At 74.8% G+C, this 56,062-nt stretch carries 54 protein-coding genes and 2 pseudogenes (2 of these 56 running past the window's edge); 34 read left to right on the plus strand and 22 right to left on the minus strand.

What is annotated here, in order from left to right; all coding sequences use genetic code 11:
- Together WCD58_RS04415 and WCD58_RS04420 are read left to right on the plus strand one after the other, a co-directional pair.
- Positions 1-2,850, plus strand: partial view of an ATP-dependent helicase gene (locus tag WCD58_RS04415; protein WP_337699873.1) — the 3' portion only. 1,926 nt of this gene lie to the left of the window's left edge; 2,850 of the gene's 4,776 nt are visible here — the last part of the coding sequence; the start codon falls outside the window, past its left edge; the stop codon is at positions 2,848-2,850.
- A 97-nt stretch (positions 2,851-2,947) separates the two neighbouring features.
- On the plus strand, positions 2,948-3,931 hold the full coding sequence (locus WCD58_RS04420) for a hypothetical protein (protein WP_337699875.1): 984 nt from the start codon (positions 2,948-2,950) through the stop codon (positions 3,929-3,931).
- Between the two features lie 129 nt (positions 3,932-4,060).
- On the opposite strand, the gene WCD58_RS04425 is transcribed toward WCD58_RS04420, so the two are convergent.
- From WCD58_RS04425 to WCD58_RS04440, 4 genes are all read right to left on the minus strand, one after another.
- A complete protein-coding gene (locus WCD58_RS04425; RefSeq protein ID WP_337699878.1) occupies positions 4,061-4,303 on the minus strand; it encodes a hypothetical protein in 243 nt (80 codons plus the stop codon).
- An 11-nt stretch (positions 4,304-4,314) separates the two neighbouring features.
- Entirely contained in the window at positions 4,315-5,454 is a 1,140-nt protein-coding gene (locus WCD58_RS04430) for an inorganic phosphate transporter (RefSeq protein WP_337699880.1), read from the minus strand.
- Between the two features lie 107 nt (positions 5,455-5,561).
- A complete protein-coding gene (locus WCD58_RS04435) occupies positions 5,562-6,371 on the minus strand; it encodes an IclR family transcriptional regulator (protein ID WP_337699882.1) in 810 nt (269 codons plus the stop codon).
- Between the two features lie 93 nt (positions 6,372-6,464).
- Positions 6,465-7,964 (minus strand): M28 family metallopeptidase, encoded by a 1,500-nt coding sequence (locus tag WCD58_RS04440; RefSeq protein ID WP_337699884.1) that lies wholly within the window; start codon positions 7,962-7,964, stop codon positions 6,465-6,467.
- A gap of 228 nt (positions 7,965-8,192) precedes the next feature.
- On the opposite strand from WCD58_RS04440, the gene WCD58_RS04445 reads away from it, so the two are divergent.
- The 5 genes from WCD58_RS04445 to WCD58_RS04465 all read left to right on the plus strand — a co-directional run bounded on the left by WCD58_RS04445 (position 8,193) and on the right by WCD58_RS04465 (position 14,814).
- Positions 8,193-9,998, plus strand: coding sequence for an MFS transporter (locus tag WCD58_RS04445; protein WP_337699886.1), 1,806 nt, complete (start codon positions 8,193-8,195; stop codon positions 9,996-9,998).
- 60 nt (positions 9,999-10,058) lie between these two features.
- The gene (locus tag WCD58_RS04450) at positions 10,059-10,382 is read left to right on the plus strand and encodes a hypothetical protein (protein ID WP_337699888.1); all 324 of its coding nucleotides are present in this window, start codon (positions 10,059-10,061) and stop codon (positions 10,380-10,382) included.
- 24 nt (positions 10,383-10,406) lie between these two features.
- On the plus strand, positions 10,407-11,306 hold the full coding sequence (locus tag WCD58_RS04455; RefSeq protein ID WP_337699892.1) for a DNA-formamidopyrimidine glycosylase family protein: 900 nt from the start codon (positions 10,407-10,409) through the stop codon (positions 11,304-11,306).
- A gap of 25 nt (positions 11,307-11,331) precedes the next feature.
- Positions 11,332-14,061, plus strand: coding sequence for an ATP-binding protein (locus WCD58_RS04460; protein WP_337699895.1), 2,730 nt, complete (start codon positions 11,332-11,334; stop codon positions 14,059-14,061).
- 117 nt (positions 14,062-14,178) lie between these two features.
- Positions 14,179-14,814, plus strand: a complete 636-nt coding sequence (locus WCD58_RS04465) for a hypothetical protein (protein ID WP_337699896.1) — start codon at positions 14,179-14,181, stop codon at positions 14,812-14,814.
- Here WCD58_RS04465 and WCD58_RS04470 read toward each other — a convergent pair.
- A complete protein-coding gene (locus WCD58_RS04470; RefSeq protein WP_337699899.1) occupies positions 14,789-15,205 on the minus strand; it encodes a DUF2000 family protein in 417 nt (138 codons plus the stop codon). The genes WCD58_RS04465 and WCD58_RS04470 overlap by 26 nt on opposite strands.
- Before the next feature lie 86 nt (positions 15,206-15,291).
- Between WCD58_RS04470 and WCD58_RS04475 the strand changes: the two genes are divergently transcribed.
- The gene (locus WCD58_RS04475; protein WP_337699901.1) at positions 15,292-16,080 is read left to right on the plus strand and encodes an AraC family transcriptional regulator; all 789 of its coding nucleotides are present in this window, start codon (positions 15,292-15,294) and stop codon (positions 16,078-16,080) included.
- Between the two features lie 4 nt (positions 16,081-16,084).
- Here WCD58_RS04475 and WCD58_RS04480 read toward each other — a convergent pair whose 3' ends face one another.
- The 4 genes and pseudogenes from WCD58_RS04480 to rimO all read right to left on the minus strand — a co-directional run bounded on the left by WCD58_RS04480 (position 16,085) and on the right by rimO (position 19,951).
- Positions 16,085-16,915, minus strand: coding sequence for a PspA/IM30 family protein (locus tag WCD58_RS04480; protein ID WP_337699903.1), 831 nt, complete (start codon positions 16,913-16,915; stop codon positions 16,085-16,087).
- A 517-nt stretch (positions 16,916-17,432) separates the two neighbouring features.
- Positions 17,433-17,648: pseudogene (locus WCD58_RS04485) on the minus strand (helix-turn-helix domain-containing protein); the annotation flags it as partial.
- A gap of 165 nt (positions 17,649-17,813) precedes the next feature.
- A complete protein-coding gene (gene pgsA, locus WCD58_RS04490) occupies positions 17,814-18,440 on the minus strand; it encodes a CDP-diacylglycerol--glycerol-3-phosphate 3-phosphatidyltransferase (protein WP_373696179.1) in 627 nt (208 codons plus the stop codon).
- Positions 18,437-19,951, minus strand: a complete 1,515-nt coding sequence (rimO, locus tag WCD58_RS04495; RefSeq protein WP_337699905.1) for a 30S ribosomal protein S12 methylthiotransferase RimO — start codon at positions 19,949-19,951, stop codon at positions 18,437-18,439. The genes pgsA and rimO overlap by 4 nt, the downstream gene beginning before the upstream one ends.
- 68 nt (positions 19,952-20,019) lie before the next feature.
- Here rimO and WCD58_RS04500 point away from each other — a divergent pair, with 68 nt between their 5' ends.
- A complete protein-coding gene (locus WCD58_RS04500) occupies positions 20,020-20,529 on the plus strand; it encodes an amino-acid N-acetyltransferase (RefSeq protein ID WP_337700804.1) in 510 nt (169 codons plus the stop codon).
- On the opposite strand, the gene WCD58_RS04505 is transcribed toward WCD58_RS04500, so the two are convergent.
- On the minus strand, positions 20,526-22,508 hold the full coding sequence (locus tag WCD58_RS04505; protein ID WP_337699907.1) for a sensor histidine kinase: 1,983 nt from the start codon (positions 22,506-22,508) through the stop codon (positions 20,526-20,528). The two genes, WCD58_RS04500 and WCD58_RS04505, sit on opposite strands and share 4 nt — an antisense overlap.
- On the minus strand, positions 22,505-23,161 hold the full coding sequence (locus WCD58_RS04510; protein WP_337699909.1) for a response regulator: 657 nt from the start codon (positions 23,159-23,161) through the stop codon (positions 22,505-22,507). Before WCD58_RS04510 ends, WCD58_RS04505 begins: the two co-directional genes overlap by 4 nt.
- 68 nt (positions 23,162-23,229) lie before the next feature.
- On the opposite strand from WCD58_RS04510, the pseudogene WCD58_RS04515 reads away from it, so the two are divergent.
- Positions 23,230-23,340: pseudogene (locus tag WCD58_RS04515) on the plus strand (DNA-binding response regulator); the annotation flags it as partial.
- Here WCD58_RS04515 and WCD58_RS04520 read toward each other — a convergent pair.
- Together WCD58_RS04520 and WCD58_RS04525 are read right to left on the minus strand one after the other, a co-directional pair.
- On the minus strand, positions 23,322-24,533 hold the full coding sequence (locus WCD58_RS04520) for an MFS transporter (RefSeq protein ID WP_337699912.1): 1,212 nt from the start codon (positions 24,531-24,533) through the stop codon (positions 23,322-23,324). The pseudogene WCD58_RS04515 and the gene WCD58_RS04520 overlap by 19 nt on opposite strands.
- Before the next feature lie 89 nt (positions 24,534-24,622).
- Positions 24,623-25,585, minus strand: a complete 963-nt coding sequence (locus WCD58_RS04525; protein ID WP_337699913.1) for a LysR family transcriptional regulator — start codon at positions 25,583-25,585, stop codon at positions 24,623-24,625.
- 235 nt (positions 25,586-25,820) lie between these two features.
- On the opposite strand from WCD58_RS04525, the gene WCD58_RS04530 reads away from it, so the two are divergent.
- The 9 genes from WCD58_RS04530 (at position 25,821) to WCD58_RS04570 (ending at position 35,061) form a co-directional block, all read left to right on the plus strand.
- Positions 25,821-26,756 (plus strand): fumarylacetoacetate hydrolase family protein, encoded by a 936-nt coding sequence (locus WCD58_RS04530; RefSeq protein WP_337699915.1) that lies wholly within the window; start codon positions 25,821-25,823, stop codon positions 26,754-26,756.
- Entirely contained in the window at positions 26,753-27,751 is a 999-nt protein-coding gene (locus WCD58_RS04535) for a cyclase family protein (RefSeq protein WP_337699918.1), read from the plus strand. The genes WCD58_RS04530 and WCD58_RS04535 overlap by 4 nt, the downstream gene beginning before the upstream one ends.
- Positions 27,751-28,881, plus strand: coding sequence for an FAD-dependent monooxygenase (locus WCD58_RS04540; protein ID WP_337699920.1), 1,131 nt, complete (start codon positions 27,751-27,753; stop codon positions 28,879-28,881). Before WCD58_RS04535 ends, WCD58_RS04540 begins: the two co-directional genes overlap by 1 nt.
- An 11-nt stretch (positions 28,882-28,892) precedes the next feature.
- Complete coding sequence (locus WCD58_RS04545; protein WP_337699921.1) at positions 28,893-29,828, plus strand: VOC family protein; 936 nt, start codon at positions 28,893-28,895, stop codon at positions 29,826-29,828.
- On the plus strand, positions 29,828-30,838 hold the full coding sequence (locus WCD58_RS04550) for a fumarylacetoacetate hydrolase family protein (protein ID WP_337699923.1): 1,011 nt from the start codon (positions 29,828-29,830) through the stop codon (positions 30,836-30,838). The genes WCD58_RS04545 and WCD58_RS04550 overlap by 1 nt, the downstream gene beginning before the upstream one ends.
- Positions 30,835-31,848 (plus strand): amidohydrolase family protein, encoded by a 1,014-nt coding sequence (locus WCD58_RS04555; RefSeq protein WP_337699925.1) that lies wholly within the window; start codon positions 30,835-30,837, stop codon positions 31,846-31,848. Before WCD58_RS04550 ends, WCD58_RS04555 begins: the two co-directional genes overlap by 4 nt.
- Positions 31,849-31,881: 33 nt before the next feature.
- Positions 31,882-32,532 (plus strand): alpha-ketoglutarate-dependent dioxygenase AlkB family protein, encoded by a 651-nt coding sequence (locus tag WCD58_RS04560; protein ID WP_337699927.1) that lies wholly within the window; start codon positions 31,882-31,884, stop codon positions 32,530-32,532.
- On the plus strand, positions 32,532-32,801 hold the full coding sequence (locus tag WCD58_RS04565; protein ID WP_337699929.1) for an Ada metal-binding domain-containing protein: 270 nt from the start codon (positions 32,532-32,534) through the stop codon (positions 32,799-32,801). The genes WCD58_RS04560 and WCD58_RS04565 overlap by 1 nt, the downstream gene beginning before the upstream one ends.
- A gap of 67 nt (positions 32,802-32,868) precedes the next feature.
- The gene (locus tag WCD58_RS04570; RefSeq protein WP_337699933.1) at positions 32,869-35,061 is read left to right on the plus strand and encodes an HNH endonuclease signature motif containing protein; all 2,193 of its coding nucleotides are present in this window, start codon (positions 32,869-32,871) and stop codon (positions 35,059-35,061) included.
- 111 nt (positions 35,062-35,172) lie between these two features.
- On the opposite strand, the gene WCD58_RS04575 is transcribed toward WCD58_RS04570, so the two are convergent.
- A complete protein-coding gene (locus WCD58_RS04575) occupies positions 35,173-37,908 on the minus strand; it encodes a DNA translocase FtsK (protein ID WP_337699935.1) in 2,736 nt (911 codons plus the stop codon).
- Positions 37,909-37,986: 78 nt separating this feature from the next.
- Positions 37,987-38,667: a hypothetical protein gene (locus tag WCD58_RS04580; protein WP_337699937.1), complete on the minus strand. Its 681-nt coding sequence runs from the start codon at positions 38,665-38,667 to the stop codon at positions 37,987-37,989.
- 604 nt (positions 38,668-39,271) lie between these two features.
- Between WCD58_RS04580 and WCD58_RS04585 the strand changes: the two genes are divergently transcribed.
- From WCD58_RS04585 to WCD58_RS04640, 12 genes are all read left to right on the plus strand, one after another.
- Positions 39,272-39,730, plus strand: coding sequence for an MSMEG_3727 family PQQ-associated protein (locus tag WCD58_RS04585; RefSeq protein WP_337699939.1), 459 nt, complete (start codon positions 39,272-39,274; stop codon positions 39,728-39,730).
- Positions 39,731-39,760: 30 nt separating this feature from the next.
- Entirely contained in the window at positions 39,761-41,449 is a 1,689-nt protein-coding gene (locus tag WCD58_RS04590) for a PQQ-dependent dehydrogenase, methanol/ethanol family (RefSeq protein WP_337699941.1), read from the plus strand.
- A gap of 59 nt (positions 41,450-41,508) precedes the next feature.
- Entirely contained in the window at positions 41,509-41,598 is a 90-nt protein-coding gene (gene pqqA, locus WCD58_RS04595; protein WP_133825024.1) for a pyrroloquinoline quinone precursor peptide PqqA, read from the plus strand.
- 94 nt (positions 41,599-41,692) lie between these two features.
- Positions 41,693-41,908 carry a rubredoxin gene (rd, locus tag WCD58_RS04600; protein ID WP_274281002.1) on the plus strand — a complete coding sequence of 72 codons (216 nt, stop codon included), beginning with the start codon at positions 41,693-41,695 and terminating at the stop codon, positions 41,906-41,908.
- Between the two features lie 13 nt (positions 41,909-41,921).
- The gene (locus WCD58_RS04605; protein ID WP_337699948.1) at positions 41,922-42,686 is read left to right on the plus strand and encodes a ribonucleotide-diphosphate reductase subunit beta; all 765 of its coding nucleotides are present in this window, start codon (positions 41,922-41,924) and stop codon (positions 42,684-42,686) included.
- Positions 42,687-42,760: 74 nt separating this feature from the next.
- Positions 42,761-42,853, plus strand: a complete 93-nt coding sequence (pqqA, locus tag WCD58_RS04610) for a pyrroloquinoline quinone precursor peptide PqqA (RefSeq protein ID WP_337699951.1) — start codon at positions 42,761-42,763, stop codon at positions 42,851-42,853.
- Positions 42,854-42,960: 107 nt separating this feature from the next.
- Entirely contained in the window at positions 42,961-43,854 is an 894-nt protein-coding gene (gene pqqB, locus WCD58_RS04615) for a pyrroloquinoline quinone biosynthesis protein PqqB (protein ID WP_337699953.1), read from the plus strand.
- Positions 43,855-43,862: 8 nt separating this feature from the next.
- Positions 43,863-44,597, plus strand: a complete 735-nt coding sequence (gene pqqC / locus WCD58_RS04620; RefSeq protein ID WP_337699956.1) for a pyrroloquinoline-quinone synthase PqqC — start codon at positions 43,863-43,865, stop codon at positions 44,595-44,597.
- Positions 44,594-44,875 (plus strand): pyrroloquinoline quinone biosynthesis peptide chaperone PqqD, encoded by a 282-nt coding sequence (pqqD, locus tag WCD58_RS04625; protein ID WP_337699958.1) that lies wholly within the window; start codon positions 44,594-44,596, stop codon positions 44,873-44,875. The genes pqqC and pqqD overlap by 4 nt, the downstream gene beginning before the upstream one ends.
- The gene (gene pqqE, locus WCD58_RS04630) at positions 44,868-45,986 is read left to right on the plus strand and encodes a pyrroloquinoline quinone biosynthesis protein PqqE (protein WP_337699960.1); all 1,119 of its coding nucleotides are present in this window, start codon (positions 44,868-44,870) and stop codon (positions 45,984-45,986) included. Before pqqD ends, pqqE begins: the two co-directional genes overlap by 8 nt.
- 66 nt (positions 45,987-46,052) lie before the next feature.
- Entirely contained in the window at positions 46,053-46,640 is a 588-nt protein-coding gene (locus WCD58_RS04635) for a TMEM165/GDT1 family protein (RefSeq protein WP_337699961.1), read from the plus strand.
- Between the two features lie 7 nt (positions 46,641-46,647).
- Positions 46,648-47,718: a sodium:calcium antiporter gene (locus tag WCD58_RS04640; protein WP_337699963.1), complete on the plus strand. Its 1,071-nt coding sequence runs from the start codon at positions 46,648-46,650 to the stop codon at positions 47,716-47,718.
- Between the two features lie 30 nt (positions 47,719-47,748).
- Here WCD58_RS04640 and fdhA read toward each other — a convergent pair whose 3' ends face one another.
- From fdhA to WCD58_RS04655, 3 genes are all read right to left on the minus strand, one after another.
- The gene (gene fdhA / locus WCD58_RS04645; RefSeq protein ID WP_337699965.1) at positions 47,749-48,963 is read right to left on the minus strand and encodes a formaldehyde dehydrogenase, glutathione-independent; all 1,215 of its coding nucleotides are present in this window, start codon (positions 48,961-48,963) and stop codon (positions 47,749-47,751) included.
- 109 nt (positions 48,964-49,072) lie between these two features.
- On the minus strand, positions 49,073-49,567 hold the full coding sequence (locus WCD58_RS04650; RefSeq protein WP_337699967.1) for a hypothetical protein: 495 nt from the start codon (positions 49,565-49,567) through the stop codon (positions 49,073-49,075).
- 5 nt (positions 49,568-49,572) lie between these two features.
- Entirely contained in the window at positions 49,573-50,175 is a 603-nt protein-coding gene (locus WCD58_RS04655; protein WP_337699969.1) for a phosphatase PAP2 family protein, read from the minus strand.
- Positions 50,176-50,213: 38 nt separating this feature from the next.
- On the opposite strand from WCD58_RS04655, the gene WCD58_RS04660 reads away from it, so the two are divergent.
- Positions 50,214-50,600, plus strand: coding sequence for an NUDIX hydrolase (locus WCD58_RS04660; protein ID WP_337699972.1), 387 nt, complete (start codon positions 50,214-50,216; stop codon positions 50,598-50,600).
- Position 50,601: 1 nt separating this feature from the next.
- Here WCD58_RS04660 and WCD58_RS04665 read toward each other — a convergent pair whose 3' ends face one another.
- The 4 genes from WCD58_RS04665 to thyX all read right to left on the minus strand — a co-directional run bounded on the left by WCD58_RS04665 (position 50,602) and on the right by thyX (position 54,386).
- Positions 50,602-52,383, minus strand: coding sequence for a ribonuclease J (locus tag WCD58_RS04665; protein WP_337699974.1), 1,782 nt, complete (start codon positions 52,381-52,383; stop codon positions 50,602-50,604).
- 166 nt (positions 52,384-52,549) lie between these two features.
- Positions 52,550-52,966 (minus strand): SMI1/KNR4 family protein, encoded by a 417-nt coding sequence (locus WCD58_RS04670; RefSeq protein ID WP_337699975.1) that lies wholly within the window; start codon positions 52,964-52,966, stop codon positions 52,550-52,552.
- Complete coding sequence (locus WCD58_RS04675; RefSeq protein ID WP_337699977.1) at positions 52,967-53,599, minus strand: TIGR03085 family metal-binding protein; 633 nt, start codon at positions 53,597-53,599, stop codon at positions 52,967-52,969.
- Positions 53,600-53,630: 31 nt separating this feature from the next.
- Entirely contained in the window at positions 53,631-54,386 is a 756-nt protein-coding gene (thyX, locus tag WCD58_RS04680; RefSeq protein ID WP_337699979.1) for an FAD-dependent thymidylate synthase, read from the minus strand.
- A 96-nt stretch (positions 54,387-54,482) separates the two neighbouring features.
- Here thyX and WCD58_RS04685 point away from each other — a divergent pair, with 96 nt between their 5' ends.
- Positions 54,483-55,256 carry a toxin-antitoxin system HicB family antitoxin gene (locus WCD58_RS04685; RefSeq protein ID WP_373696180.1) on the plus strand — a complete coding sequence of 258 codons (774 nt, stop codon included), beginning with the start codon at positions 54,483-54,485 and terminating at the stop codon, positions 55,254-55,256.
- Positions 55,253-56,062 carry the 5' portion of a DUF4097 family beta strand repeat-containing protein gene (locus tag WCD58_RS04690; RefSeq protein ID WP_337699980.1) on the plus strand. Its footprint extends 129 nt past the window's final position, so only the first 810 of its 939 coding nucleotides appear in the window; its start codon is at positions 55,253-55,255; its stop codon lies off the right edge, out of view. The genes WCD58_RS04685 and WCD58_RS04690 overlap by 4 nt, the downstream gene beginning before the upstream one ends.

The raw sequence follows: 56,062 nt of genomic DNA on the forward strand, positions 1-56,062 counted from the left end.
CCGCTCGAGCTGGGCCGCGCGCTGGGTGCGTTCGTGCGCGAGCTGTCGGCCGCCGACGACGCGGCGGCGACCGAGCGGGCGCAGGCCGCCGGCCTCGACGCGTGGGCCACCTCGAACCTGCTCGCCTACCTGCGCGAGCAGAAGGAGTCGACGCGCCACGTCCCGAGCGACCGGACGATCGTCGTGGAGCGCTTCCGCGACGAGCTGGGCGACTGGCGCCTCGTCGTCCACTCCCCCTTCGGCGCCCAGGTCAACGGCCCGTGGGCGCTGGCGATCGCCGCGCGGTTCCGCGAGACACGCGGGCTGGAGGTGTCGGCCGCGAGCGCCGACGACGGCATCGTGCTGCGGCTGCCCGACGCCCTCGACGACGCCGGCGAGGAGATCCTCCCGACCGCCGAGGACGTGCTGCTCGACCCGGACGAGGTCGAGCAGGTGGTCACCGCCGAGGTCAGCAACTCGGCGCTGTTCGCCTCGCGGTTCCGCGAGTGCGCGGCCCGCTCCCTGCTCCTGCCGCGCCGTGACCCGACACGGCGCACCCCGCTGTGGCAGCAGCGCCAGCGGGCCGCGCAGCTGCTCTCGGTCGCCAGCCGCTTCGAGCAGTTCCCGGTGGTCCTCGAGACGATGCGCGAGTGCCTGCAGGACGTCTACGACGTCCCGGGACTCGTCGAGCTGATGCGCGACGTGCGCTCGCGCGGGGTGCAGGTCGTCGACGTCGCGACCACCAGCGCGTCGCCGTTCGCCCGCACGCTGATGTTCGGCTACGTCGGGATGTTCCTCTACGAGCTCGACGCGCCGCTGGCCGAGCGGCGGGCCGCGGCGCTCTCGCTCGACTCGGCGCTGCTCGCCGAGCTGCTGGGCTCGGAGGCCATCCGCGAGCTGCTCGACGGCGACGTCCTCGCCGAGATCGAGGGCCAGCTGCAGCGCACCGACCCGGAGCGCCACGTCCGCGACGTCGAGGGCACCGCCGACCTGCTGCGCTTCGTCGGCGACCTCACCACCGCCGAGGCCGCGGCCCGCGGGGTGCAGGAGTCGTGGCTCACCGAGCTGGAGTCCGCGCGCCGGGCCATCCGCGTCCGGGTGGCCGGCGAGGAGCGCTGGATCGCGATCGAGGACGCCGGGCGCTTCCGCGACGCGCTGGGCGCGGGCCTGCCCGTCGGGGTGCCCGAGGCGTTCACCGAGCCGGTCGCCGACCCCCTCGGCGACCTGCTCGCCCGCTTCGCCCGCACCCGCGGCCCGTTCCCGGTGAACGCCCCGGCACACCGCTTCGGGCTCGGCGTCGCCGTGGTCGGCGGCGTGGTCGACCGGCTGGTCTCCTCCGGGCGGCTGGTGCGCGGCGAGCTGCGCCCCGACGGTGCGCCGCCGCTGCCCGGGGTGCCCGCCGACCTCACCGGCACCGGCCCGGACGTCTGCGACGCCGAGGTGCTCCGCCGGCTGCGCCGGGGCTCGCTGGCCCGGCTGCGCGCCGAGGTCGAGCCCGTCGAGCCGGCCGCGCTCGGGCGCTTCCTGCCGGCGTGGCAGGGGGTGGGGGGCGGCACGCAGCGCAGCGGAGCTGCCGCGCGGAACGCGGTTCACGGCCGGATCCGCCGCGCGCCGGGCCCCGACGACGTGCTGGGCGTGGTCGAGCAGCTCGCGGGTGCGCCGATCCCCGCCAGCGCACTGGAGAGCCTCGTGCTCCCTGCCCGCCTGCCCGGCTACTCCCCCGCCCTGCTCGACGAGCTGACCAGCGCCGGCGAGGTCACCTGGACCGGCTGCGGCACGCTCGCCGGCGGCGACGGCTGGCTCGCGGTCGCCCCCACCGACCTCGCCGACCTCCTGCTGCCCGACGCCGAGCCCGACCTGGCCGACACCCCGCTGCACCGGGCGCTGACCGAGACGCTCGACGCCGGCGGCGCGCTGTTCTTCCGCCAGGTCACCGAGCGCGCCCAGGCGGTGCTCCGCGAGGCGGGCGAGTCGGAGACCTCGATGCCCGACGACGCCACCATGGTCGCCGCGCTCTGGGACCTCGTGTGGGCGGGGCTGGCCACCAACGACACGCTGGCCCCGGTCCGCGCGCTCGTGTCCGGCGGCGGGTCGCGCGGCTCGGGGGGTTCGCGCGGTGGCGCCCATCGCCAGCGGCGGACGCCCTCGCGGGGCCGCTACGCCCGGCTCGGGCGCGCGCCCATGCCGTCGCGCACGGGCCCGCCGACCGCGGCCGGGCGCTGGTCGGGGGTGCCGGCGCGCGAGGAGGAGCCGACCCGCCGGGCGCAGGCGCGCACCGAGGCGTTCCTCGAGCGCCACGGCGTGCTCACCCGCGGGGCGCTCGACACCGAGCGCGCGACCGGCGGCTTCGCCGGCATCTACCCGGTGCTGCGAGCGATGGAGGAGTCGGGGCGGGCCCGGCGCGGCTACGTCATCGAGGGCCTCGGCGCCGCGCAGTTCGCGGTGCCCGGCGCGATCGACCGGCTGCGGGCGGAGTCGCGCGACGAGGACGGCAGCGGCGAGGTGCGGGCGCTGGTCCTCGCGGCCACCGACCCCGCGCAGCCCTGGGGCGCGGCGCTGGAGTGGCCGGCCACCGTGGGGGACGGCTCGCACCGCCCCGGCCGCAAGGCGGGCGCGCTGGTCGTGCTCGTCGACGGTGAGCCGGCGATCTACGTGGAGCGGGGCGGCAAGTCGCTGCTGAGCTTCACCACGTCCCGCGAGGCGCTCGCCGCCGCGGCGTCGGCGCTGGCCACCGCCGTCCGCGAGGGCTGGCTGGGCAGCATCGCGGTGGAGAAGGCCGACGGGTCCGGCGCGCTCGACGGCGTCCTCGCCGAGGTCCTCACCGAGGCCGGGTTCCGCCACAGTCCGAAGGGCCTGCGCCTGCGGGCCTGACGGGCACGCTCACCCACCCTCCCCGCGCGCGCCAGGGCCGCCCACGGCAGGCTGGGCGGCGCACACCGTCCCGGCCCGGGCGACACGAGGGAGAGCAATGGCGCTGGCGTGCCCGACGTGTGAGGAGTCCGCCGCCGAGTACCTCGGCATGGCCGACGACGGCCGCAACATGATGCGCTGCACGGCCTGCGGGCACGAGTGGGTCCTCGGGGCCAAGCCGGTGTCACCGCGGGCGGTCAGCCAGACCACGCGCTCGCGCAGCACCACGGGCTCCACGAGCAAGAAGAAGGCCGCCCCGGCGCGGCCACCGACGCGCTCCTCGGACTCCGTGACCCGCTCGGCGGGCCGGACCTCCGGCACCCGCGGCCCCGTGGCGCAGCGCGAGCGGCGTCCCCTGGAGGACGTGGAGACCGCGCGTGCGCGGTTCACGGCGACGGCCGACCTGGTGTCGCCCGAGCGCTGGCGGGTCATCGAGGGGCTGCGCCGGGAGTTCCTCGCCGACTTCCCGCACCCCGACGAGGAGGCCGGGCGCTACCGCGACGTCTACCGCCAGGCGTTCGAGCCCGACGCGCTGCCCTGGACCACGCCGGTGGCGCTCAAGGACTTCGCGAACAGCAAGGTCGTCGCCCGGCCCGGCAACATGAGCCGGTTCAACGACGAGTGGCGGGCGCTCGGCAACCAGCGCGCGGCCGAGGCGTTCCGCGGCGTCATCGAGCACCTCCTGCGCGGCGAGGACCCGCCGGCGCCCGAGGACCGGCTCACCGAGCTCATCACCTCCGACGACGCCCCGGCGATGCCCGGGTTCCGCGAGGCGATGCTGACCCGCGTGCTGTGCATCGTCGAGCCGGAGCGGTTCCTGCCGCTGCTGGTCTACACCAGCCCCGCGGGCGGCAAGCGCGAGATCGCCCGCCAGGTGTTCGGCATCGAGCTGCCGCCCCCGGAGACGACCTCGCAGACGATCGGGCGGCTCGCCTACTGGAGCAACGACCTGCTGGTCGAGCTGATCGGCAACCGGTTCGTCGACCTCGACCACGCCCGCCAGTTCCTGTGGTGGGTCAAGGACCACCCTGATCTGACGTAACTCGCGCGAGCTCAGAGCGCCGCGTGGACGTCGTGCCGTCGCCCACGCCGGATGATCAACGGGGAGTTCGGGCGCCGAGAAGCAGCGAACGCCACGTTCGCTGCTTCCCGGCGACCGTCGCTGCGCCGCTCAGGCCGCGATGATGTACAGCCCGTAGCCGACGATCGCCACGACCGCCGCGAGGCAGACGACCGCGATCGCCGTGCCCGCTCCCGCGCCGAGGGTCGGGGCGCCGTCCTCCGGGCCGCCGACGCCCGGGCGCACGCGGGCGGAGAGCCCGACGATGGCCAGCGACACGAGGAAGACCACCACGACGCCCGCGGCGAACGACACCAGGGCGACCTCGCCCAGCGAGGCCCAGTCGATGTTCATGCTTTCTCCTCTCAGGCCGGGACGGCGGGCTCGTGGCGGACGGCGGCGTCGTCGCCGACGTCGTTGACGTTGTCGGCGGTGACCGGGCGGCGCCGCGAGGCGGCGTAGATGCCGGCGGCGACCGCGATCGCCACGAGGGCGACGATCACCGTGCCGACGACGCCGGTCGAGGCGGCCCACGCGGCGACGGCCCCGACGACCGCGGCGGCGGGCAGCGTGAGGATCCAGGCGATCGCCATCTGGCCGGCGACGCTCCAGCGCACCGCGGCGAGGCGGCGGCCCGCGCCGGCACCGAAGATCGAGCCCGTGGCCACCTGGGTGGTCGAGAGCGCAAAGCCCAGGTGCGACGAGGTCAGGATGACCGCCGTGGTGCTGGCCTCGGCGGCGAAGCCCTGCGGCGTCTCGATCTCGCTGACGCGCTTGCCGAGCGTGCGGATGATCCGCCAGCCGCCGAGGTAGGTCCCGAGGCCGATCGCCAGGCCGGACGCCAGGATCACCCAGAACGGCGGCCCGGAGTTCGGCGCGAGCACGCCGGCGGTGATGAGCGTGAGGGTGATGATGCCCATCGTCTTCTGGGCGTCGCTGGTGCCGTGGGCGAGCGCGACCATCGACGCCGACCCGATCTGCCCGGCCTTGAAGCCCTTCTTGACCGTGCCGTCGTCGGCCCGCGCGGTCGTGCGGTACGCGAGATAGGTCGCGACCAGGGCGATGATCCCGGCGAGCACCGGCGAGATCACCGCCGGCAGGATGACCTTGGACAGCACGGCGCCGAAGTTCACCGCGCCCGCTCCGGCAGCGACGAGCGTCGCCCCGATGAGGCCGCCGAACAGGGCGTGCGAGGAGCTCGACGGCAGGCCGAGCAGCCAGGTCAGCAGGTTCCAGAGGATCGCGCCGATGAGGCCGGCGAAGATCACGACGGGCGAGATCTGGGCCTCGTCGACCAGACCACTCGAGATCGTCTTCGCGACCTCGACGGACAGGAACGCGCCGACGACGTTGAGGACGCCGGCGATGAGGACGGCCACCTTGGGTTTCAGTGCCCCGGTGGCGATCGAGGTGGCCATGGCGTTGGCCGTGTCGTGGAAGCCGTTCGTGAAGTCGAAGGCCAGCGCCGTGACGACCACGACGATGACGATCAGTGAGAGGTCCACCGCACCATTCCCCTTCCGAGGGTGGGACGGCGGTGACCGTAAGCGTTCGTCACGAACGCCGGAGGAACACGCGGTCAAAGATGTTTTACCTGCTCAGAGGCCGTCCTTTAGGACGAGCCGACCCATCCCAGACGGGTCGAGAGGTCCTCCGCGGCCGCGCGCAGGTCGGGCACGATGGCCCGCGCCCGGCGTCGCGGGAGCCGGTACGACGGGCCGGCGGCGCTGAGCGCGGCGACGACGTCGCCCGCCGCGCCCCACACCGGAACCGCGACCGCGTGCAGGCCGACCTCGAGCTCCTCGAACGAGCGCGCGTGGCCCTCGTCGACGACGCGGGCGAGCTCGGTGCGCAGCGCGGCCGGCTCGGTGATCGTCGACTCGGTGTAGCGGGGCAGGCGCCGGCGCAGGAAGGCGCGCCGCTCCGGGTCGCTCATGTACGCGAGCAGCACCTTGCCCGCCGAGGTCGCGTGCAGCGGGGTCCGCCGGCCCACCCAGTTCTGCGTGGTCACCGAGGCGGTGCCGAACTCCTGGGTGACGTTGATGGCGGCCTCGCCGTCGTGGATGGCGAGGTTGACGGTCTCCCCCACCTGCTCCGCGAGCTGCTGGCACGTCGGCTGGCCGAGGCGGGCGATGTCCATCCGCCCGGTGGCGGACGCGGCGAGGCGGACGACCCCGAAGCCGAGCGCGACCCGCCCGCGGTCGCCGAGCTGCTCGAGCATGCCGCGGCGGGCGAGCGCCGCGACGAGGCGCGAGGCGGTGGACTTGTGCACGCCGAGCTCCTCGGCGAGCTCGGTGATGCCGACCTCGCCGCGTTCGGCGACCACCTCGAGCGCCGTCACCGCCCGGTCGACCGAGCGGACGAGCGAGGGCTCGCTCCGCCCACGTCCGGTCTCCTCGGGGTCGCCGTCGGTGGCCGTCATCGTTCCCCATCCTCCCCGATCGGACGCGCCCGACGAGGAAGCGGGGTCATGCCGGCGCCGCGGGGGTTGCGAACCGCGCAACCCTACCCGTTCTCAGCGCGTCTGGCGCTGATCCCGCGTGGGAACGCCGTTGGGACCACCGAGATCGACCGCGTAGGTGCCGACGCCGACGGCCAGGGCATCGAGCATGCGGTCGAGCGCCACGCGGTCGATGTTCGCGAGGGTGTCGCAGGCCTGGTGGTAGCAGCGGTCGTACGGGACGCCCGCCTGCCCGCCCCAGAGCGCGGCCTGCTCCGGGGTCTTGATCTCCTCGGCGCCGCTGAACAGCCCGCCGGACGGGATGCCGGCCTCCACGAAGGGCCCGTAGTCCGACCGGCCGTCGAAGTCGGTGCCCTGCGGCTGCGCCCCGGCCGCGGTGAGCGCGGCGTTCAACGTGCGCTCGATGCCGTCGGAGCCGCGCGGCCCGGGCGGCGCGCCCTGCCGGTCGGAGTCGTCGCCGTCGTAGACGAAGTAGGCCGGGTTCGGCGAGCCGAGCATGTCGGCGTTGAACAGCACCGCGATGTCGCGGCGCGCCTCGGGCGTCAGGACCCGGACGTAGGCGGTCGACCCGAGCAGGCCGACCTCCTCGGCACCCCACCACGCGAACCGCACGGCGTTGGTCACCGGCGGGGCGCCGCCGAGACGCACGGCGAGCTCGAGCTGCGCGGCCGACCCGGAGCCGTTGTCGTTGATCCCCGGCCCCTCGGGCACGGAGTCGAGGTGCGCGCCGGCCATGACGACCTCGTCGGTGCGCCCGGTGGTGGTCTGGGCGATGACGTTGCGCGTCGTGATCGTCCGCGACTGCGTCACCAGCGTGACCGTGGCGGGCTGGCCGGCACGGGCGAGCAGCGCGTCGAAGTCCGGCTGGAGGAGCCCGCCGGTGGGCAGGCGGCCGTCCGCCACCGAGCCGAGGGTGCCGCCGAGCGGGCCGGGGGCGTTGTTGCCGACGAGCACGGCCGCGGCGCCGACCTCGGAGGCGATCTGCTGCTTCTGCGTGAACGTGCACGCGCCCCGGCGCACCAGCAGCACCGCGCCGCGGGCGGGCAGGTTCGCGTAGTCGGTGGCCTCGCAGCCCGGCGTGGGGTCGCCCGGCGCGTCCGGCGCCACCACCAGCGGGCCGGTGACGCCCTCGGGCGGGGTCGTCGGCGAGTAGGTCAGCGCGGTGACCGCCGGCCCGGGCGCGCCGCCGACCGCGAGCGTCTGGGCCTGCGCGGAGAAGGTGTCGAACGGGAAGCTCGGCGTCTCCACCTGGTAGCCCGCCGCGCGCAGCTGGCCGGCGACGTACTCGACGCTCGCGTCGTAGCCCGGCTGCCCGGAGGCGCGGTTGCCGCCGTTCGCGTCGGCGATCCGCTGGAGCTCCTCGAGCCGCGTGAATGCCCCGTCGCCGGTGACCTGCTCGGCGAGGCGCCGCGACAGGCCGGGGTCACCGGTCGGCGCGGACGCCGCCGAGGGGGACGGCGCGGGTGTCGCTGGGTCACCGCTGCCGGAGCCGCAGGCGGTGAGCGCGAGCAGGCCGCTGAGGGCGAGGGCCGTCATCACTCGCGTCCCGATCATGCTCACGGACCGTAGCGGACGGCGCCGGACGGTGTGGCAGGAACCACCCCGAACCGGTCGAGCCCGTCTCGTCGGCCCGGAGTGTCCAGGCGTGAACTCCCGGTGAGCACGGGCGGATCGAGCGCCCCGGAGCGACCGGATTCACGCCCGCCGACCGCTTCCGCGGGAAGAGACGCGGGCTACTGTTGGTTGGCACAGCCAACGATCCCGTTCCCCGAGGAGGGTTGCGTGCCGCACGCCGAGGCGCCGGACGCCCAGCAGGCCGCATCCCCACGGGCCGGGCAGGGACCGAGCCCCGCCCTCGTGGTCACCGTCCTGTCCTCGGTGGGCCTGGTCGCGTCGCTGTGCATGACGCTGGTCGTGCCGCTGGTCCCCCAGCTGCCCCAGCTGCTGTCCACGTCGACGGCGACCGCCTCCTGGGTGATCACCGCGACGCTGCTCGCCGGCGCGGTCGCGACGCCGATCGCCGGGCGCCTCGGCGACATGATCGGCAAGCGCCGGGTCCTCGTCGCGACGCTCGGCCTGCTCGTCGCCGGGTCCGTGATCTGCGCGATGACGAACGACCTCGTGCCGGTGCTCGTCGGGCGCTCGCTGCAGGGCGTCGCGGTCAGCGCGGTGCCGCTGGGCATCAGCCTCATGCGCGACACGCTCCCGCCGGCGCGCCTGGGCTCCGGCATCGCGCTGATGAGCGCGACGCTGGGCATCGGCGGCGGGCTCGGCCTGCCGCTGGCCGCCGTGATCGTCGAGATCGCCGACTGGCACGCGCTGTTCTGGGTCGCGGGCGGCCTCGGGCTCGCGGGGCTCCTGCTGGTCGCCCTGGTGATCCCGGAGTCGTCGACCCGCTCGGGCGGGCGCTTCGACACCGGCGGCGCGGTCGGGCTCTCGATCGGGCTGATCGGGCTGCTGCTCGCCGTGTCCAAGGGCGGCGAGTGGGGCTGGACCAGCGCGGCGACGCTGGCCTCGGCAAGCGTGGCGGTGGTCGCGCTGCTCGCGTGGGGCCTCTACGAGCTGCGGGTGCGCGACCCGCTGGTCGACCTGCGCCTCAACGCGCAGCGGGCGGTGCTGCTGCCCAACCTGATCTCGATCCCCGTGGGCGTCGCGATGTTCACGGGCATGGTCGTCTTCCCGCAGCTGCTCTCGGCGCCGCTCGCGTCGGGCCACGGGCTGGGCCTCAGCCTGCTCGTCGCGGGCCTGACGCTGGCGCCGAACGGCATCGTCATGATGCTGATGTCGCCGGTGACCGCCCGCATCTCCGCGCGGTGGGGTCCGCGGGCGTCGCTGCGCCTCGGGCTCGTGATCATCGGCGTCGCCTACGCCGCGGGCACGATGCTGCTCTCGGCGGCGTGGCAGATCTCGCTGGTCATCGCGGTGATCGGCGCCGGGGTCGCCCTGGCCTACGGCTCGCTGCCCGCCCTGATCATGCGCGCCGTGCCGACGACGCGCACCGCCGCCGCCAACGGCCTCAACACCCTCATGCGCTCGATCGGCACGTCGACCGCGTCGGCCGTCGCCGCCGTCGTGCTCGGGGCGTCCACGGTGCGGATCGAGGGCTCGCTCGTGCCGTCGCTGGGCGCGATCCAGACGACGCTGCTCATCGCCGCCGGGTGCGCGCTGCTGGCGCTGGTGGTCAGCCTGGCGGTGCCGAACCTCCCGGAGCCGGCCGAGACCACCGAGCGGATCGAGCACGTGGAGCGGATCGGGCCGGACGGGACGGCGGACGCCCCCGAGGACGCCCCCGTCCTGCGCGGGCGGGTCCTGCACGAACACGGCGGCCCCGCCGAGGGTGCGCTGGTGACGCTGGTCGGCAACGACGGCCGGCAGCTGGCCGTGGCGCCCGTCGACCCCGACGGCGCCTTCGCCGCCGACCCCGGCCCGGAGCGCCCGGTGCTGCTCATCGCCGGGCTGGCCGGGGCGCGGCCGACGGCCGTGCACGTCGCGCCGGGCCAGGTCACCCTCGACCGGCCCCTCGTGCTGAGCCGCACGGCCGAGCCGCTCGCGGAGATCCCCGCGCGCTGCCCCGCCGGGGGTTTGTGACCCGCCCGACACGTGGCACTCCGCTGTCGACCCTCTCCGCCGACGATGCCGGAGGAGCACATGTCCAGCGACGACACCCCGGTGGTGGCCGTCCGTCAGGCCACCTCGGCCCTGCGCGCGGGCACGGTGACGCGCGACCTCGACGGCCAGGACCTCGCCCTGCTCGGGATCGAGGCGCGGGCCCTGGTCGAGCAGCTCGTGGACGTCCTGCAGAGCGTCGACCGCACGACGACCGACCCGCGCGACCCGCACACCCGCGACCTCGGCGCGCTGCGCGCCCGCCTCGCGTCGGCGCTTGCCCCGGTCGACGTGGCCGCCGGCGACCCGCGGGACGGCGTGGCGGAGGAACCGGTGCCGGCGTATCCCGGCCGTCCGGACGACTGACGCACACGGTGGGACCATGGCCTCGTGCCCGAGGGTGACACCGTCTTCCTCGCCGGCCGGCGGATGCACGACGCGCTGGCCGGCGCGACGCTGACGCGCGGGGAGCTGCGGCACCCGCGGCTGGTCGAGCACGACCTCGCCGGGCGCACGGTCCTCGAGGTCGTCAGCGTCGGCAAGCACCTGTTCACCCGCTTCGACGACGCCACCAGCCTGCACAGCCACTTCCGCATGGACGGGACGTGGCACCTCTACCGGCCCGGGCGCCCGTGGCGCGGCGGTCCCGAGCACTCGATCCGCGCGATCCTCGAGGTGCCCGACCGGGTCGCCGTCGGCTACCGCCTGCACGACCTCGAGCTGCTGCCCACCGACCGCGAGGGCGACCTCGTCGGGCACCTCGGCCCCGACCTGCTCGGCGACGACTGGGGCCCGGAGGCGGAGGCCGAGGTGGAGCGCCGCCTGCGCGCCGACCCCGCTCGCGAGCTCGGCGCCGCCCTGCTCGACCAGCGCGTCGCGTGCGGGGTGGGCAACCTCTACAAGGCCGAGGTCTGCTTCCTCGTCGGCGTCTCCCCGTGGACCCGCGTCGGCGACCTGTCCGACCGGCAGGTGCACGACGCCGTCGCCTGGTCCCGCAAGCTGCTCCTGCGCAACGCCTGGCGCCCCGAGCAGTCGACCACCGGCGACCTCGGGGGCAACGCCCAGCACTGGGTGTTCGAGCGCGGTGGGCGGGGCTGCCGGCGCTGCCGCGACGTGGTGCGCACGGCGGGGCAGGCAGAGACACAGCACGCCGATGGGGGTTCGCCGGACCGCGAGGACCGGATCGCCTACTTCTGCCCCACCTGCCAGCCCGGGCCCCACCCGCCGCTGGAGCGCCGGCGGGGGCGCCGACCCCAGCAGCAGTCCGGGCGGCAAGCGCGCTACGGCTGAAACCGGGCGGGTCCACACTGCCGCGATGGACCCCGCCCCGCCCGGCCGCGAGCACGAGACCGCCGTGCTCGTCTCCGCGCTGGACGACGCGCGCGCGGGCCGGGGCACCGCGGTGCTCGTGGTCGGCGAGGCCGGGATCGGCAAGTCGACGCTGCTGGGGGCGCTGCTCGACGCCGCGGAGCGCCGGGGCGTGCCCGCCCTGCTGGGACGGGCGAGCGCCGACCTCGGCACCCCCGCGTTCTGGCCCTGGCTGCGCCTGCTGGGCGGGTCCGCCGCGCGGGACCGGGGCCTGGACCCGGGCGTCCTGGACCTCGGCGCGCGTCCCGAGTCCGGCGACACCCAGGCCCGCTTCCGCGCCCTCGCCGACACCGCCGACGCGCTCGCGACGGCCGCGGACGGCGGGCTCGTGGTGGCCCTCGAGGACGTGCACGCCGCCGACGACGCCTCGCTCGCCCTCCTGCACCACCTGGCCGGCGAGGTCGTGGCCACGCGCGGGCCCCCGCTGCTGCTGGTGGCGACGACCCGCGAACCGGTCCCCGAGGGGCTCGAGGCCGCGGTCCCGACCGCGCTGCGCCCGGGACGTCTCGGGCGCGACGCCCTCCACGAGCTCCTGCGGCGCCGCGACGGCACCGGGCCCGGCGCCGACGCCGTCGACACCCTGCTGCGGGTCAGCGCGGGGCACCCGCTGCACCTGACCGAGCTCCTGCGGGCCCCCGCGGTGCACGCGGAGGCGGTCGCGCCGCTGGTGCGGCGCCGGGCCGCGGCGCTCTCCCCCGCCGCCCGCGACCTGCTGGCCACCGCGGCCGTCGCCGGCGACGACGTGGAGCTCGCCGTCCTCGACGCGTCCCCGGCGGCCCTCGCCGAGGTGCTCGCCGCGGGCCTGCTCGACGAGGACCCCCGGGACGCGGGGCGGGTGCGGTGGTCGCACGCGCTCGTGCGCGCCGCGTGCCACGACGGGCTCCCCGCCGCCCGGCGCCTGGCCGAGCACCGCCGCCTCGCCGACGCGCTCCCGCCCGACCGCGCCGGGGAGGTGGCGCGCCACCGGATCGCCGCCGCCGACTCGGCCGCCGGCCGGGCCGCGGCGTCGCAGGCCTGCTGCGCGGCGGCCGAGGCCGCGACCGCCCGGCGGGCACCCGACGACGCCGCCGACTGGTACCGGCGCGCCCTCGAGGTGACCGACGACCGGGTCCGCGGCGCGGAGGTGCGCCTCGCGCTGGCGCGGGCGCTGGCCCGCGCGGACCGCACCACCGACGCGCTCGCCGAGGCCGCCGCGGTGCTCGACGTCGCCGAGGAGGAGGGCCGCGCCGACCTCGCGGCCGGCGCGGCCGTCGTCGTGCGCGGCGTCGGACCGGACCTGGTCGCCGGACGCATCGAGGCGCTCCTCGAGCGCGCCGGGGTGCTGCTCGCCGGCGAGGACTCGGCGCGGCGCGCGCGGGTGCTCGCCCAGGAGGCCATGACCGCGGGGGTGCGCGGGCGCGCCGACGAGGCGGCGGAGATCTCGGCCCGGGCGCTCGCGATGGCCGACCGGCACGCCGACGAGCCCGAGGGCGTCGACGCGGTCCTGCACGCCCTGCACGCGCGCTACGAGGTGTGCGGGGCTCCCGGGCTGGTGGAGGACCGGCTCGCCGTCGGCCGCCGCACCATCGCGCTCGGCAGCACCACGCGGCGCCCCGAGGCCCTGGTGTGGGGCCACGTCTGGCGCATCGACGACGCCTTCGAGCTCGGGGCCATCGACGTCGTCGACGCCGGCATCGAAGCCCTCGGCACCGTGGCCGACCGGCTCGGCGGCGGCCTCGCCCGCTGGCACGAACTGCGGGCCCGGGCCGCCCGCGCCCACCTCGTGGGCCGCTACGACGTCGCCTTCGCGCTGGCCCACCGCTTCCGCGAGCTGGGGCGCCGCGGTCAGGACCCGACCGCGCCGTCCCTGTTCGAGGCCTTCGTGAGCCTGCTGCACCGCGACCTCGGCACCCTCGCGACCTGGCGGCCCGACGAGGAGGCCATGGCGCTGATGCGCCACGTCCCGGTCTTCTGGGCCACCGGCGGCATCGCCTTCCTCGACCGCGGCGACCACGACCTGGCCCGCACGCTGTACGACGAGCTGCGCCCGCACCTGTTCGCCGTCCCGCTCACCAACCGGTGGCGCCCGATCATCTGTGCCGGGAGCGAGCTCGCGGTCGCCTACGGCGACACCGAGGTGCTGTGCTCGGTCCACGAGCAGCTGCGACCCCACACCGCCCTGCGCGGCGACAGCAGCACCGGCGCCCCCGGCCCGATCGCCCGCTTCGCCACGCACGTCGCCCGCGGGATCGGCGAGCACGACGACGCCGTCCGGCTCGCCGAGCAGGCCGTGACGTCCGACCGCCGGCTGGGCGCCCTGCCGGGGCTCGCGCAGTCGGGGCTGGCGCTGGGCCGGGCCCTGGCGGCGCGCGGCGACGCCGGGGACCGCGACCGCGCCCGGCGGACCCTCGAGGAGTCCCGCACCCTCGCGCGGCGGCTCGGCCTGCGCCCGACGCTCGAGGGTGCCTCGGCGCTGCTCGCCGAGCTCTCCGGGGTCGGGCCGGGCGCCGGCTCGCTGACCGCCCGCGAGCGCGAGACCGTCGCCCTCGTCGCCACCGGCCTGGCCAACCGGGAGGTCGCCGCGCGGCTCGTGGTCAGCGAGCGGACCGTCGAGAGCCACGTCCGCAACGCGCTCGCCAAGCTCGGGCTGCACAACCGCACCCAGCTCGCGGCGTGGGCCGCCGACGCGCTGCCCTGAGTCCTGCGTACCGCGAACTCCGTACCGGCATCTCCGTACCAGCACGGAGGCCCGCGCCCCGCGCCCGGCGCCACGCTCGACGGCATCCACCCAGCACACCGAGAGGACGTGGACGCCGTGTTCGCCCGACTCCAGACCGTCAGCAGCCTGCCCACCACCGACGACCCCGACGCGCACCGCCGCGCGCTCACCGACATCCTGCGCCGTCACGCCGGCTACAGCGGGGCCTACTTCATGGTCTCCGGGCCCACCGCGATGCGGGCGCTCGTGACCCTGTGGTCCACCGAGGAGGACGCCCGCGCCGCCTCGGAGCGCACCCGCGCCGCCGCCGGGCCCGCGGCACCGCCGGTCACGATCGACGAGGACACCGTCTACGAGGTCGTCGACGACGAGCCCGGCGCCTCGGCGGACGCCGAGCCGGCCGTGGCGGGCCTCGCCGTGTTCGACGGGCCCTTCAGCGACGCCGCGCGCGCCACCATCGACCGCGTCCACCGCCGGGACGTCATCCCCGCGGCGCGGGCCGTGCCCGGCACCGTGCGGCTGATGGTGCTGTGGGACCGCCTGTCCCGCTCGATGCGGGCGCTGCTCCTCGCGACCGGGCCCGCCGTGCTCGACACGGCCCGCACGGCGATCGACGCCACCGACCCCGGCGCCGGCGAGGACCCGGCCCTCGTCTCGCCGCCCGACCGCATGGACCGCTGGGAGGTGGCGGGCGCCGACGTCCCCGTCACGGATGCATCCGCGCGCCCTTGACGATCTTGTCGACGGCGTTGCGCGGACCGTGCACGGCGAGGCCGACCAGGTCGAGGTCGTCGCGGGCGACCTTGGCGACCGCGGCCCGGTTGTCCTCGTCGTTGCCGGTCGCGAACAGGTCCGCGGTGAAGACGGCGGGCCGCAGGCCCCGGCCCAGCGCCCGGCCGTGCGCGGCGCGCAGCACCGCGGCGTCGGCGGCGAACACCATCACCGGCTGCCCCAGCATCGCGAGGTACGGGGTGCCGTCGGCGTCCGCGTAGGGCTCGCCGACCAGTTCCGGGGTCGCCGCCGTGATGCCGCTCGTGAGGAAGGCGGTCACGTTGAGGGACTGCCAGCCGGCGAGGTCGTCGCGCAGCACGACGGCGATCTTGGTGTCGAATCCGCTGCTCATGGCGTCCACGATCACCCGGCGGCGGCTGCGGGGTCTTGTACGTTCCTGGCGTGGGCAGAGTCGATGGTCCAGCTCCGCTCCGCTCCGTGTCCGAGCACGTCCGGGCCTGGCGCCCGGCGGTGCCGGGGATCCGCGAGGTGTTCCACGCGCACTTCGTCGACCACGCCTACCCGGCGCACACCCACGACGCGTGGACGCTGCTGATCGTCGACGACGGCGCCGTGCGCTACGACCTCGACCGCCACGAGCACGGCGCGCTCCCGGCCTCGGTGACCCTGCTCCCGCCGCACGTCGCCCACGACGGGCGCTCCGCGCGGCCCGGCGGGTTCCGCAAGCGGGTCGTGTACCTCGACGACGCCGCGCTGGCGGCCCCGTCGCTCATCGGCCGCGCCGTCGACCGGCCCGCGTTCGACGACCCCGCGCTGCGCCGGCGCGTCGACCGGCTGCACCACGCGCTGGGCCACCCCGGCGAGGAGCTCGCCGCGCAGAGCAGGCTCGCGTTCATCGTCGAGCGGCTGGCCGTGCACCTCGGCGAGCAGTCCGCCGCGCTCCGCCACGACCGCACGCTGGCCCACCGCCTGCGGGATCTGCTCGACGCCCGCGTCACCGAGGGGCTGGGCCTCGACGAGGCCGGGCGGCTGCTGCACGCCCACCCCACGCATCTCGTGCGCGCGTTCGGCACGGAGTTCGGGCTCCCGCCGCACCGCTACCTCACGGGGCGGCGCGTGGACCTCGCCCGGCGGCTGGTGCTGGCGGGCATGCCGCCCGCCGCGGTCGCCACGGCCGCGGGCTTCCACGACCAGGCGCACCTCACCCGGCACTTCCGCCGGGTGGTCGGGACGACGCCGGGGCGGTTCGCGGCCCGCCCCGGCTGACCCGTCAGTTCTGGCCCGGCACCTGCTGCTGCGTGGGCTGCTGCTGCGGCGCCGCGGGCTGGGCCGGCTGCACCTGCGGCTGGGGCTGCTGCCCGGCCGGGATCTGCGAGCCGCCCTGGCCCATCGAGGCGCGGATCTGGTCGAGCCGGTTCTTGCCCGCGTAGTCGCGCGAGGCCGCCTCCACCTCGAGCATGCGGCCCTGCACGCTGTTCTGCGCGAGCTCGGCCTGCCCCAGCGCCGTGGAGTACCGGCGCTCGATCTTGTCGCGCACCTCGTCCAGCGACGGCGTGTTGCCCGGCGCCGCGACCTCGCTCATCGAGCGCAGCGACGCGGAGACCTGCTCCTGCATCTTGGCCTGCTCGAGCTGGCTGAGGAGCTTGGTGCGCTCGGCGATCTTGGTCTGCAGCGTCTGCGCGTTGCGCTCCACGGCCTGCTTGGCCTGCTGCGCGGCGCCGATCGACTGGTCGTGCAGCGTCTTGAGGTCCTCGACGTTCTGCTCGGCCGTGACCAGCTGCGACGCGAACTGCTCGGCGCTCTGCTCGTAGCGGCGCGCGCCCTCCTCGTCGCCCTTGGCGCGGGCGTCGTCGGCCATGACCAGCGCCTGGCGCGCGGAGGCCTGCAGCTTCTCGATGTCAGCCAGCTGGCGGTTCAGCTTCATCTCCAGCTGGCGCTGGTTGCCGATCACCGACGCGGCCTGCTGCGACAGCGCCTGGTGCTGACGCTGCGCGTCCTCGATGGCCTGCTGGATCTGGACCTTCGGGTCCGCGTGCTCATCGATCTTCGAAGAGAACGCGGCCAGGAAGTACCGCCAGGCCTTGACGAAGGGGTTGGCCATCTGCTCCCGCCCAACTCGTGACGTCGATCCGGCTCAGGCGGGCGACATCCGCGCCTGGTCTCCCGACCATCGTCTCACCTCCTGTCGGAGGCTTCCACCGACCCGCCGTTCCCGGCGATCACGCTGCTCACAGCGCTCACACCGATCACACGACCTAGGCCGCGACGCACACCACGGTGGCGGATCGGGGCCCCCCGACACCGCCGACCAGGCCCACCAGACGCACCGTCGTCGCCCCCTCCACGGGCGCCACGACCTCCTCGCCGTCGTCGGTGAGCGGGGCGCCCTCGGGCTCGGGCAGCGCCACCGTGCGCGGCGCCGCCGGCTCCTCGGGCTCGGGCGGGGCGGGGATGCGGGCCGACATGCTCGCGCCCTCCCCCGCACCCGCTGTGTCCGCCTCGAACGCCTCCTCGACCGCGGAGCGCAGCTCGGGGTCGACCGCGGGGTCGTCGAACCCCCCGCGTGCCCCGGCCCCGGCGCCCACCGGCACCCGGCGCGGCGTCGGGCGCAGGGCGTCCGCGACCTCGTCCAGCAGCTCCGGCAGCGGCAGGTCCAGCGCCTCGCAGACGGCCGCGAGCAGCTCGCTCGACGGCTCCTTGCGGCCCCGCTCGATCTCCGAGAGGTAGCCCAGGCTGACCCGCGCCTCCCGCGAGACGTCCCGCAGCGTGCGGCGTCGCTCGGTCCGGGCGCGCCGGATCGTCCCGCCGATGGCCTCGCGCAACAGCAGCGACATGCCACACCTCCCAGCACCGGTCGTGGGTGTCCCCGCAGCAGCGCCCGGAGGAGTTCCGACCGGACGTCGACGACCGTGTCCGTCCACCGTACCGAGATCGACGCGGCCGGGACGGTGACGCGGGCCCGGGGCTGTTCGTCCTGAGCGAACAGGACTCGAACGGCCTCAGGCGGCGCGTGCCTTCGCCCGCAGCCGCAGCGCGCGCACCAGGTAGTCGCCGCCGGTGACGACGGTGACGACCACCGCGGCCACCATGAGCACCGCCACAGCCGGCGCGAACACCGGCGGCAGCGGCATGATCGCGAGCCCCAACGCGACCGTCTGGAGCACCGTCTTGATCTTGCCGCCGCGGCTGGCGGGGATCACGCCGTGGCGCAGCACCCAGAACCGCAGCAGCGTCACCCCCAGCTCGCGGGCCGCGATGGTGATGGTGACCCACCACGCGAGCTCGCCGAGCATCGACAGCCCGACCAGTGCCGCGCCGGTCAGGGCCTTGTCGGCGATGGGGTCGGCGATCTTGCCGAAGTCGGTGACGAGCCCCCAGCGGCGGGCGAGGTCGCCGTCGAAGGTGTCGGTGAGCGAGGCGATCGCGAACACCGCGAACGCCGCCCAGCGCCACGTCGTGCTCTGCCCGTGGTCGACGAACAGCACCACGAGGAAGACCGGCACCAGGACGAGCCGCACGACGGTCAGCGCGTTCGCGATGTTGACCAGCGGGACGGGCGCGACGACCCCGGACGGCGGCGTGGACGCGGTGGACGAGGACGACCCGCCCGACCCGCGGCTGGTCACCGGGCCCCCGCCCCGACCGGCGCGGCGCCGTCGACCGCGCTCTCGCCGGCCGTCTCGCCCGCGACGTCGCGGGCCTCGACGATCAGGTCGATGCCCTCCGCGTCGGTGACCCGGCCGGTGACCACCACGCCGGGCGCGAGGGCGTCCAGCAGGTCCTCGTCGCCCAGGAGCGTGCACTCGCCGTCGACGTCGGGCCCCTGGTGGGCGGCGCGGCCGATCCAGGCGTCCTCCTCGTCGTCCCACCGCTCGACCAGCACCTCGACCGTCGTGCCCACGCGGCGCGCCGCCCGGTCCTCGGCGACGTGCTCGGCGAGGCTGGTGATGCGCTCGACGCGGGCGGCGATCTCCGTCGGGTCGATCTTGTCGGGCAGGCCGAGGGCCTCGGTGCCGTCCTCGTCGGAGTAGCCGAACACCCCGACGGCGTCGAGCTCCGCCTCGGCCAGGAACGCCTCGAGCTCGGCGAGCTCCTCCTCGGTCTCGCCGGGGAAGCCGACGATGACGTTGGAACGGATGCCCGCCTCCGGGTCGAGCGCGCGGATCTCGCGGCAGAGCGCGAGGAACGTCTCGCGCGAGCCGAACCGCCGCATGCGGCGCAGCACGGTGGCGCTGGCGTGCTGGAAGGACAGGTCGTAGTACGACGCGACCCGCGGCGTGCGGGCGATGGCCGCCAGGAGCGGCGGGCGCACCTCGGCGGGCTGGAGGTACGAGACGCGCACCCGGCGCATCCCGGGGACCTCGGCCAGCTCGCCCAGCAGGCGCTCGAGCGCTCCCCCGGCGGCGCCGCGGGCGTCGATGTCCTTGCCGTACGAGGTGGAGTTCTCGCTGACCAGCAGCACCTCGGCCACGCCGTGGTCGGCGAGCCAGGCGGCCTCGGCGACGACGTCGCCCGGGTCGCGCGAGACGAAGGCGCCGCGGAAGGACGGGATCGCGCAGAAGGTGCAGCGACGGTCGCACCCGGAGGCGAGCTTGAGCGGGGCGACGGGGGCGTCGTCGAGGCGCCGGCGCGGCACCGTCGGCACCCACTCGTGCCCGGGGATGCTCGTGTCGCGCACCGCCTCGGGGCGCTTCACCGGGCTGATCGGCAGCAACGTGCGACGGTCGGTCGGCGTGTGCGACGCGAGGGGGCGCCCGGCGAGGACGTCGTCCAGGCGGGCGGGCAGGTCGCCGTAGTGGTCGAAGCCGAGCACGGCGGCGGCCTCGGGCAGCGCCTCGGCGAGCTCGGCGCCGTACCGCTCGGCCATGCACCCGACCGCGACGACCTTCGCGTCACCGCCCCCGGCCGCCAGCACGGCGTCGACCGAGTCCTTCTTGGCCTGCTCGACGAAGGTGCAGGTGTTGACGACGACGACGTCCGCGTCACCGTCCGCGCCGTCGGCGGACCCGGAGACGTCCCAGCCCTCGGCCGCCAGCCGGCCGGCGAGCTCCTCGGAATCGACGTCGTTGCGGGCGCACCCGAGGGTCACCAGCGCCACACGGGGGCGCTCGGGGGATTGGGGGGAGCGCTCGACCACCTCCCCAGCCTATCGGCCCGGGCCCTGGCCTACCCTCCGCTGGTGGTGAGCGCCTGGTGACCGAGACGATGGACAAGGCGGCTCCCGTCCTCCTCCGCCGCGCCCGCACCGCCGACGTCCGCGGCATCAAGACGCTGGTCGACTCGTTCGCCGACGACAACATCCTGCTGCGCAAGCCGCTGGTCACCCTGTACGAGACGGTCCAGGAGTTCCGGGTGGCGATCCGCGGGCGCGAGGTCGTGGGGTGCGGCGCCCTGCACGTGCTGTGGGAGGACCTCGCCGAGATCCGCACCATCGCCGTCGACCCCCGGATGCAGGGCGCGGGCATCGGCCACGGTCTCGTGCACGAGCTGCTGGCCCAGGCGCGGTCCCTGGGCCTGCGCAGCGTGTTCGTGCTCACGTTCGAGGTGGCGTTCTTCGAGCAGCACGGGTTCACCGAGATCGAGGGCTCGCCGGTCAGCCCCGACGTGTACGCCGAGATGATGCAGTCGGCCGACGAGGGCGTCGCCGAGTTCCTCGACCTCGCCTACGTGAAACCGAACACGCTCGGCAACAGCCGGATGCTCCTCGAGCTCTAGCTCGAGGCCTCGACGAGGACGCCCGCCTCCTGCCGGGGCAGGCGCGCGGCCACGCGCCAGCCGCCGCCGCTGGGGCCCGCCTCGACGGTCCCGCCGACGAGGGCGGCGCGCTCGCGCATGCCGACGATCCCCAGGCCCGAGCCCTCCCGGGACACGGCGTGCCCGGCGCGCACACCCTCGTCGACCACCTCGACGGCCACCGCCTCGGGCTCATGGCGCACGGTGACCCGGGTCGGCGCGGGGCCGGCGTGGCGCAGGGTGTTGGTGAGGGCCTCGGTGACGATGCGCGCCGCGATGACGTCGGTCTCGGGGCGGTCGGCGGGGGCGGCGCCGACGACGTCGACGGTGACCGGCAGCCCCGCCTCGCGCACCGGGGCGACGAGCGCCGCGACCGTCGCGGCGTCGAGCTCGAGGTGCTCGGCCTCCTCCCCCGACGGCACGCCGGGCCCGAGGCCGTCGAGCAGGGTGGGCAGCGCGGTCGCGATCCGCTCGCCCGCCTCGGTGATCGTCGCGAGCGTCGCGGGGTCCGGGGCCACGCGGGCGGCGTGCACGGTGACCACCAGCGCGGACAGCTCGTGGGCCAGGACGTCGTGGAGCTCGCGGGCCAGGCCGAGCCGCTGGGCGGTCACGGCGCGCGCCGCGTTCTCGGCCGCCCGCGCGTCGGCGCGCCCGGCGGCGGCCCGGGCGGCGCGGCGCTGGAGCACCCCGAGGCCCCAGATCGCCGGGACGATCACGTACGACAGCGCCACGGACGCCCGGCTCGAGGCGAGCGCGGCGGGCAGCCCCAGCGTCAGCGTCGTCATCGCGACGGCGGCGGTGCACGCCAGCACCGTGAGCCCCGAGGCCACGACGCCGGCGCCGAGCCCCGCCCCGAACACCAGCACGCTCCACGACGCCTCCGTGACCAGGTGCGTCGTGCCCATCGCCGACGCGACGGCCGACGCCGCCGTGGCCACGACCAGGGCCGGCAGCGGCGCCCGGCGCCACCACCCGAGCGTCGCGGCCTGCACCAGCAGCGGCAGCAGGCCGAGCGGGCGGGTCGGGTCGAGGTCGAACAGCGCCACCGTGTCGGCCACCGGGCTGCCCGGGCGCAGGTGGGGCGCCGCGTAGTCGGCGAGCAGCCCGAGCACCCCGGCGAGCCCGGCCACCGCCACGGCGAGGGCGAGACCGCCACGGGACGGCGCCCAGGGCGACGGCGCCTCCCTCGCGGGCGCCGGCACCGGACCCGCCTCGCCGGACGCATCGGACTCGCCGACCGGCCCGCGCAGCACGCTCAGCGCCCGGCGCATCCCGGCGAGGGCGGCGCGGGCCTCGGCGGCGATCGCCGTGAGCACCGGAGCCGGGTCGGGGGCGTCGGCGAGGCTCCGGGTGCGTGTCACGACCCGCTCGACGCGCACGGCGACGAGCTCGCGCAGGTCGCCGGCGAGCCGGTCGCGCTGCGCGCCGAGGGCGTCGGCGAGGCGCTCGTGCTCGGTCTGCCGGCGACGCGCGTCGACCCGGGCGGCGCGGACGCGGGCCACGAGGGCGAGGGCGCCCGCCCCGAGCACGAACGGCACCAGGGTGATCTCGAGCGAGGCCCCGACCCCGAGGGCGGTGAGCGGCTCGCGGGGGTGGACGGCGAGCCCGGCGAGCAGCGGCGCCGCCAGCGTGGTGCCGACCACCGCGACCGCGCCGGGCAGCGGCCGGGCCCGCCGCACGACACCGAAGACGAGGACCGCCCAGGTGTAGGTCGGCACGGCCTCGACCAGCGCCCACCCGACCGGCACGCTCACCGCGAACACCACCAGCGCGCCGACGGGACGCACCCGCCGCCACAGCACCGGCACCGTCTGGACCGCGCCCGCGGCGACGACCGCGACGACCCGCCCGCCGCCCACGCCCGGGTTCCACGCCCCCACGGCGAGGGCGGACAGCGCCACCATGACCAGCAGGACGCCGACCACGAGCGCGTCCACCGGGCGCAGCTCCGGGAACGTCATGCCGGACGCGCGGGCACCAGGCCGCACTCGAAGGCGTGGACGACGAGCTGCACGCGGTCGCGGCGGCCGAGCTTGCGCAGCAGGTGGGCGACGTGGGTTTTCACCGTCGACTCGGCGACCACCATCTCGGCGGCGATCTCGGCGTTCGAGAGCCCGCGGGCGACGAGCACGAGCACGTCGTGCTCGCGGGCGGTGAGGCCCTCGGGCGGCGCGGCGGGCGTCGCCGGCTCCTGCGTGACCCAGTCGCGGACCAGGCGGGTGGTCACCGACGGCGCCAGCAGGGACTCGCCCGCGTGCACCGTCCGGACCGCGCGCACCAGGTCCTCGGGGTCGGAGTCCTTGAGCACGAAGCCGCTGGCGCCCCCGCGCAGGGCGCGGCGCACGTAGTCGTCGACGTCGAAGGTCGTCACGACCAGCACGCGGGTGTCGGGGTACGAGGCGGTGATCTGCTCGGTGGCGGTGAGCCCGTCGCCGCCGGGCATGCGCACGTCCATCAGGACGACCTCCGGGCGGTACGAGCCCACGGCGGCGACCGCGGCCGGGCCGTCGCCCGCCTCGCCGACGACGTCGATCCCGCCCGCGGCGGTGAGCACGGTGCGGAACCCGGTGCGGACGATCGGCTGGTCGTCGACGAGCAGCACCCGGATCCCCACGGCCGGTCATCCTGCCAGCACCTCGTCCCGCGCGAGTTCGCCTCGCGCCCCATGCCCGCCCGCGCCACCTCGTGCGGGCCGAGCAGACGGTGAGGACCCACGTCGGGCGCATCCTCACCGAGCTCGACCTGCGCGACCGCGTCCAGGCCGTCGTGCTCGCCTACGAGACGGGCGTCGTGACGGCCCGGCTCGACCGCTGGGAGCTCCGCACGATCACCGGGGCGAGCACCGCGACCGCGGCGGTGACGACGCCCAGCGCCAGGATCGCCAGGGACAGGCTCCCGAGCGGGCCCGCGACGGCGAGCAGCACGAGCGGGCAGAAGAACTGGCCGATGAACATCGCGGCGGTCCAGAAGCCGGTGCCCCGGCCGCGCTCGGCGAAGCCCAGCCCCGACAGCGCCCAGGTCAGCAGCGTCGGCAGGAGCAGGCCGGTGCCGGCGCTCGCGATCACGGCGCCGACGGCGATCACCGGCACCGACGAGGAGATCCCCACGACCACGAGACCGACCGCGGCGAGCCCGAGGGCGACCGGGAGCAGGACCCGCGTGCCCCGTCGGGCGACCCGGCCGAACGTGTAGCCGCCCGCCGCCGTCGCGAGCGAGGCGACGGCGCTGAGCAGGCCGATCGTGGCCGTCGACGTCACGCCGACCGAGGCCAGCACCAGCGAGAGCTCGGCGATCGGGGTGTAGAAGACGATCCCGCCGAACAGCGTGACCAGGCACGGCACGGCGATGAGCCGCCACGGCACGGGCGGCAGCTCGGCGCCCGGGCTCCGTCCGGTGGAGCGCACGAACACCGCGACGAGCACGGCGACGACGAGGCTGGAGAAGTAGAGGACGAACGGCGCCCGCCAGCTGACCGCGCCGAGCGCGCCGCCGAGCCCGAAGAACACCGTGGCCGCGAGCGTCGTCGCGATCGTCTGCCGGCCGAACCAGCGGTCGCGGGCCGTGCCGTCGAACAGGTCGGCGAGCAGCGTCGTGCAGGCGGTCATGATCGCGGCCTCGCAGATCCCGACCCCGACCCGGCTGGCGACGATCGCGCCGAGCGAGTCCAGGTACAGCGGCGCGGTGCCGAACAGGGCGTAGACCACGAGCGCGACGACGAGCACCCGCTTGCGCCCGGCCGCGTCGACGATGCGCCCGGCGACCGGCGCGAGCAGGCCGATCACGAGCGCGGGCGCGGTGAGCACGATCGGGACCAGCACCTCGACGCCCGCCGTGCTCGCGAAGGCCTCCATCATCCGCGGCAGCACCGGCGCGAGGAGCACCGAGCCCAGGATGGGCAGGCAGCTGCCCGCCAGCAGGATCGCGCCCTGCCCGGTCGCACCCCGGGACCGGGCCGCCCCGCCCTGGTCCGCTTCCTCGCCGGTCACCGTCACGGTCTCCTCCGCACTCTCCTGGGGGCCGTGATCGGCACCACACGTGCGGCGAAGTGTCGGGGCGGGCGACGAGTGATCGGAAATCACTCCTGTTGGGGGTCACCATCCGCGACGCTGATGGCGGGCAGGTCCGCGCCCACCTCGGTGAGCAGCCCCCGCAGCCACCGGTGGGCGGGGTCGGCGTCGTACGTCGGGTGCCACCACATGGCCTCGACCAGGGGCGTCGCGGTGAACGGGCACGGCAGGACCCGCACCCCCTCGTCGGGGCGCAGCCGCGCCGCGAGCCGGCCCTGCAGCAGGGCGACGCGGTCGGTGCCGGCGACGAGGTCGGGGATCGGCAGGAACGACTCCACGACGACCTGCGCGCGCGGCTCGATGCCGTGGGCGCGCAGCTGCTGCGCGGCGGGGGTGAACGCGGTGGGCCGGTGGTAGACGGTCACCCACGGCAGCGCGGCGAGGTCGTCCAGCGTGACCGTCTCCCCCACCCGGTCGTTCGTCGTGGCGACCAGCACCACCCAGTGGTCCTCGTAGAGGTCGAGGTAGGGCAGGTCGTCGACGAACCCGTGCGGCAGGAGCAGCCCGTCCAGCGCCCGCAGCCGCTCCGCCGCCCCCGCGACGTCCTCGGGGCGGTGGGGGCACAGCCGCAGCCGGGCGCCCGGCGCCGCGCGGGCGAAGGCCGCGGCCAGCGGCGGCCCGAACACGCTCGTCGCGTAGTCGGACACGAGCAGGGTGAACTCGCGGCTCGTGGCCGCGGGGTCGAAGTCGGGCGCCGCCGAGAACACCCGCTCGATCCCCGTCACCGCGGCCTCGGTGCGGTCGATGAGGCGCGCGGCGAGCGGGGTGAGCTCGTAGCGGTTGCCCACCCGGGTCAGCAGCTCGTCGCCGAAGTGGCGGCGCAGCCGGGCGAGCGCGGCGCTGACCGCGGGCTGCGAGAGCCCGAGCGCGGCCGCGGCGCGGGTGACGTTCCGCTCGGCGAGCAGCGCGCGCAGGGAGAGCAGCAGGTTCAGGTCGAGGTTGGCGAGCCGGAGCGGCGGTGCCTCGTCCATCACGTAGACATACCACCGCCGCGGCGCAGGGCGGTGTCGAGCGCGCGCGCCCCGGTGATCAGCAGGCCGAAAGGCACCTCGCGAGCCCCTCCCCGCGTGCTTTTCCGCCTGGTGATCACCGGGACGGGCGGGCATCAGCCCGGGCGATGGCCGGCATCAGCGGTTCGCTCTTCCGGCTCCCCCGTGATCGGCCGCACAGTCGGTGGGCACACGCCACCGACGTCGCGGAGGAAGCATGACGAGGCTGGGGACCTTCTCGCGCCCCGGGGAGGACCGACGGTTCGCGGGGCTCGTCACCGACTCCGACACGGTCGTCGACCTGGGCACCACCATGCGGGACCTCCTCGCGGACTGGGACGCCACGCTGGACGGGCTCGACGGCCGCACCGGCGGCGAGCCGCTGACCGGACTGCGGGTGCACGCCCCCGTCGAGCCCGGGCAGATCCTCCAGTCCGGCGCCAACTACCGCACCCACGTCATCGACCTGGCCGCCGCGCACCACGCCGAGCGCGGCAGCCGGCCCGACGCGGAGATCCGGGCCGAGGTCGCGGAGATGATGGACCGGCGCGCCGCCGAGGGCACGCCGTACCTGTTCATCGGCCTCCCGTCGGCGGTCACCGGCCCGACCGACGACGTCGTGATCCCGCCGTGGACGCAGAAGTTCGACTGGGAGCTCGAGCTGGCCGCGGTGATCGGCCGCGAGGCGTTCCGCGTCGACCGCTCGACGGCGCTCGAGCACGTCGCCGCCTACACGATCGCCAACGACCTCACGGCACGCGACCAGGTCTTCCGCCGCGACATGCCCGAGATCGGCACCGACTGGTTCCGCGGGAAGAACGGCCCCGGCTTCACCCCGCTCGGCCCGTGGCTCGTGCCCGCCCGGGACGTCGACCCGACCGACCTGCGCATCCGCCTCGAGCTCGACGGACCCGACGGCGGAGTGATGCAGGACGAGACCACCAAGGACATGCTCTTCGACGTCGCGGCCCTGGTCGCCGCCGCCTCCGAGATCACCCCGCTGCGCGCCGGCGACCTCGTGCTCACCGGCAGCCCCGCGGGCAACGGGATGGCGCTGGGCCGGCTGCTGCGCGCCGGGGACGTCATGACCGGCTCGATCACGGGGCACGGCGTCGACCTCGGCACCCAGCGCACCCGGGTGGTGGCCCCGTGACCGGCGCCGCCGTGACCACCGACCGCGCCGCGGTCCTCGCCGCCGGGTACGACCCGGCGAAGCCCGAGGAGGCCGTCGCCGCCGTCGCCGCCCGGGTCTCGCGGTGGGGCCGCTGGGGTCCCGACGACGTCCTGGGCTCGCTGAACCTGCTCACGCCCGCCAAGCGGGTCGAGGGCGCGGCGTGTGTCCGCACCGGGACCGCGTTCTCCCTGTCCCAGCCCTTCGACGAGACCGGCCCGCAGAACGGCTGGAAGAAGCGCACCAACCCGGTGCACACCATGCTCGGCACCGGTCACGAGGCCCTCGACGGCGAGTTCCCCCACGGCATCGGCGGGGCCGACGACGTCATCGCGATGCCGCTGCAGTGCTCGACGCAGTGGGACGGCCTGGGCCACATCTTCGACCACGGCAAGGCCTGGAACGGCCGCGACGCCGCCGCCGTCGTGCGCGTCGAGGGCGACCGGCTCACCGGCATCGAGACCGCCGCCGCGCACCTCGCCGGCCGCGGGGTCCTGCTCGACGTGGGGCGGGTGATCGGCGGGGGCGAGCTCCCCGACGCCTACCCGATCACCGCCGACGAGCTCGACGAGGTCGCCCGGGTCCAGGGCGTCGAGGTCCGGCCCGGCGACATCGTCTGCGTGCGCACCGGGCAGTACGCCCGCACGCGCCGCGACGGCTGGGGCGGCTACGCCGGCGGCCCGGCGCCCGGCCTGTCGTTCACCACGCTCGACTGGCTGCACGACACCGACATCGCCGCGGTCGCGACCGACACCTGGGGCGTGGAGGTCCGGCCCAACGAGTTCGACGTGGCCTTCCAGCCGCTGCACCAGGTCGCCATCCCGCACCTGGGCCTGTTCCTCGGCGAGATGTGGGACCTCGACGGTCTCGCCGACGCCTGCGCCGCCGACGGCCACCACGACTTCTTCCTCACCGCCGCGCCGCTGCGGATCACCGGCGCCGTCGGCTCCCCCGTCAACCCGATCGCGGTGAAGTGATGATCGAGACCGTTCTCGTCGTCGGCGGTGGCGCCGCGGGCACCGCCACGGCCATCCTGCTGGCCCGCGCCGGGGTGGCCGTCGACCTCGTCGAGGCCACGCCCGCGATCGGCACCTCCGGGTCCGGCATCACGCTGCAGGGCAACGCGCTGCGGGTCTTCCGCGACCTCGGCGTCCTCGACGACGTCCTCGCCGCCGGGTACGCGTTCGACGAGGTCGGGCTGCGCACCCCCGACGGCGGCGTCCTCGCCGTCATCCCCGACGCCCGCACCGGCGGGCCGGACCTGCCCGCGACCGTCGGGATGCCGCGCGGCGAGATGGCCCGGCTGCTGGCGCAGCGGGCCGCCGAGGTCGGGGTGAAGGTCCGCACCGGCGTCCGGCTGGAGGAGCTCAGCGAGGCCGGCGAGGCCGTCTGCGACGACGGCACCCGCGAGACCTACGACCTCGTCGTGGGCGCCGACGGGCTCAACTCCGCGGTCCGCGCGCAGATGGGCGTCGACACCCGCCCGGAGCCGCTCGGGATGGGCATCTGGCGGGTCTTCACGACGCGGCCCGAGAGCGTCACGCGGACCGACCTCACCTACGGCGGCGCCGCCTACATCGCGGGCTACTGCCCCACCGGCGACGACTCGATCTACGCCTACCTCGTCGAGGACGCGGCCGACCGCACCGGCCTGTCCCCCGACGGGCAGCTCGCCACCATGCGCGAGCTGGCCGGCCACTACGGCGGGCCCTGGACCGAGATCCGCGAGCGGATGACCGACCCGTCGCGGGTGAACTACACGTGGTTCACCCACCACCTCGTCGACGGCCCGTGGCACCGGGGGCGCGTCGTGCTCGCCGGGGACGCGGCCCACTCGTGCCCGCCCACCCTCGCGCAGGGCGCGGCGATGGCTCTGGAGGACGCGAGCGTGCTGGTGGAGGAGGTACTGGCCGGTCACGGCGACCTCGACGCCGCCCTGACCGCCTACACGACCCGCCGTCGCGAGAGGGCCGGCGCGGTGGTGGCGGGCTCGGTGCAGCTCGCCCGCTGGCTGCTCGACCACGAACCCCCGCCGCAGGCGGGCGGCAACGCCGACGTGCCCGGCCTCATGGGCCGCACCGCCGCCCTCCTGACCCAGCGCCCCTGAGGGAGACCGCCATGGACCGCCTGATCACCCACCTCCGGCACGTCGACCTCGCCGTGCCCGACTTCGACACCCAGCTGGCCTTCTACCGCGACCTGTGGAAGCTCGCGCCGGAGACCACCGACACCGGCATCGCGTTCCTCGCCGCCGAGGGCTCGCCCGAGCAGTACCAGGTGCGGCTGCGCGCCGATGCCGAGAAGCGCGTCGACCTCATCGCGTTCGGCGCCGAGACGCCCGCCGACGTCGACGCCCTCGCCGAGAAGCTGGGGCGCGACGGCGTGACGCTCGTGAGCTCGCCGGACAAGCTGACGACCCCCGGCGGCGGCTACGGCTTCCGCTTCTTCGACCTCGAGGGCCGCACGATCGAGGTGTCGGCCGACGTCGCGACCCGGGCGCACCGCCGCGTCGAGGAGGGCGAGTCGGTGCCGGTCAAGCTGTCCCACGTCGTCATCAACTCGCCGCAGCCCGAGGCCCTGGTCGCCTGGTACGACCGCCACCTGGACTTCAAGCTCTCCGACACCCTGTTCTCCCCGCACATGGGCGAGATGATGTGGTTCCTGCGCTGCAACCCCCAGCACCACTCGCTCGCGATCGCGCGCTGTCCGCACGTGTCGCTGCACCACGCGTCGTTCGAGCTGCGGGGCATCGACGAGTACCTGCGCGGCACCGGCCGGCTGCTGCGGGCCGGCGTCGAGAAGGTGTGGGGCCCGGGCCGGCACCTGGCCGGGAACAACACGTTCTCCTACTTCCTCGACCCGCAGGGCAACACCGTCGAGTACACGACGGAGCTGGAGTGCCTCGACGAGGACACCTGGCACCCGTCGCTGTACGACTTCACGAACCCCGAGGTCTCCGACCAGTGGGGAACGGCGAACCCGATGAGCGAGTTCGTCGCGAAGAAGTCGTTCAACGACCCCGACCGCGGCGTCTTCGTCGCGCCGCCGGTCTGATGCGGGTCGCGTCGGTCCTGCACGACGGGGCGCACAAGGTGGGCGTGGTGGTCGGCGATCCCGCGGACCGCGTGCACCTGCTCGACACGACGGTCACGATGCTCGACCTGCTGCGCTCGGGCACCCTGCTCGACGCGGGCCGTGACGCCCTCGCGGCGCCGGCCGTGGCGCTGGACGACGTCCGCCTGCTCGCCCCGCTCGAGCCGCCGACGGTGCGCGACTTCGTGGCGTTCGAGGAGCACGTCGAGGGGATGCGCAAGCTCGCCGGCATCCCCGAGGCCTGGTACGACGCGCCGACGTTCTACTTCTCCAACCCCTACGCGACGCTCGGCCCCGCCGACGACGTCCCGGTGCCGCCGGGGTGCGGGGTGCTCGACTTCGAGCTCGAGATCGGCGCGGTCATCGGGCGCACCGGCTGCGACGTCGCTCCCGGCGAGGGGTGGGCGCACGTCGCGGGGCTGACGATCCTCAACGACTGGTCGGCGCGCGACCTGCAGGCCGCCGAGATGCAGGTCGGCCTGGGTCCGGCCAAGGGCAAGGACACGGCGACCACGCTGGGCCCGTGGCTCGTCACCGCCGACGAGTTCGCGCCCGACGGCGAGGGCTTCGTGGACCTGGCGCTGACGGCGGCGGTGAACGGCGAGGTCGTCGGCGAGGACCGGCTCGCGCACATGGGCTGGCCGTTCGGCGACCTCGTCGCCTACGCCTCGCGCGGCACCGAGGTCCGCCCCGGCGACGTCCTCGGGTCCGGGACCTGCGGCCACGGCGGCTGCCTCGGCGAGCTCTGGGGCCGCGGCGTCACCCACGCCGAGCGCCCGCCCCTGGCCCCGGGCGACGTGGTGACGCTGACCGCGGAGGGCATCGGCACCCTGAGCTCCCGCGTCGTCCCCGGCGCCGCCCCGACCCCGATCCCCCGCGCCCGCCCTCGCCCCCGTGTCAGCGGCGTGCCGCCGCAGACGTTGAGTGTCCGTAACGCCACGCCGTCGACGGCACCCCCGGAGAACCGATGAGCCCCACCACCGACGTCCACGCCCACCTCCTCGTCCCCGCCGCCGAGGCCCTCGTCGCCGACGAGCCCGCCCTCGCCGAGGCGCGCGGCGTCGAGGCCCGGGCCGCCGGGCCGGCGTCGGCGCGCGTCAACCGCGAGCAGATCGGCGCCCTCGGCCCGGCGCTGACCGACCGCGCCGTCCGGCTCGCGGCCATGGACGCCGCGGGGATCGAGGTGCAGCTCGTCAGCCCGATGCCGATCCACCACACCTGGGCCGACCGGGACCTCGCCGCCCGCTACGCCGCGGCCGTCAACGACGGCGTGCTCAGCCACTGCGCCGGCGCGCCCGAGCGCCTCCTGGGCCTCGGCACGACACCCCTCCAGCACCCCGACCTCGCCGTCGAGGTCCTGCGCCGGGGCGTCGCGGACGGGCTCCGGGGCGTCGAGATCGGCACCCACGTCACCGGCCCGGACGGAGTCCGCCGGGAGCTCGACGACCCCGCGCTCGCCGGGTTCTGGACCGCCGCCGCCGAGCTCGAGGCCGTCGTCTTCATCCACCCCTGGGGCTGCACGCTCGGCGAGCGCCTCGACGTCGGCTACCTGTCGAACAGCGTCGGCAACCCCGTCGAGACCACCGTCGCGCTCTCCCGCCTCGTCGCGTCGAACGCGCTGCCCGACGGCGTCCGCGTGCTCGCGGCCCACGGCGGCGGCTTCTTCCCGCAGGGCACCGCGCGCCAGGACCACGCCTGGCACGCCCGCCCCGGCGACCGCGTGGCCGACGGCCCGCCGAGCGAGGCCCTGCGCCGGCTGTGGTTCGACGCGCTCGTCTACACCCCGGAGGCCCTGCGCCACCTCGTCGCCGTCGCGGGCGCCGTCCGTGTCGCCCTCGGCACCGACCACCCCTTCGACATGGGCGTCATCGACCCGCTCGACCGCCTCGCCGCGGCCGGCCTCGACCCCGCGGCCGCCGAGCAGGTCCGCGCGGGCAGTGCCGCCGCCCTGCTGGCGCCGCGCCGTGCCACGGTGAGGTGACGTCCGGTGTTCTCCTGACGTGGAGGAGGCACCGTGCTCGAACTGATCCCCCGCGAGCGGCGCACGCTCGCACCCGGCGTCGTCCACGTCCCGGACTGGCTGTCCCTCGCGACGCAGCGGCGGATCGTCACCGCCGCCCGCGAGTGGGCCCGCGAGGGTCCGGGCGCCCGTCACGCGACCCTCCCGAACGGCGCCCGCATGAGCGTCGAGACGGTGTGCCTGGGCTGGCACTGGATCCCCTACCGCTACAGCCGCACCCGCGACGACCAGGACGGATCGCCCGTCCAGCCGTTCCCGGCCTGGCTGGCGACGCTCGGTCGGGCGGCGGTCGCCGACGCCTACGACGACCCCGACGCCGTCTACGCGCCCGACGTGGCGCTCGTGAACTCCTACCGCGGCGACGCCCGCCTCGGGATGCACCAGGACCGCGAGGAGCTCGCGCCCGACCCCGTGGTCTCGCTGAGCCTCGGCGCCGCGTGCGTCTTCCGCATCGGCGGCCCGCACGACCGGCGCGGCCCGTGGCAGGACGTCGAGCTGCACTCCGGCGACCTGATCGTCTTCGGCGGCGAGCACCGGCTCGCCTACCACGGCGTCCCGAAGTTGCTGCCCGACCGCGACGTGCCCCCGGTCGGCACCGCGCCCGGCGAGCGGCTCAACATCACCCTGCGGGTCTCCGGCCTCTGATGTACCGCCTGCTCGGCGCCGACGGCCGCCCGTACGCCTCGACGACGCCCGGCACGCTCGGCGGGCACCGGCGCCTGCGTCTCTACGGGCGGCTCGACTGCCCGAGCGCGCTGCGCTGGCTCGCCCGCGGCCACTACGCACGGCACCGCGTGTTCTTCGCCGACGAGGCCACCGCGCGGGCGGCGGGCTACCGGCCGTGCGCGGTGTGCCTGCCCGAGGCCCATCGGGCCTGGCGAGTCGATGAACGGGGAACCGTTACCTCTTCGTGACCTGCTGGGGCTCTGTCCTGGGGTATCCCGGGCGGGACTGTCGGGGGTCGGTTCTAGCGTTCTTCCCGTGAGCGTGGAGCAGGATCAGCGGCCTGGGCTGGCGGCCCGGCTGTCGGGTCGTGCGCCGGATGCTGGTCTGCACGCGCTGCTCGACACGATCGACCCGGCCGGGTTGGACGGCCCGGAGCTGGCCGCTTATGTGCGGGCGCGGTTCGCGGTGCACAACCGCGCGGAGGCCCAACTGCTGGCGGGGTTGCGGGAGCTGGGGCTGGCGGTGGAGGACGCCGACGGGCGCCCGCGGCGGTTACCGAGCTCGGACGAGTTCTCCGGCGACGAGGTCGCCGGGGTGCTGGGCTGTTCACGCACCATGGCCTCGCGTCGCCTAGCGCTGGCCGACGACCTGTTCTCCCGGCTGCCTGCCCTCGGGGAGGCGTTGTGGTCGGGGCGGCTCGACGAGTCCAAGGTCCGCGCGATCAGCGAGTGTGTCGCCGACCTGTCCGCCGAGCACGCCCGCCTCGCGGTGGCCGAGGTCCTGCCGGAGGCCGGCGAGCTGCCGGTGATGGCGCTACGCGAACGGGTCGGCGAGATCGCGCTGGCGCTCGACCCGGAGTGGGCCGAGCGCCGCCGCCAGCGCGCCGAGGCCCGCGGGCGGTTGGAGCTGCGGGCGAACCCGTCGGGGACGGCGACGTTGTCGCTGCTCGACGCGCCGGCGGCGGACGGCATCGCGTCGATGTCGCGGGTCGAGGCCCTGGCCGCCCAGCTGCGCGCGGCGGGGGTGCTGACCCCGATCAACCGGCTGCGAATGCAGGTCGGAACCCGGCTGCTCGACGGGTCCACCGCCGGCATGACCGACGCCGAACTCATCGCGCTGCTCGCCGCCGAGTACCACGCCGCGAACGGTCCCGACCCCGACGACGGGCCAGACGAGGGGCCAGACGAGGGGCCAGACGAGGGGCCAGACGAGGGGCCGGACGAGGGGCCGGACGACGGTGGCCCGGACAGCGGACCGGGTGGCGGCGCGCCCGGCGACGGCTCGGGCGACGGACCGGACACCGGATCGGGTTCCGGTCCGGCCGCCGGACCAGCTGATCACGGCCCCGGTGACGAGAGCCCGGACGACGGCGACACTGGCGACGGGTTAGACGACCGCGGGCCCAGCCCCGACGAGGGCTCCGGCGAGCGCTCCGGCGAGGGCTCCGGCGAGGACGGGCCGGGCGGCCGCCACGACCTCGACCTCTCGCTGCCCGCGCCGGGCTCACCCGCCGCGCAGGGCGTCCTCGACCTCAACGGACTACCCAACCTGTCGGAGCCGGTGATCGAGCCCGAGCCGATGGAGCCACGGGCCGGGCGGGTGCGCCACGGCACCGTCGAAGTCCGGCTGCGGCTCACGACGGCGCTCGGGCTCGACCAGCACCCCGCCACCGTGCCCGGTTTCGGGGCGGTCACCGCCCCCGTGGCCCGCGACCTCATCGCACAACGGCACCGCGGGGAGTGGCGGGTCGTGCTCGTCGACGACGACGGGCACCTCCAGCACGTCCTGCTCGCCCGCAGCCGACCAACCCGCCCCCGCAACCAGGCACGGGTGCGGGGGCGGGCACCGGGCGCGACCCGGACCGGGGCCATCGTCGAACTCCACGTTCCGACGACACTCCTGGCCGCCCTGGACCCCGACGATCACGGCCCATGGGCTCCGCTGCTGCGCGAACTCCACGCCCGGCTCACCGACCTCCAGCACACCGGGCGGCTCGGGCTACCCCCCGACGCCGACTCCGGGCCCGACCAGTGGCGGCGCCGCCGGCCCGGTGCCGAGGCCGAGCGCTGGACCCGCGCCCGCGACCGGCACTGCATCGTCCCGTGGTGCCGCCGCGCCGCGCACCGCGCCGAGATCGACCACACCCGCGACCACGCCCACAGCGGCCCCACCGTCACCTGGAACCTCGGCGCCTGGTGCAGCCACGACCACCGCGCCAAACACCACGCCGGCTGGCACGTCCGCCAACCCCTACCCGGCTGGTTCATCATCCGCACCCGCGCCGGCATCACCCACACCACCCGGCCACCACGCATCCTGCGACCACTCCCGACACCCAGCCCGGCGCAGCGCCCGCGACCACTCCCCGACGACGGCCGGCTCGACCAGGACACCGACTACCTCGACGACTGGCGCCGACGCTTCGCCGCCAAGTTCGGCAAGGCCAGCACCCCACCAGCCCCTGAACCGCCGGCCCGCCACGACCCCGACGACCCGCCCCCGTTCTGAGCTCGGGGCCGAGCCTCGCGGAGGAACGCGGAACGCCGGTCCGGCGCGATGATCACGTGGAGATCGACTCGGGGGCAGGGTCGCCACGACCCACCGCACCGCGGGACGCGGCTACCCGCGCTCGGCGTCCTCGTCGGGCGACGGTCCGTCCGGCCCGTCATCGGGAGCAGCAGCCGCCGACGGCGCCGGCTCCCCGCGCAGGGAGGCCAGCAGGTCGGGCAGCTCGTCGGGCTTGAACAGCACGTCGCGGGCCTTGGACCCCTCCGACGGCCCGACGACGCCGCGGGTCTCGAGCAGGTCCATGAGCCGCCCGGCCTTCGCGAACCCGACCCGCAGCTTGCGCTGCAGCATCGACGTCGAGCCGAACTGGCTGGTGACGATCAGCTCGGCCGCCGCGACCACCAGCTCGAGGTCGTCGCCGATGTCCGGGTCGATCTCCTTCTTCTCGCCGGCGGCCTCGGTGGTGACGCCCTCGGTGTACTGCGGGTCGGCCTGCTCCTTGCAGTGCTCGACCACCGCGGAGATCTCGTCGTCGGAGATGAACGCGCCCTGCAGGCGGTTGGTCTTGCCCGCGCCCATGGGCAGGAACAGCGCGTCGCCCATGCCGATGAGCTTCTCGGCGCCGGGCTGGTCGAGGATGACCCGCGAGTCCGTCAGCGACGACGTCGCGAACGCCAGCCGGGACGGCACGTTCGTCTTGATCAGGCCGGTGACCACGTCGACCGAGGGCCGCTGCGTCGCGAGCACCAGGTGGATGCCGGCGGCGCGGGCCTTCTGGGTGATGCGGACGATGGCGTCCTCGACGTCGCGGGGCGCGGTCATCATGAGGTCGGCGAGCTCGTCGACGATGCACATGATGTACGGGTAGGGCCGGTAGACCCGCTCGGAGCCGAGCGGCGCCTGGATCGCCCCGCTGCGCACCTTCTCGTTGAACACGTCGATGTGCCGCACGCGGTTGGCCTGCATGTCCGCGTAGCGCTGCTCCATCTCCTCGACCAGCCACTGCAGCGCCGTGGCCGCCTTCTTCGGCGAGGTGATGATCGGCGTGATGAGGTGCGGGATGCCCTCGTAGGGCGTCAGCTCGACCATCTTCGGGTCGATGAGGATCATCCGGACCTCGTCCGGCGTGGACCGCTGCAGCAGCGACACGAGCATCGAGTTGACGAAGCTCGACTTGCCGGAACCGGTCGAACCGGCCACGAGCAGGTGCGGCATCTTCGCGAGGTTGGCCGTGACCATCCGGCCCTCGATGTCCTTGCCCAGGCCGATGACCATCGGGTGCGTCTCGGCGCGCGCCGTCGAGGAGTTGAGGACGTCGCCGAGGCGGACCATCTCGCGGTCGGTGTTGGGCACCTCGATGCCCACCGCCGACTTGCCCGGGATGGGCGCGAGCAGCAGCACCCGGTCGGTGGCCGCGGCGTAGGCGAGGTTGCGGTGCAGGGCGGTGATCTTCTCGACCTTCACCCCGTGCCCGAGCTCGACCTCGTAGCGGGTGACCGTCGGGCCGCGGGTGAACCCGGTGACCTCGGCGTCGACCTTGAACTGCTCGAGCACCCCGGTGATGGCCTCGATCATCGCGTCGTTCGCGGCGCTGCGGGCCTTGGGCGCCTCGCCCGGTGTGAGCAGGTCGGGCGGCGGCAGCCGGTAGTCCGAGTCGGGGTCGTCGCGGTGCGAGCTGAACGACGTCGCGGCCTGGGGATCGGTCTCGGTCTCCTCCGGCGGCGCGGTGACGTCGGGGACGGCCGCGGCCGGCGACGCGGCGGACGGCTTGCGCTTCTTCGCGGGCGGCGCGGGCGGCGCGGACGACGCGGACGGCGCGGACGCCGGCGGCTCGGCGTCGACGGCCGCGGCACCCTCGGGCGGCGTGGTGAGGTCGGGCACCGCACCCGCGGCGCGCTCGCGGTGGCGCGCCGGGTGCCCCGCCGCGTCCCGAGCGGCGTCGGGGTCCTCCTCGGCGTCCTCCCCGCGACGTCGCCGGCGGATCTTCGTGGTGGGCGCCGTGCCGTCGTCGTCGGGGTCCTCGAGACCGTCGACGTCGACGTCGTCGGGCCCGCCCCACTCGTCGTCCGGGTGCTCGCCGGTGACCAGCGCGCGCAGGCGCACCCCGACCTCGCGGACCGGCGTGCCGGTGAGCACGAGCAGCCCGTAGAGCCCGACGAGCACGAGGACCACGCCGGCGATCCACACGGTGACGCCGCGCGCGAGCGGGTCGGCGACGACGGCACCGAGGACCCCGCCGCCCTCGCGGCGTCCGGCGAGGTCGCGCGGCGCGCCGGCGACGAGGTGCCAGACGGCCAGGACGCAGACCCCGAGCAGCAGCGCACCGACCACCGTGCGCGGGCGGGTCTCGGGCGACGGATCGGTGCGCAGCAGCACCACCGCGACGCCGAGCAGCACCACGGGCAGCACGAGCGCCGCGGCACCGATGACCGTGCGCAGCCCGACGTCGAGGCCCGCGCCGACCGGGCCGCCGGCGCCCCACCACACGCCCGCCGCGGTGAGGACCGCGAGCACGACGAGGCCGAGCGCGACCCCGTCGCGCTGGTGCGCGGCGTCGACGTCGCGGGCGCGTCCGAGCGTCCGGACCACGGAACCGAGCCCCCGGGCGGTCAGGACCCAGCCGCCGCGCAACGTGCGCACGATCGGGCCGGGTCCGGTGCGGCGCGCGGGGGCGCGGCCCTTGGTCGTCCGCGCCGCCGGCCGCTTCCGGCCCGGCGCGGGACGGCGCTGCTGGGGCGACCGGGTCGAGGTGTCGGCGCCGCCGCCCTTCGCGCGCGGAGTCCGGCCGCCCGTGATCGGGCGGCTGCGGGACCCGCGCTTGTCAGGTGTCTCGGTCCGCCCGGCCATGGGCCCACGGTATCCCGGGGCCACCACGAGCCCCGGTAGCCACACGCGCCCCGCGGGGGTGGGCCTGCCGGACCGGGACTACCTCCGCCCCACGATCTCGTCGTGCCACACCGAGGTCTTCGTGCAGTACTCCGGCGCGACCATGACGTCCCGCTCCGCGAGCAGCTGCTCGAACCCCGCGGCGGCCTCCGGCACCTCCTGCGGGCAGCAGCGCGTCGAGAGCTCCACCAGCTCGCGCCCGCTCGGGAACCGGAAGTGCTCGAGGTCGACGCGCCGCAGGCCCAGCCCCCCGGCCGAGACCTTGACCCGGCGCACGACCATCGGTCCGTGCACCCGCAGCTCGCTCAGGCGGGCGTCGTCGAGCGTCTCGCTCCCGCCGGTCAGCGCCCACGTGCACTGGGTGGACGACAGCAGCTCCCGCGCCTTGGCCGAGCCGGCGATCACCGACGCGGCGATCGCCGAGTCGATGTCGCGGCGCACCTCGATGTCCTTCCAGACCCCCTCGGGGACGACGTCGTACTCGACGCGCGCGCCCCGGGGCCGGTAGCAGCCGAGCTCCGTGCCGCGGCGGCGCGCGGACACCGCGAGGTCGAACTTCCCGCGCGCCCGACGGCGCAGGCGGACCTCCACCCCGGCCCGGAGGAGGTCCAGGTCAGGGGTGTCGAGGAGGTAGCTCTGGCGCACGCTCCACGTCGGGGCGTGGCGCCCGGTCAGGGCTTCGGCCGCGGCCCCGGCAGGCGGCACCAGCAGGGTCTTCATCTCCACACTGTCGGCGTGCGTCCCGTGCGTGCTCAGCCATCGGAGCGCCTCGGCCGACCCGAACCTGCCCACCCGACAGTCCTCCCGTCCGGCGCCGACCGCCCCCGCCGGCGGCGCCGCCCACGACCGACCATAGACGCAGCGCGGTGATCCAGAACACCTCGCTGCGCAGAACCCGGCCGGTCGGACAGGGTCGACGGTCCCTCCCGCCGACCCGCCGGATGTTCCGGCGAACGGAAACGTTGAAAAAACTACCGACCGTGATCAACCCAGGCCGCAGCGGTGATCGACGCTTCGTGAGCATGATCGAGATCTATTGACCTCGTTGGGCCTCTTGCCGACGTCGGACCGGCTCCCTACTGTCGCCTGTGGCTCAGCACACACCGCTCGGCGCCCAAGACTGACCGGCCGCCGTGGGACGGACGTGTCCTGCCGCCCAGTGGTCGACGTCGTCGGCCGGACGGTCGAGTGACCGAAGGCAGCAGCAGAGCCCTCCCCACCTCGACGTCCCGGCGATGCGCCACGTCCCGCGACACCCCGGCCGCCCCTGCGCCCGGGTCCGTCGGCGGAGAAGAAATCGGGCATCCACGAGGAGGTACGTCGGATGACGTCCACTGATCGATCGGACGAGCTGGCCGCGGCCGGCCTGGACGGGCAGAACAGGACAGCCCTGGGCCGGCTGCTCGGCACGGGCTCCATCGGCCACGCCGAGAAGGGCTCCGACGGGATCATGAGGGCCACGGTCCGGATTCCGGAGGACGAGCTCGTCTGGGAGCCCTCGATCCTCGTCTTCCCGGAGGGCGGCGAGGTCGAGCTCACGCTCATCAACGACGACAAGAACACCCACTGCGCGGTGCTCCCCCACAACGGCGACCCCAAGATCATCTGGCTGGTCAACCACTCCAAGGGCACGGCGCGGCTCTCGCTGTCCGGCCCGGGCACCTACTACTACGGCTCCACGACCGGCAACGACGAGGGCCGCGGCCTGACGGGTGCGCTGGTGTTCGGCGGCGAGGTGCCGGACTCGGCGAAGCAGGACCGTCCCCCGCAGCCGCGCCCGTAGACCCGTAGAGCCCGAGAGAGGAATTCCGTCGTGACCGATTACGTGGACGCCGGCGAGGCCGTCCCGCACAAGACCCTCAGCGCCACCAAGGGCCAGGCCCCGGCGACGAGCAACGTCGACTTCGAGCGCATCAAGAACGCGCGCAGCGAGCCCCAGAACTGGCTCACCTACTACGGCACCTACGACGGTCAGCGGCACAGCGCGCTGAACCAGATCAACAAGGACACCGTCAAGCGCCTCAGCCCCGCGTGGGTCTTCCAGGCCGGCATGAACGGCCTGCACTCCGGCGCGTCGACCTACTCGTTCGAGGCCTCCCCGCTGGTCGTCGAGGGCGTCATGTACGTCTCCGGCCCCGACGGCAAGGTCTGGGCGATCGACGCCGCCACCGGCGAGGAGCTGTGGCGCTACAAGTGGGCGTCGCCGTACGACGTCTCGCTGTGCTGCGGCAACGTGAACCGCGGCGTCGCCGTGGGCCACGGCAAGGTGTACCTCTACACCCTCAACGCCCACCTCATCGCCCTCGACGCGCAGACCGGTGACCTGGTCTGGGACACCGTCAACGGTGACGTGCGCGCCGGCGAGAGCGGCTCGGTCGCCCCGCTGATCGTCAAGGACAAGGTCATCGTCGGCAGCGCGGGCGGCGAGTTCGGCCTCCGGGGTCACATCGACGCCTTCGACGCCCAGACCGGCGAGCGCCAGTGGCGCCGGTACACGATCCCGAAGCCGGGCGAGCCCGGCTCGGAGACCTGGGGCGACGAGAACGCCGAGGCGTGGCAGCGCGGTGGCGCGAACTGCTGGGTCACCCCGACCTACGACCCCGAGCTGGAGCTGCTGTACCACGGCACCGGCAACCCGGCGCCCGACTTCGACGGCGGCGTCCGCCCGGGCGACAACCTCTACACCGACAGCGTCGTGGCCGTGGACGTGAACACCGGTGAGATCCGGTGGCACTACCAGTTCACCCCGCACGACCTGTGGGACTACGACTCGACGATGGAGAACCTGCTCTTCGACGCTCCGGACGGGCGCAAGCTGCTCGCCCACGCGGACAAGAACGGCTACTTCTTCGTCCTCGACCGCACCAACGGCGAGCTGGTGCGCGTCTTCCCCTTCGTCGACCGCATCACCTGGGGCGAGATCACGCCGGACGGCAAGGTCACGCCCAAGGTGTACCCGGACGAGGAGGGCGTCCCCGTGCACTTCTGGCCCGGTCCGGCCGGCGGCAAGGAGTGGACGCACATGTCGTACAACCCCGCCACGGGGTTGATCTACGTGCCCGTCCAGGAGGTCGGGGCGACGGCCACCCGCCGCCGCCGCGAGTTCCGCGAGAGCATCCCCTACTGGGGTGCGGGCGTCGCCGTGGACCTCGACGACTTCTACGGCTACGTCGCGGCCATCGACCCGGTGACGGGCGAGGAGAAGTGGCGCTGGAACAACGAGTACCCGATGTGCGCCTCGACGCTGACCACCGCGGGTGGCCTGGTGTTCCAGGGCACGCCGACCGGTGAGCTCGTCGCGCTCGACGCGGAGACCGGCGAGAAGCTGTGGTCGTTCCAGTGCGGCAGCGGGCACCACTCGAGCCCGTCGACGTACGAGGTCGACGGCCGCCAGTACATCGCGGTGCCGACCGGCTGGGGCGGCTGGGTCGAGGGCTTCCTGCCCGGCCTGCTCGGCGCCGCCGCGGGCGACGCGCTGTTCTGCTTCGCGCTGCCCGAGTAAGTCCACCGGACCAGCAACACCGTTCACGCCGGCACGTGCCGGCAGGAAGGAGACACACCATGGAGCTCCACGTGTGGGAGGCCCCGGAGTTCGAGGAGATCGGGGTCGCTCCCGAGGTGACGATGTACGTCGCCCAGATGGACGACTGATCGACCACTGATCGCGGAGGGGCGCCGGAGCGATCCGGCGCCCCTTCGCGGCGTTTCGGTGCCCCCGCTCCTCGGCTGACCCACAGGAGATCCGATGACCGTCGAGCAGACGGAAGCGCGGCCCGCGGCCAAGCGCTGGCTCTGCGAAATGTGTGGGTTCATCTATGATCCGGAGGAGGGAGACCCCGACAGCGGCATCCCTCCCGGGACGCCCTTCGAGGACATCCCCGACGACTGGATGTGCCCGATCTGCGGCGCCGAGAAGGCGGACTTCCGCGAGGTGGAACCGGGCGAGTTCCCGGAGATGTGAGGATGCTGCATACATGATCACCGGGTACGGCCACTTCGCCCAGCTCGCGGAATCGCTGCAGTGGGACGAGAACGCCATCGACCTCACCGCCGACACCGAGGCCTTCCCGAAGCTCGACCAGGACGAGTACGACCAGGTCCTGGGCCTGCTCGCCGGCTTCTGCATCGGCGAGACCTCCGTGGCCACGCACCTCACGTCCTTCCACGCGGCGGCGAGCAGCGACGACAAGATGGCCGAGGTCTTCCAGGCCCAGGCCCGTGACGAGGCCCGCCACGCCCGCTTCTTCGACCGCGTGGTGCGCGAGGTCTGCGGCGTCCCCGGGGCGAACATGACCGAGCGGGTCGATCACCTGCGCGACCGCGTGAGCCCGGACCTCGTCGAGCTGTTCGAGGAGCGCCTCCCCGCCATCGCGGAGCAGGTCGCCCAGGACCACGAGAACCTCACGGCCGCCGTCGGGCTGTATCACATGATCCTCGAGGGCGTGGTGCTCACGGCCGGTCAGCACGCGCTGCTCGAGACGCTCAAGGGCCTGTCGGTGAAGATGCCCGGCGTCGTCAAGGGAATGGAGCTGGTGCTCCGCGACGAGCGCTGGCACATCGGGTTCGGCTCGCGCATCATCCAGAGCGCGGACGTCGTCGACGACGAGATGGAGGAACTGCTCACGCAGGGGACGAAAGCGGCGTCGGCGTGGGGCGACCTCATCGCCCAGGACGACATCGCCCATGTGGAGCATCTCCACCAGCGCCGACTCAAGTCCGTCGGCATCAAATTCTGGTGATCTCGCGCGCTGCTGCGGCCGCGCGCGGCAGGTAACGTCGATCTCGAAGTGATCGAGAGGAGGTGGCAGCAATCATGGAGTCGCTCTCCGTCTGGGAGACCCCCGAGTTCGAGGAGTTCGGTGTCGCCCCCGAGGTGACCATGTACATCGCTCAGCTCAGCGACTGACGACTGACTGACGACAAGTGCGACAGGGGCGTCGGAATGCTTTTCCGGCGCCCCTGTCGCCGTCGTGACGCAATGTGGCGCAATGGTGCGGAGGAGGACGAACGGCCATGTGGCTGCGGGTGCTCGGCGCCGGCGCGGGCGGCGGTTTCCCCCAGTGGAACTGCGGGTGCCCCGGCTGCCGCGCGGTCCGGGCCGGCTCGCGTCCCGCCCACCCGCGGACGCAGTCGTCGATCGCCGTGAGCGCCGACCGCCGCACGTGGTTCCTCGTCAACGCCTCCCCCGACCTGCGCGCGCAGATCGAGGCGTCCCCGGTCCTGCGGCCCCGCAGCAAGCGCGACAGCCCGATCGCCGCCGTCCTCGTCACCGACGCCGAGCTCGACCACACCATGGGCCTGCTGCTGCTGCGCGAGGGCCCGGGCATCGAGCTCCACGCCACCGACGCGTCGTTCGAGACCCTGCGCCACGGCACGGGCTTCCTGACGACGCTGGAGCGCTACACGCAGGTCACGGCGCGGCGCGTCGTCCCGGGCGACACCGTCGCCCTCGGCGAGGGCCTGACGTACACGGCGTTCGACGTGCCGACGGTGAAGAAGGCCCGGTTCGGGGGCACCGAAGACGTCGGTCGCGTGGTGGGCTACCGCTTCACCGACACCGCCACCGGGCGGACCGCGGTGTACCTGCCCGGCGTCCAGGAGGTGACCCCCGCCGTGCGCGAGGAGCTGGCCGCCGCCGACGTCGTGCTGGTCGACGGCACGACCTGGACCGACGACGAGATGATCCGCCTGGGCCTGGCCTCGAAGACCGCCCATGACATGGGCCACATGGCCGTCGACGGGCCGGACGGGAGCCTCGCGGTGCTGGCCGGGCTGCCGGCCGAACGCAAGATCTACGTGCACATCAACAACACGAACCCGATGCTGCTCGAGGACTCCCCCGAGTACGCGACGGTCGCCACCCGCGGGGTGGAGATCGCCGTCGACGGGCTCGAGGTGGAGGTCTGAGGAGCGGCATGACGGTCACCCACGCGCCCAACGGCACCGGCACCGACGCGGGTCCGGCGACCGCGGTCGGCCCCGAGGCCCTGGTGGAGCGGCTGCGCTCCCAGGCCACGCGCTACCACAGCGAGCACGACTTCCACGTGCGCATGAACGCCGGCGAGCTCTCGCCGGAGCAGATCCGGGGCTGGGTGGCCAACCGCTTCTGCTACCAGGAGGCGATCCCGCGCAAGGACGCCGCGATCCTCGGCAACTGCCCCGACCGCGAGATCCGCAAGCGCTGGATCCGGCGGATCACGGACCACGACGGCACCGACACCACGGAGGGCGGCATCGAAGCGTGGCTGCGGCTCGGCGAGGCCTGCGGCGTACCCCGCCACGAGATGGAGGACGGCCGGCACATCGTCCCGGGCGTGCGCTTCGCGGTGGACGCCTACGTGACGTTCGCGCGCACGCGGCCCTGGGTCGAGGCCGTCGCCTCGTCGCTCACCGAGCTGTTCGCGCCGGGTCTCATGGCCGAGCGCCTCGCCGCGTTCGAGAAGCACTACACGTGGATCGACCAGGCCGGCCTCGACTACTTCCGCAACCGGCTGCACCAGGCGCCGCGCGACTCCGAACACGCGCTGGAGATCGTCAAGGAGCACTGCCGCACCGTCGAGTCGCAGGAGTCCGCCGTCGCCGCGCTCGCGTTCAAGAACGACGTGCTCTGGAGCATGATGGACGCCATTGACAAGGCCTACCCCTCGTGACCAGCACGGTCCCGCGCACCGGGCGGCCGCACCTCGCCCGGTTCGTCAAGACGCGCTACGACAGGTCCCGCGAGCGCCAGGTGCTGCTCGGACCGGAGACCGTCGTGGTGCTCAACCCCACCGGCGCCGACATCCTCGGGCTCTGCGACGGCACGCGTACCGTCGCCGAGATCGTCGAGGAGCTCGGCCGCCGGTACGACCGCGTCGTCGACGACGAGGTGGAGGCGTTCCTCTCCAAGCTCGTCAGCCGGCGCTGGGTGGAGATCGACCATGGTTGACGGCCCCCTCGGCGTGCTCGCCGAGCTCACGCACGCGTGCCCGCTGTCGTGCTCGTACTGCTCCAACCCGCTGGAGCTCACCAAGCGCTCCGAAGAGCTCTCGACCGACGAGTGGCGCCGCGTGCTCGACGAGGCCGCCGACCTCGGCGTGCTGCAGAGCCACTTCTCCGGCGGCGAGCCCCTGCTGCGCCGCGACCTCCCCGACCTCGTGCGCCACGCGAGCGGGCTCGGGATGTACACGAACCTCGTCACCAGCGCGATCGGCCTGTCGCGGCCGCGCGCGGAGGCACTGCGCGACGCCGGCCTCGACCACGTCCAGGTCAGCATCCAGGCCGACGAGCCGGTGCTCTCCGACCGCCTCGCCGGCATCTCCTCGTTCGACAAGAAGATCGAGGCGGCCCGGCTGGTCAAGGAGCTGGGCTGGCCGCTGACGCTCAACGTCGTGCTGCACCGGCAGAACATCGACCGGATCGCCGCCATCCTCGACTGGGTCGAGGAGCTGGAGGCCGACCGGGTCGAGCTCGCCAACACCCAGTACTACGGGTGGGCCCTGCGCAACCGCGAGGCCCTGCTGCCCAGCCGCGAGCAGCTCCGGCACGCCGAGAAGGTCACCCGCGAGGCCCGCGAGCGCCTGCGGGGGCGCACCGACGTCATCTACGTCATCCCCGACTACTACGCCGAGTACCCCAAGCCGTGCATGGGCGGCTGGGGCTCGCGCCAGCTCGTCGTCGGGCCCGAGGGGAACGCCTGGCCCTGCCTGTCCGCCCACGAGCTGCCGCTGCCGCGGGCCAACGTGCGCGAGCACGACCTCGCGTGGATCTGGCGGGACTCGCCCTTGTTCTCGGAGTTCCGCGGCACCGACTGGATGCCCGACCCGTGCCGCAGCTGCGACCGCCGCGAGGTCGACCTCGGCGGCTGCCGTTGCCAGGCGTTCCAGCTCACCGGCGACATGTACCGCACCGACCCGGTCTGCGTGCTCTCCCCGGACCGCGGGCTGATCGACGAGGCGGTCACGGCCGCCAACGACCCGGCGGCGGTGCCCGCCGGTGGGACCGCGTCCGAGCCGGTGCTCGTCCCGATGCCGGCCGTGCGGCCCCACCGCGCCGACTGAGCCGCTCCGACCGAGAACGCGCCTCCCGTCCTTGCGGACGGGGGCCGCGTGCAGTACTCAGGTCCGGTGTCCGTGGTCGCGATCACCTTCGTCATCGTCGCCCTGGCGGAGGTGGCGGACACCAGCGGACTCGTGACCCTCGTCCTCGCCACGCGCTTCCCGGCACGCTGGGTGCTCCTCGGCGTCTGTGCCGGGATGCTCGTCCACGTCGGCATCGCGGTCGCGGCGGGCAGCCTCGTCGGTCTCCTGCCCGAGCGCCCCCTCGAGGCGATCCTCGCCGTGATGTTCCTGCTCGGCGCGTTCCTCACGATCCGCGAGGGCATGGAGGACGACGACGATGACGATGACGACGACGAGGAGCGCGAGGCCCCGCGGACCCGCTGGGCCGTCGTCGCCACCGCGTTCGGCATCACGGCGCTCTCCGAGCTCGCCGACCCCTCGCAGATCCTCACCGCGACCCTGACCGCGCAGTACGACGACCCGCTGCTCGTCGGCATCGGCGCGCTGCTGGGCCTCTGGGCGGTCTCCGCGCTCGCCGTCTACGGCGGCAACCGGCTGCGCCAGGTCGTGCCGGTGAAGTGGGTGGCGTGGGTCGCGGGCGGGATCATGGTGGTGCTCGCCGTGATCAGCGCGGTCGAGGCGATCCGGGGCTAGAACAGCCGTGATCCCCCTCGTCGAGTTCGTCCTCGGCGTCGCCGTCCTCGTCTACAGCGCCGAGAAGCTCATCGGCCACCTCGTCGGGGTGGCGAGCCGGTGGGCGATCTCGCTCTTCCTCGTCGCCGTCGTCTTCACCGGCATCGAGGTCGACGACCTCGCGTTCGGCCTGGCCCTGGGCCTCGAGGACCTCCACGAGGTCGCGCTCGGCACCGTCATCGGGACGACGATCGCCATGCCCGGCCTGGTGCTCGCCGTCGCGGCGATCGTCGCGCCCACCACCGTCGCGGTGCCCCGGGACTACCTCGGCCTCTACGCGGGCGCGCCGCTGGTGATGTACGCACTCGCGCTCACGGGGACGCTGAGCGCCGCCGCCGGTGTCGTGCTCCTCGTGCTGTTCGCCGCGTTCGTCGGCTGGGTCGCCCTGCGCGAGTACGCCGCGCGGCGCCCCGTGTGGCGGGACGCCGCGCTCTACGAGCAGATCGACCGGGTGACGCTCGGGGGCGGGGTGGCGTCGCGGCGGGGGCGCGGAGACCCCACCGGGCCCCGCGGAGACCCGCCGGCCGGCCACCGGATCGACGAGGGCTTCCTGCGCGCCCGCCAGCACTCCCCCACCGGCACCGTCGCGCTCGCGGTGCTCGCCCTGGCCGGGCTCGTCGTCGGCGCCGCGGTCGCCGGGGCGGGCACCGAGGGCCTCCTGGAGCAGTTCGCCGTCGAGGGCACGGTCTTCGGCGTCACCATCGCGACGCTGGCCCTGTCGCTCGAGGACCTCCTGCTCACCGTCGAGCCGGCCCGCCGCGGCGCGCCGGAGATCGCCGTCGCGAACGTCGTCGGCAGCGTGGTGTTCTCGGTGACCGGCAAGCTCGGGATCCTCCTGCTCGCCGGCGGCGCGATCGCCGTGACGCCCGAGGTCGTGCGGTGGCACCTGCCGGTGCTCGTGCTGATGACGGCGGCGTCGGCGGTGATGCTCGCGAGCGGGCGGCTGCGGCGCCGCCACGGTCTCGTCCTGCTCGCCGCCTACGTCGCCTACTTCGTGGTCAGCCTGGTGTTCTTCGGCGGGGTCCCGGTCGGGGACTGACCGTTTCCGCCCCCGACCGGGACGCCGAGCTCAGGCCGCGATCGACCCGTGCGGATCGATGACGTACTTCTTGGCGACGCCGGAGTCGAACTGCGCGTAGCCCTGCGGCGCGTCGTCGAGCGAGATGACGGTCGCGTTGACCGCCTTCCCGATCTGGACCCGGTCGCGCAGGATCGCGTTCATCAGCTGGCGGTGGTAGCGCATCACCGGGCACTGGCCCGTGGTGAACGAGTGCGACTTCGCCCAGCCCAGGCCGATGCGGATCGACAGGCTGCCGACCTTGGCCGCCTCGTCGGCGGCCCCCGGGTCGCCGGTGACGTAGAGCCCCGGGATGCCGAGCTTCCCGGCCGCGCGGGTGATCTCCATGATCGAGTTCAGCACCGTCGCCGGCTGCTCGTGCGCGGAGTCGGCGCCGTGGCCGCGCGCCTCGAAGCCCACCGCGTCGACGGCGGCGTCGACCACCGGCTCGCCCAGGATCTGCTCGATCCGGTCGGGCAGGGCGCCTTCCTCGGACAGGTCGATGGTCTCGGCGCCGATGGCGGTGCGCGCGTGCTCGAGGCGCTCCTTGTTCATGTCGCCGACGAGCACCGCCGACGCGCCCAGGAGCTGCGCCGACGCCGCCGCGGCGAGACCGACGGGCCCCGCGCCGGCGATGTAGACCGTGGACCCCGTGGTGACGCCGGCCGTCACGCAGCCGTGGTACCCGGTCGGGAAGATGTCCGACAGCATCGTCAGGTCGAGGATCTTCTCCATCGCCTGCTCGCGGTCGGGGAACCTCAGCAGGTTCCAGTCGGCGTACGGGACCATCACGTACTCGGCCTGACCGCCCTGCCAGCCGCCCATGTCGACGTAGCCGTAGGCCGAGCCGGGGCGGTCGGGGTTGACGTTGAGGCAGACGCCGGTGTGCCCCTCCTTGCACATCCGGCAGCGTCCGCACGCGATGTTGAACGGCGTCGAGACCAGGTCGCCCTGCGCGATGAACTCGACGTCGCGGCCGACCTCGACGACCTCGCCGGTGATCTCGTGGCCGAGGATCAGCCCCGGTGGCGCCGTCGTCCGCCCGCGCACCATGTGCTGGTCGGAGCCGCAGATGTTCGTGGCGACCAACCGCAGGATCACCCCGTGCGGACACTTGCGCCCGATGTTGGCGGGGTTCACCCCCGGCCCGTCCCGCAGCTCCAGGGTCGGGTACTCGATGTCCTGGATCTCGACCTTCATCGGCTCGATGTAGGCGACAGCCTTCATGGGTGCGCTCCTCGGTGAACGTGTCGCTGACGTGCCGATTCTCGAACGCCTGGTGATCCAGATCACTCGCGCCGTGGCAGGAGGAGATCCGGGGCCGAACGGGGGTGCGTCAGTGCTGGGTGCCGGAGGCCCAGTCGTGTTCCGCGAGATGCGTTCGTTCGGCGGGTAGCTCGAGGTAGTGGTCGAGCGCCGCGAGGAGCTGGGCCGGGTCGGCGTCGAGCCCGGCGAGGGGCAGGACGAGCGTGCGCCGCCCGCCCGGGCGGTGACCCGGGGTGCTCAGCCGCTCGAGCAGGGGGCCGGCGTCCGGGAGGCCCTCGACGTCCAGCGCGATCCGGCGCGGGCGGCCGTCGGGGCGCTCGGACCCGTGCGAGCGGACGGACGTCACGTGCTCCCACGGGACCACGAGGCGCCCGTCCCCGATTTCCACCGCGTGCCCGGTCAGCGCGATCTCGCCCAGGCGCCGGGAGCGCGCCACCTGCGCGGGGCCGTCGGGGCGGTGGACCAGGCGCAGCCCGCGCCCCTCCCGCGTCCTGGCCAGGGTGGCCACGGCGAGGACGACCCCCACGACGACGAGGCCGACGCCGACCCACGCGGCGGGGTTCATGGCGTTCACGGCACCCCGGCGAGCACCAGCACCGCCGTCGTCACCCCCGCCCCCACGACGAGCCCGGCCACGACCTGCGTCACCGTGTGCGCGCGGAGCACGAGGCGCGCCCAGCCCACCACCGGGACCGCGAGCCACGACAGCGCCCACCACCCGCCGCCGAGCAGGGTGAGCACGGCCGCCGCCGCGGCCACGACGGCGACGTGGAAGCTGACCTTCCAGACCAGGGTGATCGCGGTGGCGACGGCGACGGTCACGAGCACCGCGATCTGCAGGGCGGTGATCGGCCGGGGCGCGCCGGCCACGAGCAGGACCACCACGCCGGTCGCGACGGACGCCGCCGCCAGCCCCAGGGGCACGGCGCGCTGCTCGCGCTCGCGCAGGTGGTGGTCGGTGTAGCGGCCGGACCGCACCCCGCGGTCGACGATGAAGGCCGGGATCGCCACGGTGAACAGCATCCCGACCAGCGACCACGCCACGCCCGCGGGGCCCGCTGCGAGCGCGCCGACGACCGGGTAGAGCACGGCGAGCAGCAGGGTCGGCGAGGTCGCCGTGGTGACGCGCGCGGCGGCGCGCTGCGCGGGAGTGGTCACCTCGGCGGCGGTCACGCGCCGTAGCCTAGGCGCCTGCCCCCGAGGAGGTATCCGTGAGTCGCGACGCGCAGCTCGTCCTCGCCGTCGTCACGGCGCCGCCGGGTCGCCTGCTGCTCGTGCACCGGCCCGGGGAGATGCCGCCCGCGGTGCTGCCCGGCGGGCGCCCGCAGGCCAAGGAGTCCCCGGGGGCGACCGCCGAGCGCGGGTGCCTCGAGGAGACCGGGGTCGCGATCCGCGCCGGGCGCCAGCTCGGGCGCTTCAACCACGACGGCATCGCGACGATCTACGTCGCCGCGAGCCCGGTGCACGAGGTCGACCCCGAGGAGATCCCCGACAGCGTGCGCGCCGGGTGGTATCTCCACGACCAGGTCGACCTCGTGCTCCCGAACCTCTGGGCCCCGGTGCGTCACCACCTGGAGAAGACGATCCGGAGGCGCTGAGTCACACGGGGAGGACCGTCGGCACGATCATCGGCCGGCGACGGTAGGTCTCCCCCACCCACTTGCCGACGACGCGCCGCACCGCCTGCGCGATCCGGTGGGTGTCGGTGATGCCCTCGGCCTCGGTGCGCGAGAGCTCCATCTCCACCAGCGAGACCACGTTCTCCAGCGCCTTGGGGTCGTCGGAGAACCCGCGCCCGGAGATCTTCGGGGCCGAGACCGCGCGTCCGGTGCTCGCCTCGACGGCGACGGTGATCGCGATGAACCCGCCCTCGCCGAGCACCATGCGGTCCGAGAGCGTCGACTCGCCGACGTCGCCGACCTGGTTGCCGTCGACGTAGACGTGGCCGACCTCGACCCGCCCGCTGATCGCCGCGCGCCGGTCGACGAGGTCGACGACGACCCCGTCCTCGGCGATGACGACGTTCTCGACGCCGGTGCGCCGGGCGATCTCGGCGTTGGCGCGCAGGTGGCGCCACTCGCCGTGCACCGGCATGACGTTGCGCGGCCGCAGCGCGTTGTAGAGGAACATCAGCTCGCCCGCGCTCGCATGACCGGAGACGTGGACCTTGGCCACCCCGGAGTGCACGACCTCGGCGCCGAGGCGCGTGAGGCCGTTGATCACGGCGAAGACCGCGGTCTCGTTGCCCGGGATGAGGCTGGAGAGCAGCACGACGGTGTCGCCCGGCGTGATCGTGATCTGGCGGTGGTCGCCGCGGGCCATGCGCCCGAGCGCCGACAGCGGCTCGCCCTGCGACCCCGTCGACACCAGCACGACGTCCTTCTCGGGCATCGCCAGCGCGTCGTCGAGGTCGACGAGCAGTCCCTCGGGCACGTGGAGCAGGCCGAGGTCGGTCGCGATGCCCATGTTGCGCACCATCGAGCGGCCGGTGAAGCAGACCTTGCGCCCGTGGTTGGCGGCGGCGTCCAGGATCTGCTGGACGCGGTGCACGTGGCTCGCGAAGCACGCGACGATCAGGCGGCTCGGGGCCTTGCGGAACACGTCGTCGATCACCGGGGCGATGTCGCGCTCCGGGGTGACGAAGCCCGGGACCTCGGCGTTGGTCGAGTCGACGAGCAGCAGGTCGACGCCCTCGTCGCCGAGCCGGGAGAAGCCGGCGAGGTCGGTGAGGCGCCCGTCGAGGGGCAGCTGGTCGAGCTTGATGTCGCCGGTGTGCAGGACGGTGCCGCCCGGCGTACGGACGGCGACCGCCAGCGCGTCGGGGATCGAGTGGTTGACGGCGAAGAACTCGCAGTCGAACGAGCCGTGGTGGTTGCGCTCGCCCTCGCGGACCTCGAGCAGGTGCGGGGTGAGCCGGTGCTCCCGGCACTTCGCCTCGACCAGCGCGAGCGTGAACCGCGACCCCACGACGAGCAGGTCCGGGCGCTGGCGCAGCAGGAACGGCACGGCGCCGATGTGGTCCTCGTGCCCGTGGGTGAGGACCAGCGCGTCCACGTCGTCGAGACGGTCCTCGACGGCGCGGAAGTCGGGCAGGATCAGGTCGACGCCGGGCGAGTCCTCGGACGGGAACAGCACACCGCAGTCGACGATCAGCAGGCGGCCGCCGTACTCGAGCACGGTCATGTTGCGCCCGATCTCGCCGATGCCGCCGAGGGCGACGACGCGCAGCGCGCCCTCCGGCGTGGGCGGCGGGGTGCCCTCGGCGCCCGGCACCGACTGGGTGGGCACGCCGGAGCCGCGGGCGCAGTCGTGGCTCGCGTGGTCCTGCTGCTGGCCTCGCTGCTGGCCCTGCTCGGGACGGCGGGCGGTGGATCGGCTCATCGGGTCGCCCCGGTGGGCGTGTCTCGGGTGGGAATCGGTTCCTCCTGATCACGGGGCACCCGGCGGACCTCGCATCGACGCCGGGTGGGCGGGCAGCCCGCTCCTGGCCCCTCGGATGGGACGGTACAACGCGCGACCGGACGGGCACCGGACCAGGCCTCGCCCGTCACTCGTGCAACAGATCGACGAAGGCGGTGAAGCTCGGCGCCAGTGGCGCGGCTCCGCCGTCGACGTCCCAGAACACGACGGGCGGAGCGTCGAAGTCCGTCCGGTAGGAGAAGCAGAACAGGTCGCCCCCGATGTCCTCCGCGAAGGGGATCACGCCCTTGTCCAGCACCCCCTCGACGGGGAACCGGCGGGTCACGATGTTGCCGAAGCCCTCGGCGAAGTGCAGGAGCCGGGCCACCGCGGTGCCGGCACCGCCGGCCAGGTCCACGGCCGCGGGCACCGGCCGGGCTCCCTGGAGACGCTGGGCCACGGCGAGGAAGTCGCCCGGCAGGTCGACCCGCAGGGCGTCCTCGTGCTCCCGGACGTCGGCGTCGGTCGCCGGCGCGAGGACCACGTCCTGGACCCACTCGACCACTCACAGACCCCTGTCGAGCGCCATCACGGTGGCGACGTCGGCGGGCTCGCCCTCGGGGTGCACGACGCACTCGTCACGCCCCGCCGCGTGCAGCAGCAGCTCGCCGGGCTCCCCGGTGAGGATCACGGTGCGCGGACCGGAGCGCACGGCGTGCTCCGCGCCGTCGGGGCGGCGCAGCGTCACGGCGACCGGGCTCGAGCGGTACGTCAGCCGCCCGAGCAGGCCGACCATCCGCCAGATGGTGCGGTCGCGCGCCTCGTCCGGCGGGCGCGGCGACCACCCGGCCTGGGCCCGGCGCACGTCCTCGTGGTGGATGAAGAACTCCTGCACGTCCACGGCGCGCAGCGGCGGCAGCGCCAGCGGGCTCCAGAACGGCGGGCCCGAGCGCAGCGTGCCCACGAGGTCGCCGAAGTCGCCCCGCGCGACCGCGGCCTGCACGTGCCCGGTCCAGCCCGCGAGCGGCGGGATCAGGATGCCGGGCGCGGCGTCGGGGCGGCGCTCGCGGGTGATCAGGTGCGCGAGCAGGTCGCGCGTGGTCCAGCCCCCGCACAGCGTGGGCTGGTCGGGGCCGAGCCGCAGCAACAGGTCGGCGAGATCGCGGCGCTCGGCGTCGGCGATCTGGGCGGCACTCATGGTCACTCCCTACCCGTTCCGTCGCCGGGGTCTAGCCCTCCGCGACGAACGGGCTCGACGCGACCTCGGATCCGCTCGGCAGACGGCGGATCTCGAAGTCGGCGAACACGTTGGGCACCTCGGCCTGGAGCACCTTCAGGCACGCGATCGCGAGGTCGCGGATCTCGACGTCCGCGTGCTCGCTCGCGCGCATCGCGATGAAGTGGCGCCAGGCCCGGTAGTTGCCGGTGACGACGATGCGGGTCTCGGTGGCGTTGGGCAGCACGGCGCGGGCGGCCTGACGGGCCTGCTTGCGGCGCAGCGTGCGGTTGGGCTCGTCGGCGAAGCGCTCCTCGAGGCCCGCGAGCAGCTTCTCGTAGGACGCGAGGGCCGCGGCGCTCGCCTCGGCGAAGAGCTGGTGCAGCTCGGGGTCGTCCGCGATGACGTCGGGCTCGACCATGGCCGCGTCGCGCTCGGGCACGTAGCGCTGCGAGAGCTGCGAGTACGAGAAGTGGCGGTGGCGGATCAGCTCGTGGGTGAGGCTGCGCGACATGCCGGTGAGGTAGAAGCTCACCGTGCCGTGCTCGAGCACCGAGAGGTGCCCGACCTCGAGGATGTGCCGCAGGTAGCCGGCGTTGGTGGCCGTCGCCGGGTTCGGCTTGCTCCACGACTGGTAGCAGGCCCGGCCGGCGAACTCGGCGAGCGCCTGGCCCCCGTCCGCGTCGGTCTCCCACGGGACCCCGGGCGGTGCGAAGAACTCGGTCTTCGCGATCAGGGTCACCTGAGGCGTCACGGTCTGCGGGGCCACACGCCCACGGTACAAGTCGCCCCCGACGGCGTTCGCCGGCAGCGTACTGACACCACCATGGTGGCGATCACGCCGTCGTGGTGTCACAGTGGTGTCATGGACCTGACACCGTACGTCGCCTCCCTCCGCGACGACCTCGCCGCGGCCGCCGCGGTCGGCGACGAGGCCACGACCCGGGCGGGCTCCTCGCTCGCCGCCGCCCTCGAGCCCGCCGTCCGCCTGGCGCTCATGAACGCCCTGTCCGACCTCGCGGGCGAGGTGTCCGAGCAGCTCGGCGACCGCACCGTCTCGCTGCGCCTGTCCGGCCGCGAGGTGAACGTCGTCGTCGACCGCGATGCCTCCGCCGACGGCAACGGCTTCTACGCCGGCCCCGGCTCCTCGCCGTTCGCCGGGACGCCGGGCGGTGGCCCCGGCTCGCACGGCCCCACCCCGCCGCCCCCGCCCGGGCCCGGCTTCCCCGGCTTCGGCGGGCAGGGCTTCGGGGGGCAGGGCTTCGGGGGCGCCGGCGGCCCGGACGTCGGCGACATCTCGCGGATGACCCTGCGCCTCGTCGACCAGATCAAGGGCCAGGCCGAGAAGGCCGCCGCCGCGCAGGGGATGTCGCTGAACTCGTGGATCGGCCAGGCCGTCCAGGGCGCGCTGCGCCAGCACGGCGGCCGCGGCGGCTGGGACCGGGGCTCGGACCGGGGCTGGGACAAGAACTGGGACGAGAACTGGCGCAAGGGCTGGGACCAGGGGGCGCCGTCGTCCCCGGGTGACAGCGCCCCGAAGGACACTCCGGAGGACAAGCCGAAGGACTCCGGCAAGGACTCCGGCAAGGACTCCGGCGACGACGGCGGCGGGGACGTCTCCGGGTGGGTGCGCGGATGAGTGCCGGCCCCGAGACGACGGCCCGCGAGATCACCGGTGCCGGCGCCGAGCCGGTGACCCTCGACCTCGCCATCGACGCCGGCACCGTGCAGGTGCACCTGGACCCGTGTCCCGAGGACACGGACGGCACGGTGCGGGCGCGCGTCGAGGCCGACCCCGACGCGCCGCCCGGATGGCTGCGCGGGCTCTCGGGGCTGCTCGGGTTCCTGGGCGCCGACCGCACGCCCACCACGCCCGAGGAGCGCGCCGCCGCGGCCGTCGACGCCACCACGCTCGACTGGGACGCCGACGCCCGCCGCATCACCGTGCGCGGACCCGGTGACCTCGCCCTGCGCGGGATCCCGCTCGCCGTCACCGTCCGGGCGCCGCAGGGCACCGCGCTGCGCCTGCGCGCCGGCGCCGCGCGCATCCGGGTCGAGGGGCGCGCCGACGAGGTCTCGGTGCACGGCACCGGGGAGGTCCACCTGGACGAGGTCGCCGGGCGCACCGAGCTCCGCTGCGGCGCCGGCGAGGTCCGCATCGGCCGCCTCGGGGGGCCGCTGCGCATGACCGGCGGGGCCGGCGGGGTGCGGGTCGACCACGTCCTCGCACCCGCCGAGATCAGCACCGGCGCCGGGCGCATCCGGCTCGGCGAGGTGCACGCCGACGTGGCGATCCGCGCCGCCGCCGGTGACGTCCGGATCGCCGACGCCGTGGCCGGCGAGCTCGAGATCGGCACCGGGGTGGGCTCGCTCTGGGTCGGCGTGCACGCCGGCGTCGACGCGCAGGTGGCCCTGCACGCCGCGGTCGGGCGCGTGCGCACCGAG

It is taken from the genome of Actinomycetospora flava, assembly GCF_037400335.1.
GTDB lineage: Bacteria > Actinomycetota > Actinomycetes > Mycobacteriales > Pseudonocardiaceae > Actinomycetospora > Actinomycetospora flava.

What these genes read in the sequence shown, in the direction of transcription:
- WCD58_RS04425 (WP_337699878.1), bottom strand. Translation starts at nt 4,303, where the DNA reads ATGAACATCGACTGGGCCTCGCTGGGCGAGGTCGCCCTGGTGTCGTTC.
- WCD58_RS04505 (WP_337699907.1), bottom strand. Translation starts at nt 22,508, where the DNA reads ATGACGTTCCCGGAGCTGCGCCCGGTGGACGCGCTCGTGGTCGGCGTC.
- WCD58_RS04685 (WP_373696180.1), top strand. Translation starts at nt 54,483, where the DNA reads ATGGACCTGACACCGTACGTCGCCTCCCTCCGCGACGACCTCGCCGCG.
- WCD58_RS04525 (WP_337699913.1), bottom strand. Translation starts at nt 25,585, where the DNA reads ATGGACGAGGCACCGCCGCTCCGGCTCGCCAACCTCGACCTGAACCTG.
- pqqA (WP_337699951.1), top strand. Translation starts at nt 42,761, where the DNA reads ATGGAGTCGCTCTCCGTCTGGGAGACCCCCGAGTTCGAGGAGTTCGGT.
- WCD58_RS04665 (WP_337699974.1), bottom strand. Translation starts at nt 52,383, where the DNA reads ATGAGCCGATCCACCGCCCGCCGTCCCGAGCAGGGCCAGCAGCGAGGC.
- WCD58_RS04575 (WP_337699935.1), bottom strand. Translation starts at nt 37,908, where the DNA reads ATGGCCGGGCGGACCGAGACACCTGACAAGCGCGGGTCCCGCAGCCGC.
- WCD58_RS04550 (WP_337699923.1), top strand. Translation starts at nt 29,828, where the DNA reads ATGCGGGTCGCGTCGGTCCTGCACGACGGGGCGCACAAGGTGGGCGTG.
- rd (WP_274281002.1), top strand. Translation starts at nt 41,693, where the DNA reads ATGACCGTCGAGCAGACGGAAGCGCGGCCCGCGGCCAAGCGCTGGCTC.
- pqqE (WP_337699960.1), top strand. Translation starts at nt 44,868, where the DNA reads ATGGTTGACGGCCCCCTCGGCGTGCTCGCCGAGCTCACGCACGCGTGC.
- WCD58_RS04480 (WP_337699903.1), bottom strand. Translation starts at nt 16,915, where the DNA reads ATGGCCAACCCCTTCGTCAAGGCCTGGCGGTACTTCCTGGCCGCGTTC.
- WCD58_RS04530 (WP_337699915.1), top strand. Translation starts at nt 25,821, where the DNA reads ATGACGAGGCTGGGGACCTTCTCGCGCCCCGGGGAGGACCGACGGTTC.
- pqqC (WP_337699956.1), top strand. Translation starts at nt 43,863, where the DNA reads ATGACGGTCACCCACGCGCCCAACGGCACCGGCACCGACGCGGGTCCG.
- WCD58_RS04420 (WP_337699875.1), top strand. Translation starts at nt 2,948, where the DNA reads ATGGCGCTGGCGTGCCCGACGTGTGAGGAGTCCGCCGCCGAGTACCTC.
- WCD58_RS04540 (WP_337699920.1), top strand. Translation starts at nt 27,751, where the DNA reads ATGATCGAGACCGTTCTCGTCGTCGGCGGTGGCGCCGCGGGCACCGCC.
- WCD58_RS04545 (WP_337699921.1), top strand. Translation starts at nt 28,893, where the DNA reads ATGGACCGCCTGATCACCCACCTCCGGCACGTCGACCTCGCCGTGCCC.
- WCD58_RS04450 (WP_337699888.1), top strand. Translation starts at nt 10,059, where the DNA reads ATGTCCAGCGACGACACCCCGGTGGTGGCCGTCCGTCAGGCCACCTCG.
- fdhA (WP_337699965.1), bottom strand. Translation starts at nt 48,963, where the DNA reads ATGAAGGCTGTCGCCTACATCGAGCCGATGAAGGTCGAGATCCAGGAC.
- WCD58_RS04435 (WP_337699882.1), bottom strand. Translation starts at nt 6,371, where the DNA reads ATGACGGCCACCGACGGCGACCCCGAGGAGACCGGACGTGGGCGGAGC.
- WCD58_RS04580 (WP_337699937.1), bottom strand. Translation starts at nt 38,667, where the DNA reads ATGAAGACCCTGCTGGTGCCGCCTGCCGGGGCCGCGGCCGAAGCCCTG.
- WCD58_RS04470 (WP_337699899.1), bottom strand. Translation starts at nt 15,205, where the DNA reads ATGAGCAGCGGATTCGACACCAAGATCGCCGTCGTGCTGCGCGACGAC.
- WCD58_RS04675 (WP_337699977.1), bottom strand. Translation starts at nt 53,599, where the DNA reads ATGAGTGCCGCCCAGATCGCCGACGCCGAGCGCCGCGATCTCGCCGAC.
- WCD58_RS04500 (WP_337700804.1), top strand. Translation starts at nt 20,020, where the DNA reads ATGGACAAGGCGGCTCCCGTCCTCCTCCGCCGCGCCCGCACCGCCGAC.
- WCD58_RS04565 (WP_337699929.1), top strand. Translation starts at nt 32,532, where the DNA reads ATGTACCGCCTGCTCGGCGCCGACGGCCGCCCGTACGCCTCGACGACG.
- pqqA (WP_133825024.1), top strand. Translation starts at nt 41,509, where the DNA reads ATGGAGCTCCACGTGTGGGAGGCCCCGGAGTTCGAGGAGATCGGGGTC.
- WCD58_RS04585 (WP_337699939.1), top strand. Translation starts at nt 39,272, where the DNA reads ATGACGTCCACTGATCGATCGGACGAGCTGGCCGCGGCCGGCCTGGAC.
- WCD58_RS04440 (WP_337699884.1), bottom strand. Translation starts at nt 7,964, where the DNA reads ATGATCGGGACGCGAGTGATGACGGCCCTCGCCCTCAGCGGCCTGCTC.
- pqqB (WP_337699953.1), top strand. Translation starts at nt 42,961, where the DNA reads ATGTGGCTGCGGGTGCTCGGCGCCGGCGCGGGCGGCGGTTTCCCCCAG.
- WCD58_RS04555 (WP_337699925.1), top strand. Translation starts at nt 30,835, where the DNA reads ATGAGCCCCACCACCGACGTCCACGCCCACCTCCTCGTCCCCGCCGCC.
- WCD58_RS04650 (WP_337699967.1), bottom strand. Translation starts at nt 49,567, where the DNA reads ATGAACCCCGCCGCGTGGGTCGGCGTCGGCCTCGTCGTCGTGGGGGTC.
- WCD58_RS04605 (WP_337699948.1), top strand. Translation starts at nt 41,922, where the DNA reads ATGATCACCGGGTACGGCCACTTCGCCCAGCTCGCGGAATCGCTGCAG.
- WCD58_RS04460 (WP_337699895.1), top strand. Translation starts at nt 11,332, where the DNA reads ATGGACCCCGCCCCGCCCGGCCGCGAGCACGAGACCGCCGTGCTCGTC.